General features: G+C 72.6%; 34 protein-coding genes, 2 tRNA genes and 7 pseudogenes. 27 read left to right on the top strand and 16 right to left on the bottom strand.

The features are described from left to right. Positions 1–469 precede the first annotated feature (469 nt). Positions 470–733 (bottom strand): annotated as a pseudogene (locus BM237_RS29395) (DUF6461 domain-containing protein); the annotation flags it as partial. Between the two features lie 106 nt (positions 734–839). Beyond that, positions 840–1,274: a hypothetical protein gene (locus BM237_RS21345; RefSeq protein WP_093851342.1), complete on the bottom strand. Its 435-nt coding sequence runs from the start codon at positions 1,272–1,274 to the stop codon at positions 840–842. 785 nt (positions 1,275–2,059) lie between these two features. Between BM237_RS21345 and BM237_RS21340 the strand changes: the two genes are divergently transcribed. The 3 genes from BM237_RS21340 (at position 2,060) to BM237_RS21330 (ending at position 4,400) form a co-directional block, all read left to right on the top strand. Further along, complete coding sequence (locus BM237_RS21340) at positions 2,060–2,692, top strand: TetR/AcrR family transcriptional regulator (RefSeq protein WP_175541090.1); 633 nt, start codon at positions 2,060–2,062, stop codon at positions 2,690–2,692. Then, positions 2,689–3,828 (top strand): FAD-dependent monooxygenase, encoded by a 1,140-nt coding sequence (locus BM237_RS21335; protein WP_093851340.1) that lies wholly within the window; start codon positions 2,689–2,691, stop codon positions 3,826–3,828. Before BM237_RS21340 ends, BM237_RS21335 begins: the two co-directional genes overlap by 4 nt. Positions 3,829–3,944: 116 nt before the next feature. Next, positions 3,945–4,400, top strand: coding sequence for a DUF3995 domain-containing protein (locus BM237_RS21330; protein WP_093851339.1), 456 nt, complete (start codon positions 3,945–3,947; stop codon positions 4,398–4,400). A gap of 120 nt (positions 4,401–4,520) precedes the next feature. Here BM237_RS21330 and BM237_RS21325 read toward each other — a convergent pair. Beyond that, positions 4,521–6,995 (bottom strand): annotated as a pseudogene (locus BM237_RS21325) (right-handed parallel beta-helix repeat-containing protein); the annotation flags it as partial. Between the two features lie 175 nt (positions 6,996–7,170). Between BM237_RS21325 and BM237_RS21320 the strand changes: the two are divergent. Next, positions 7,171–8,364 carry a S8 family serine peptidase gene (locus BM237_RS21320; RefSeq protein ID WP_093851338.1) on the top strand — a complete coding sequence of 398 codons (1,194 nt, stop codon included), beginning with the start codon at positions 7,171–7,173 and terminating at the stop codon, positions 8,362–8,364. Between the two features lie 14 nt (positions 8,365–8,378). Here the strand turns inward: BM237_RS21320 and eccCb are convergent. Then, a pseudogene (gene eccCb / locus BM237_RS21315) lies at positions 8,379–11,195 on the bottom strand (type VII secretion protein EccCb); the annotation flags it as partial. Here eccCb and BM237_RS21310 point away from each other — a divergent pair. Together BM237_RS21310 and BM237_RS21305 are read left to right on the top strand one after the other, a co-directional pair. Beyond that, entirely contained in the window at positions 11,196–12,053 is an 858-nt protein-coding gene (locus tag BM237_RS21310; RefSeq protein ID WP_139238146.1) for a hypothetical protein, read from the top strand. Positions 12,054–12,073: 20 nt separating this feature from the next. Further along, a complete protein-coding gene (locus BM237_RS21305) occupies positions 12,074–13,366 on the top strand; it encodes an RICIN domain-containing protein (protein WP_093851336.1) in 1,293 nt (430 codons plus the stop codon). Positions 13,367–13,487: 121 nt separating this feature from the next. Here the strand turns inward: BM237_RS21305 and BM237_RS21300 are convergent, their stop codons facing one another. Then, positions 13,488–13,841, bottom strand: coding sequence for a hypothetical protein (locus BM237_RS21300; protein ID WP_093851335.1), 354 nt, complete (start codon positions 13,839–13,841; stop codon positions 13,488–13,490). Between the two features lie 457 nt (positions 13,842–14,298). Between BM237_RS21300 and tap the strand changes: the two genes are divergently transcribed. Together tap and tpg are read left to right on the top strand one after the other, a co-directional pair. After that, the gene (gene tap / locus BM237_RS21295; RefSeq protein WP_093851401.1) at positions 14,299–16,404 is read left to right on the top strand and encodes a telomere-associated protein Tap; all 2,106 of its coding nucleotides are present in this window, start codon (positions 14,299–14,301) and stop codon (positions 16,402–16,404) included. 4 nt (positions 16,405–16,408) lie between these two features. Next, entirely contained in the window at positions 16,409–16,963 is a 555-nt protein-coding gene (gene tpg / locus BM237_RS21290) for a telomere-protecting terminal protein Tpg (protein WP_093851334.1), read from the top strand. 330 nt (positions 16,964–17,293) lie between these two features. Here the strand turns inward: tpg and BM237_RS21285 are convergent, their stop codons facing one another. The 3 genes from BM237_RS21285 to BM237_RS29385 form a co-directional block, all read right to left on the bottom strand. Further along, complete coding sequence (locus BM237_RS21285; protein WP_093851333.1) at positions 17,294–18,979, bottom strand: TROVE domain-containing protein; 1,686 nt, start codon at positions 18,977–18,979, stop codon at positions 17,294–17,296. Positions 18,980–19,089: 110 nt separating this feature from the next. Further along, a tRNA-Ser gene (locus BM237_RS29390) sits at positions 19,090–19,150 on the bottom strand. A 213-nt stretch (positions 19,151–19,363) separates the two neighbouring features. Next, positions 19,364–19,432 (bottom strand) — tRNA-Ser (locus tag BM237_RS29385). A gap of 215 nt (positions 19,433–19,647) precedes the next feature. On the opposite strand from BM237_RS29385, the gene BM237_RS21280 reads away from it, so the two are divergent. Beyond that, positions 19,648–20,112, top strand: a complete 465-nt coding sequence (locus BM237_RS21280) for a hypothetical protein (protein WP_139238145.1) — start codon at positions 19,648–19,650, stop codon at positions 20,110–20,112. A gap of 710 nt (positions 20,113–20,822) precedes the next feature. On the opposite strand, the gene BM237_RS21275 is transcribed toward BM237_RS21280, so the two are convergent. Together BM237_RS21275 and BM237_RS21270 are read right to left on the bottom strand one after the other, a co-directional pair. Beyond that, on the bottom strand, positions 20,823–21,746 hold the full coding sequence (locus BM237_RS21275) for a dihydrodipicolinate synthase family protein (protein ID WP_093851331.1): 924 nt from the start codon (positions 21,744–21,746) through the stop codon (positions 20,823–20,825). Beyond that, a complete protein-coding gene (locus tag BM237_RS21270) occupies positions 21,746–22,543 on the bottom strand; it encodes an aldolase (protein WP_093851330.1) in 798 nt (265 codons plus the stop codon). The genes BM237_RS21275 and BM237_RS21270 overlap by 1 nt, the downstream gene beginning before the upstream one ends. A gap of 240 nt (positions 22,544–22,783) precedes the next feature. Here BM237_RS21270 and BM237_RS21265 point away from each other — a divergent pair, with 240 nt between their 5' ends. Next, a complete protein-coding gene (locus BM237_RS21265) occupies positions 22,784–23,356 on the top strand; it encodes a helix-turn-helix domain-containing protein (protein WP_093851329.1) in 573 nt (190 codons plus the stop codon). Positions 23,357–23,936: 580 nt separating this feature from the next. Here the strand turns inward: BM237_RS21265 and BM237_RS21260 are convergent. The 3 genes from BM237_RS21260 to BM237_RS21250 are packed head-to-tail and all read right to left on the bottom strand — an operon-like array spanning position 23,937 to position 26,758. Beyond that, a complete protein-coding gene (locus BM237_RS21260; RefSeq protein WP_093851328.1) occupies positions 23,937–24,629 on the bottom strand; it encodes a response regulator in 693 nt (230 codons plus the stop codon). 4 nt (positions 24,630–24,633) lie between these two features. Continuing rightward, positions 24,634–25,851, bottom strand: coding sequence for a histidine kinase (locus tag BM237_RS21255; protein WP_175541089.1), 1,218 nt, complete (start codon positions 25,849–25,851; stop codon positions 24,634–24,636). Between the two features lie 28 nt (positions 25,852–25,879). Continuing rightward, positions 25,880–26,758 carry a CPBP family intramembrane glutamic endopeptidase gene (locus tag BM237_RS21250; protein ID WP_093851326.1) on the bottom strand — a complete coding sequence of 293 codons (879 nt, stop codon included), beginning with the start codon at positions 26,756–26,758 and terminating at the stop codon, positions 25,880–25,882. Between the two features lie 259 nt (positions 26,759–27,017). Between BM237_RS21250 and BM237_RS21245 the strand changes: the two genes are divergently transcribed. From BM237_RS21245 to BM237_RS21235, 3 genes and pseudogenes are all read left to right on the top strand, one after another. Beyond that, positions 27,018–27,572, top strand: a complete 555-nt coding sequence (locus tag BM237_RS21245) for a hypothetical protein (RefSeq protein WP_139238144.1) — start codon at positions 27,018–27,020, stop codon at positions 27,570–27,572. A 13-nt stretch (positions 27,573–27,585) separates the two neighbouring features. Then, positions 27,586–27,888: pseudogene (locus tag BM237_RS21240) on the top strand (alpha/beta hydrolase fold domain-containing protein); the annotation flags it as partial. 314 nt (positions 27,889–28,202) lie between these two features. Beyond that, positions 28,203–28,386 (top strand): annotated as a pseudogene (locus tag BM237_RS21235) (IS982 family transposase); the annotation flags it as partial. Between the two features lie 88 nt (positions 28,387–28,474). Here BM237_RS21235 and BM237_RS21230 read toward each other — a convergent pair. Together BM237_RS21230 and BM237_RS21225 are read right to left on the bottom strand one after the other, a co-directional pair. Further along, positions 28,475–28,705, bottom strand: a pseudogene (locus tag BM237_RS21230) (RICIN domain-containing protein); the annotation flags it as partial. A 105-nt stretch (positions 28,706–28,810) separates the two neighbouring features. Then, positions 28,811–30,244 (bottom strand): endo-1,4-beta-xylanase, encoded by a 1,434-nt coding sequence (locus tag BM237_RS21225; RefSeq protein WP_093851323.1) that lies wholly within the window; start codon positions 30,242–30,244, stop codon positions 28,811–28,813. Between the two features lie 720 nt (positions 30,245–30,964). Here BM237_RS21225 and BM237_RS21220 point away from each other — a divergent pair. Beyond that, on the top strand, positions 30,965–32,431 hold the full coding sequence (locus BM237_RS21220) for a non-reducing end alpha-L-arabinofuranosidase family hydrolase (protein ID WP_093851322.1): 1,467 nt from the start codon (positions 30,965–30,967) through the stop codon (positions 32,429–32,431). Between the two features lie 117 nt (positions 32,432–32,548). On the opposite strand, the gene BM237_RS30350 is transcribed toward BM237_RS21220, so the two are convergent. Continuing rightward, on the bottom strand, positions 32,549–32,683 hold the full coding sequence (locus tag BM237_RS30350; RefSeq protein WP_281253949.1) for a hypothetical protein: 135 nt from the start codon (positions 32,681–32,683) through the stop codon (positions 32,549–32,551). Here BM237_RS30350 and BM237_RS30565 point away from each other — a divergent pair. The 13 genes and pseudogenes from BM237_RS30565 (at position 32,619) to BM237_RS29375 (ending at position 57,664) form a co-directional block, all read left to right on the top strand. Continuing rightward, a pseudogene (locus BM237_RS30565) lies at positions 32,619–34,678 on the top strand (TOMM precursor leader peptide-binding protein). The gene BM237_RS30350 and the pseudogene BM237_RS30565 sit on opposite strands and share 65 nt — an antisense overlap. A 319-nt stretch (positions 34,679–34,997) precedes the next feature. Next, positions 34,998–35,834 carry a metallophosphoesterase family protein gene (locus BM237_RS21200; protein WP_093851319.1) on the top strand — a complete coding sequence of 279 codons (837 nt, stop codon included), beginning with the start codon at positions 34,998–35,000 and terminating at the stop codon, positions 35,832–35,834. A 967-nt stretch (positions 35,835–36,801) separates the two neighbouring features. Beyond that, positions 36,802–37,572, top strand: a complete 771-nt coding sequence (locus BM237_RS21195) for an aspartate/glutamate racemase family protein (protein WP_175541085.1) — start codon at positions 36,802–36,804, stop codon at positions 37,570–37,572. A gap of 57 nt (positions 37,573–37,629) precedes the next feature. Further along, positions 37,630–40,332, top strand: coding sequence for a non-ribosomal peptide synthetase (locus BM237_RS21190; protein ID WP_093851317.1), 2,703 nt, complete (start codon positions 37,630–37,632; stop codon positions 40,330–40,332). A 35-nt stretch (positions 40,333–40,367) separates the two neighbouring features. Next, positions 40,368–48,242 carry a non-ribosomal peptide synthetase gene (locus tag BM237_RS21185; RefSeq protein ID WP_093851316.1) on the top strand — a complete coding sequence of 2,625 codons (7,875 nt, stop codon included), beginning with the start codon at positions 40,368–40,370 and terminating at the stop codon, positions 48,240–48,242. Position 48,243: 1 nt separating this feature from the next. Next, positions 48,244–49,635: an MFS transporter gene (locus tag BM237_RS21180; RefSeq protein ID WP_175541084.1), complete on the top strand. Its 1,392-nt coding sequence runs from the start codon at positions 48,244–48,246 to the stop codon at positions 49,633–49,635. Beyond that, the gene (locus BM237_RS21175) at positions 49,625–49,825 is read left to right on the top strand and encodes an MbtH family protein (RefSeq protein ID WP_093851314.1); all 201 of its coding nucleotides are present in this window, start codon (positions 49,625–49,627) and stop codon (positions 49,823–49,825) included. The genes BM237_RS21180 and BM237_RS21175 overlap by 11 nt, the downstream gene beginning before the upstream one ends. 77 nt (positions 49,826–49,902) lie before the next feature. Next, positions 49,903–50,661, top strand: coding sequence for a thioesterase II family protein (locus tag BM237_RS21170; RefSeq protein WP_245793886.1), 759 nt, complete (start codon positions 49,903–49,905; stop codon positions 50,659–50,661). Next, positions 50,654–52,501: a non-ribosomal peptide synthetase gene (locus tag BM237_RS21165; protein WP_093851312.1), complete on the top strand. Its 1,848-nt coding sequence runs from the start codon at positions 50,654–50,656 to the stop codon at positions 52,499–52,501. Before BM237_RS21170 ends, BM237_RS21165 begins: the two co-directional genes overlap by 8 nt. Further along, positions 52,498–53,931: a cytochrome P450 gene (locus tag BM237_RS21160; RefSeq protein WP_093851311.1), complete on the top strand. Its 1,434-nt coding sequence runs from the start codon at positions 52,498–52,500 to the stop codon at positions 53,929–53,931. Before BM237_RS21165 ends, BM237_RS21160 begins: the two co-directional genes overlap by 4 nt. Further along, complete coding sequence (locus tag BM237_RS21155; protein ID WP_093851310.1) at positions 53,828–55,501, top strand: condensation domain-containing protein; 1,674 nt, start codon at positions 53,828–53,830, stop codon at positions 55,499–55,501. The genes BM237_RS21160 and BM237_RS21155 overlap by 104 nt, the downstream gene beginning before the upstream one ends. After that, positions 55,498–56,799, top strand: a complete 1,302-nt coding sequence (locus BM237_RS21150) for an ATP-grasp domain-containing protein (protein WP_093851309.1) — start codon at positions 55,498–55,500, stop codon at positions 56,797–56,799. The genes BM237_RS21155 and BM237_RS21150 overlap by 4 nt, the downstream gene beginning before the upstream one ends. Positions 56,800–57,340: 541 nt before the next feature. Continuing rightward, positions 57,341–57,664, top strand: a complete 324-nt coding sequence (locus BM237_RS29375; RefSeq protein ID WP_175541083.1) for a MiAMP1 family antimicrobial peptide — start codon at positions 57,341–57,343, stop codon at positions 57,662–57,664. Positions 57,665–57,671: the final 7 nt, after the last annotated feature.

The following is a 57,671-nucleotide window of genomic DNA, read 5'->3' as shown; positions in this document are numbered from 1 at the left end:
CGGACGGGCCGCGGCTTCCGGCGTACCGCTGCGTCCGCCGCCCGGAGCCTGCTGAACTGAGCGCGCGACGACAGGCACTTCACAGGACAGAACCCATGGCCTCGGCAAAACACCGCCGTCACACGCCTCCCTGACGGAACCGGCCCGCCGGGTCGCCGCCCTGCTGCTGCCGGTCCTGTGGGGCGCTGGGAACTCGGCGTCGTGGCCCTGCTGGTCGTCTGGGGTGTCGGGTACGGCGCGGTTCCCGTCCCCTCGGTCGCGTTCACGAAGTCGGGCCTCCCCACGCGGTCGGCGTGGAAGCCGCGCTACATGGCCTCCATGTATGCGCGAAACGACGGGTACCGGTTTTGTCCGCCCCGGGCCTGCCAGGGTTGTGCTCACCCCCCCTCTTCCTCGTCGGCGTCCGGGTGCGGAACCCATTCCTGCCACCACCGGCCCAGAAACCCGTGCCAGTCGAAAGACTCGTCACTCATGGCCGGATGGTGTCGCCCGGCACCGACAACGGCAGTGCCCTGCTCCCATCCACCGCGGTCACGCCCGCGAACAGCCGCTCACCGCAAAGAGCGTTCCAGGCCGCGTACACGGGCCCGTACAGGGCGTCCACGCACCTGACCGCGCAGACCCGCACCGCCCCCGGCCGGGCCGGCACCGCCGAGGCGGCGGGCCCGCGGATCGCGGTGAGGCAGTACGCCTCGCCCATTCCGGGGAAATACTCCTCCAGCCACCGGTAGTCCCGTGCCGTTGCCCCCGACCGGCTTCTGTGAGGGTGCGGGTGACGGAGTCGTCCGCCCGGGGACGCCGCCCACGGGCCCGCCGCGCGACGGACTTGCGGGCGGCGGTCAGCGCCGGTTGGCGGGCCATGTGGTGACGCTCCGCCACGTACCGCAGTCCGAGGTGTCCTCGGTGCCCCGGCACACGGTGATGCTGCCCGTGGTCGTGATCCAGTAGGACTGCCGTACGTCGACCTCGACGCTTCCGGGGCCGCAGATCTCGGCGTGCTTGCGGACGGGGCCCGGTGCGAGGTCGTACACGAAGCGCGTCCATACCGAGTAGCACCCGGCGCCGGTGTTGGTGAGCTCCCCCTCGATCACCAGGGTGCTTGAGGGCCAGCCGCCGCTCGGCTCGGTCCAGCGCTCCCCCGTGGCGGCGGCAGTGCCGTGCTGGACCGACCACCCGACCGCAGCGGGGGCCGCGGCGTTCGCGGGGACGGCCGTGGCGGCCAGCAGGGCGACCGCGGCGGTCGCGGTGGCCGTGGCGGCGGTGCGAGTGCGCATGAGATCGTCTCCTTGTTCGTGAACTTCTTCGGTGACAGGTCGGGCGGGGTGCGCGGGCCGTGGGCCGGCGCCCGGGAGGCCGGCCCGCCGGGCCCGGTGCCGACGACCGCCGTATTGGTCACGGGGCACTCTCTCTGCGACCGGTTGCCGTTCATCCAGCGGTTTCTGCGGCTCGAGATGTGTTCGGGACCGGATGTGGCATCGGTGTTGCAGGACGATGGCAAGCATCCGGTGTCGGAGCTGGGAACTTGCCTGTTCGACGCTGCGGCGAGCCGACCTTGCGACAGGTGGTCAGGCATCGCGACGTGTTGCCAAAAGCGGACAGGTCTGTGTCCATGGTTGCAAAACAGAGGCAAGTGGTCGGCTGTCTTCCTTTGCGTGCGGGCGGTTCTCTTCTATAGGGAACTCGTGCCGATGCAGGCAATGAATGCTTGGAGTGATGGCCGGAAATCTTTTATGAATGGCTGAGACATCAGGTGTACCGCACAGCCTTTCCCCGCTGAGGTTGGACTCGTGGTGCCGTGTGGCGTCAGACAGGTCTGACGGCCGGGCCGGTCTCGTCCGGGCAGCCGTCGATGAGATCGTTGCGGTGCCGGATGTGCCGTAGTCCTCACCGGACGCGCCGGGCGAGGCGTTCGGGGCATTGGAGGCGGCTTTGGGCAGCCGTCTGACTGGGCTGCGGCCGGACGGCCGCCTCGGACGCATCGGCACGGCTGCGGGCCGGGTCGGGCCTGGCCGGGCACTCGAATTTTCAATGAGCACGCTCACTGAGTATGCTCACTGGCATGGGTGACGACTCCGCGCGCCCGCCCTCCGGCGGCGTACGCGCGCAACGCAAACAACAGACCCGTCAGACGCTGCTCGCAGCGGCACGCCGAGTGCTGCGGCGGCGCGGGTTCGCAGGACTGACGACACGGGACGTGGCCGCGGAGGCCAACGTCGCGGCCGGGACGTTCTTCGTGCACTTCCCCGATCTGAACACCTTGGTCGAGACCCTCCTCGACGAGCACATCGGCCGGGCGCTGGAGGCCGCGATGAGCACCCTGCCCCCGGCCGGCGACCTCGTCGGCCGGCTGGTCCACGTGGCGGGGGAGCTCTATGCCAGCTACGACCGCGAACCCGACCTCGCCCGGCAGTACCTGTCCGCCTCGCTCTTCCACACCAACCCCCAGGGCCCCGCGGACCGGCGGATGGCCGAGTTCCGCCGCTGGGTGACACGTGAGCTGGAAGAGGCCGCCTCGGCACGCGAGGTCGCCCTCCCGGACCCGGATCTGCTGTTCACGGCCTTCTTCTCCCTCTACTTCGGCATCCTCGTCGCCGGGCTGCGCGGGGAGATGGACCGCGCCGCCCAACTGCGGCTGCTGGAAGCGTCCCTCACCCGGATCCTCACCGCGCAGCACCGGCAGGAGCGGACATGAAGGCGCTCGACATCCTCGTGGCGGGCGGCGGCATAGGCGGACTGACCGCAGCCCGCGCCCTCCACCGTGCGGGCCATCACGTCACCGTCGCCGAAAGAAGCCCCCACCACTCCACGACCGGCGCCGGCATCGTCCTGGCTTCCAACGCGCTGCACATCCTCGCCGCACTGGATGTGGACCTGTCCGAGCACGGCCACCCGCTGCCCTCCTTCGACCTCGTCGACGCCGACGGGGCCGTGCTCCAGCGCATCCGGCCCCAGCGCCCGGCCGGTCACGGCGAGCCCTCCCGGTCCCTCGCCCGCTCATCACTCCACGCAGTCCTTCACGACCATCTGCCGGGCGAGGTGCGCTTCCTCGCCGGGCGGGCCGTCGCCTCCGTACGGGACACCGGCCGAGCGGTCGAGGTCGGTTTCACCGGGGACGGCGCGGTGCACTCCTACGACGCCGTGGTCGGCGCCGACGGCCTGCGCTCGACCGTCAGGGAACAGCTCACCGGACCGCTCCCGCTGCGCTACAGCGGCACCACCTGCTGGCGGGGGATCACCGACAACGCCGGGTTCACGAACGCCCTGGAGTCGTGGGGTCCCGGCACACGCATCGGCGCGGTTCCCCTGCCCGGCCGGAAGCTGTACTACTACCTCGTCACCACCGCGCCCCGGCGTGCCCCGGAGCCCGGCTGGCCCGACGGCTTCCGCCGCGCCTTCGCCCACCACCGCGGCGAGCCGGCCCGGCTTCTGGACATCCTGACCGAGGCCCCGCCCCTCCACCACGACCTCGAGGAACTCGACACACCCGTCTGGGGAAGCGGCAGGATCCTGCTCCTCGGCGACGCCGCCCACGCCATCACACCGAACCAGGGGCAGGGAGCCGCCATGGCCATCGAGGACGCCTACGCCCTCGCCCTCTGTCTGGCCCCCGGCACGGACGGTGCTCTCGAGCGCTACCGAACCCTGCGCCACCGCCGTGTCCGCCGCATGCAGCTCGCCTCGCGGCGCATCGGGAAGATCTCGCACTGGCAGAGCCGCCCGGCGCGTGCGCTGCGTGACACGGCACTCCGCCGACTGCCGCCGTTCGCCGCGCAGAACCAGTACCGCGCACTGGTGGAACCCGCGCTGGCCCTGCTCCGCAAGCCGTGAGCCGGGGCGGCCGCCGACGCGCCCCGCGCCGCCGGAGCCATCGGAGACCTCGCGCGCAGACGGGGTCTCCAGCACTTCAGGTCACCGTCGAGCCATCCACCACAGGAGCACCGTCCATGCCCCGGAACCCGTACCGCATCGCTGCCGCCGCGGCTGCCCTCGTGCTCGCTGCCCTCTCGTCCCTCCACCTCGTCTGGCTGAGGTCGCCCTGGCCGCTGACCAGCCGGGAACGATTCCTCGAAACCGTCGTCGGCCAGACCGACCCGTCATCGAGTCCACCCCCGTGGATGACCCTGGCCGTCGCCTGCCTGCTCGCGGTGGCGGCGTGGCTCGTCCTGGCCGGAGCCGGGTTCGTGCGCGGTTTCCTTTCGCACCGGGTCCTGAACGCCGTGACCGGCATCGCCGCCGCCGTGCTGCTCCTGAGGGGCGCCGCGGGCCTGGTCCTGTCCGGCGTGATCGGCCAGGGCCCCGCGTCGTTCCGGTTCTGGGATCTGGTCCTGTACTCGCCCCTGACCCTGGCCCTGGGCACGGTCGCCGCCCTCGTCACCCGTGCTCCGGCCGGCCGCCCGTAGCGGCGGGCCGGGCCGCCGGATGCGTACCGAGGCCCGTGACGGGCCAGGCCGCGGGCCGGCGGCGTCCCGCGCCGCGTCGGACAGCACCCGGCACGAGCGGCCGTCTCACCGGGGCACCCCGGCGTGGTCGTCCGTCGGCAGGTCCTCGGGAGGCAGCAGCCGCAGGTCTTCCAGGCCGGGCGCGGTCAGTGTGCCGATCCGCCGGGCCTGCCGTGTCATCATCGCCTCCACCAGCCGCCGCCCGGTGCGGGCGTTGCCGAAGGAGCGGTCGCGGGGGATCGCGGCCACGTACCGGCCCAGCGCCCGGACCGTTTCCGGCGGGCAGTCGTATCCGGAGTCCCCGGCCTGTGCCGTGATGATCCCGACCAGTTCCTCGGTGGTGTAGTCCTCGAACTCCACGGTGCGGGTGAACCGCGAGGCCAGGCCCGGATTGGAGTCCAGGAACCGGTGCATCTCGGCGGTGTAGCCCGCGGCGATCACCACCACCTCCTCGCGGTGGTCCTCCATCAGCTTCAACAGTGTCTCCACGGCCTCGCGGCCGAAGTCGGACGGCGCCCCTTCGGGGGTGAGGGTGTAAGCCTCGTCGATGAACAGCACTCCGCCCAGGGCCCGTTCGAAGACCTCCTTGGTGATCTGCGCGGTGTGGCCGACGTACCGGCCGACGAGATCGGCGCGGGCCACCTCCACGAGCTGCCCCCTGGGCAGCACTCCCAGGGAGTGCAGCAGCTCGGCGTACAGGCGGGCGACGGTGGTCTTGCCGGTGCCGGGCGGGCCGGAGAAGACCAGGTGGCGGCTCATCGGCGGCACGGGCATGCCGAGCCGGACGCGGCGCTGCGCCAACTGGTTGAGGTTGACCAGGGTGCGGACCTGGTGCTTGACGTCGGCCAGGCCGATCAGCGACTCCAGTTCCTCCAGTGGTCCCGCCGGGGCCGCCTTCGCCGGCCGGCCGCGGCCCTCCGCCTCACCGGCCCGCGCGGCACTGGAGACGGCCGCTCCCCACGCGTCGGGGGCGCCGTTGCCGGTGCTGGTCAGGTCCTCCACGGTGAGCCGGTCGCCGGCCCGGGTCTGCTTCAGGCCGGTGCCGCGGTTCTCCCGCACGGCGCAGCCCGTCGCGATGACCTGTTCGGCACTGTCGATCCGGACGCCGTCGCCGAGACTGCCCGTGATCACACAGGCTGTGAGGGTCAGGCGGGCGCCGTCCAGGGCCATGACGCCGTGTGCGCCCGAGTCGGTCACCTCGGTGCGCAGTACGGACAGCTCGCCCCCCTTGTCCACGGCGATGCCGGAGGAACCCGAGGCGTGCATCCGGCAGTCGCGGACCGTCCCCAGGCCCCCCGCGCCGATCCGGACGCCGGCGTCGGCCGCGCCACGCACGGTGGTGTCCCGCAGGTGCGGGTTGCCGCCACCGGACACGTGGACGCCCGCCGCCCCGGGGCCGTCGATCTCGCAGTTCTCCAGCCTGCCGCGGCCGTCGTCCACGACCTCGACGCCGTGCCCGCCGGATGCGGTGATCCTGGCGCGGCGGACCAGCGGACTGCCGCCGCCCCGGATCAGGATGCCGGCGCCGACGGCGTCGGCTATCTCCAGCCGGTCGAACTCGGCTGCCGACTCCTCCTCCAGCACCACGGCACCCGCCCGGTCCGCGCAGTCACGCACCGCGGTGTCGGTCAGGGCCGGGGCGCTGGAGCCGATCACACGGATCGCGGGTCCGCCCGCGGCGTCGAACTCACACTCTCCGAAGGTGCCGCGGGAGCGTTCGGTGACGGTGAGTCCGCTGCCCTTGGTACGCGAGGTGCGGCAGCGCAGCACCTGCGGATCGGCGCCGGACGCCACCACGAAGCCCGGTCCGGTGGTGTCGGTGACCGTCACATGTTCCAGCACCGGGCGCGAGTCGCTGGTCACGTACACGCCAACGGCCGCGTCGTGCACCCGGACGTGCCGCACCCGGGGGCTGCTGCTGCCCTCCACGGCGACGGCGGGCTTCTCCGTGCCGGATATGTCGCAGTTCTCGATGGCGCCCCGTGCCTCGCCGTTGGTGAGCACGCCGTTGCCGCGTGCGTCGCGTATGCGGCAGTCGCGCACGGTGGTGCGGCCGCGCTCGCCGATCACGACGGCGGTGGTCCCCAGATTCTCGATCACGCAGTCGGCGACGACGCTGCCGGTGTCCGTGGTGTCCACGACGCCCGCGCCGTCCGGGTTGCTGACCCGGCAGTCGCGCATGGCCAGGGAGCCGGACTCCCGGGCGAGCAGAGCGGTCCAGCCGGAACCGACGACGGTGCAGCCGTCCATGGCGACCTGTCCGCGTGCCGCGTCGACCACCGGCACGTCCTCGGAACCGCCGCGCAAGGTGAGGTCGGTGAGCATGACCGCGTCGGCGACCAGCACGATCGCGCTGCCGCGGCGCGGGCAGATCTCGACGCTGCCGCGTTCGCCCTCGGCGACGATCGTCACCCGGGTCCGGACGGTCAGGTTCTCCGGGTAGCGGCCGGGACGGACCCGGACGACCGCACCGCTGCGCGCCTGAGCCAGGGCTTCACCGATGGTCCGGAAACTCTCCGGCTGTTCCGGGCAGACGGTGAGCAACTGCCGTGACAGGCTAGATCCTCCTCGCTCCGGCGCCACGGTCGGCCCTGCGGGACGGTGGGACGCGCCGGATGCAGGCTATGCGAGGGGGCCGACCATCTTCCACGTGAGCCGGAGGAGTTCACCCGGACGTTCCCGGCCGGTCGCCCGGCCGGGCCGTGCCGGCGGGCACCATAGGATGCGCGCCATGCGACGCGACCCCGCTTCCGCGCGTGCGGCCGCGGCCGTTCTGCCGGCCGCCGTCCTCCTGCTTCTGACCGGTTCCGGGCCGGCCCTGGCCGGTCCGGAACCGGTGGAACTGCCCGTCGTGAGGTCCGAGCTGGCGCAGGGCGAAGCGTGCGCCGGAGCGTCCGGCCGGACCGCGAGGAGCGAACCGTGGACCACGCGCGCCCTCGGCCTGTCCCGTGCGTGGCAGCACTCACAGGGTGCCGGGGTGACCGTGGCGGTGGTGGACACCGGTGTCGGTACCTCGATACCGGCCCTGGCGGGACGGGTGGAGACGGCCGGGAGCGCGGACGGCGACTGTGTCGGGCACGGCAGCTTCGCCGCCGGGATGATCGCCGCGGCGCGGACCGACGGTGTGGGCGCCGCGGGCGTGGCCCCGGCGGCCCGGATCCTCGCGGTGCGGGGCACCGACGAGCGCGGCGCGACCACTCCGGCTCTGCTCGCCTCCGGGATCAGAACGGCCGCCGAGGCCGGTGCGCAGGTGATCTACGTCGCGCGGGCGCTGCCCGCCGGTAAGGAGGAGCTGACCGCGGCGGTGGCGTACGCCACCGGCCGCGACGCCCTGGTGGTGGCCCCGTTCGCCCCGGACGCACTGCCTGAGGCCCGGGAGGAGGGGAAGGCGGGGAAGGAGAAGAGGGCCGCCCCCCTCCGGTACTGGCCGGCCGCCGTGCCCGGCGTGCTCGCGGTGATGGGCTACGGCCCCGGCGGCCGTTCCGCCGGGACCCCCACGACCCCGGCGGCGGACCTCGCGGCCCCCGGCGACGCGGTGGTCGGAAGCGGCCCCGAAGGCACCGGGCACTACCTGGGCTCCGGATCCTCCCTGGCGGCCGCGAACGTGGCCGGTGCGGCGGCTCTCGTCCGGGCCCGCCATCCCGGCCTGGACGCGGCCGAAGTGTCCCGCCGGCTGACGGCCACCGCGTATCCGGCGTCACCCGCGCGCCTGGACGTCTACGCCGCCCTCACCGCCGTTCCGGCCGACGCCGTCGGCGCGGTGCCACAGCCGCCCCCCGCCGACCTGCCCGCCGCGCCCCCGCGGGCCCCGCGGCACCGTGCCGTACTGGTCGCGTCGGCGGGCGGCGGGCTGGTCCTGCTGGTGGCCGCGGCGGCCGCGGTGATCCCGCGGGGACGGGCACGGCGGTGGCGTCCGGCGGACTGACGGCGGGACGGGGGTCAGCCCTCCCCGTCACCGATGAACGCCGTCTGCACCTGTACCGTCCGGCGCCGGGCGATCCGGATGGCACGCCCCGGGGGCAGCAGACGGCCCTTGGCGTTGCCCACGACGTACCCTTCGGACGGAGGGCAGGACAGCAGCAGCGTCGGGGTGTTGACCTCCTGCAGCCTGCGTATCAGGTGGTCTCCCATGGCACGGCCGGCTCCGGTGGCCGCGCGGGCGACCACCATGTGCAGGCCGACCTCCCAGCCCAGCGCCAACTGGTCCAGCAGCGGGTCGAAGGGAGCGTTCATCGGCCCGGAGCCGACCATGTCGTAGTCGTCGACGAGGATGAACAGCCGCGGCCCGCTCCACCGGTCCGCCAGTCGCATCCGTGCCGGGGTGATGTCGGGGCCCGGTACACGGGTCCTCACCGCCCGTGCCGCTCCGTCGACCAGGTCGCGCAGGGCGTCGATGGAGACGGCGTGACCCAGCCGGTACTCGTCGGGAATCGCCTCGACCAGCTCGCGGCGGTAGTCCACCACCATGATCCGGGCCTCGGCGGGGGAGTACCGCCGCATGATCGCTCGGGCGGTCAGCCGCAGCAGGTTGGTCTTGCCGCTCTCCGTGTCGCCGATGACGACCATGTGCGGACTCTCGGCGAAATCGTGCCGGACGGTGGCCAGTTCCTCCTCCTCCAGGCCCAGGGGGACCTTGAAGTCGCCCTCCGGTGCGGGCAGCGCGGACACCGGCAGTTCGGTGGGCAGCATCCGCACCCGGGGCGCGGCCGGTCCCGGCCAGCTCTCGGCGATCGCGTCCGCCAGGCCGGCGACGCCTTCGCCGAGGTCGTCGGCCCGCTCGCCGCCGTCGATGCGGGGCAGTGCCGTGAGGTAGTGCAGCTTGCCTTCCCGGGTCAGACCGCGGCCGGGGACCCGGGGGACCGTCGCGGCCCGCCGGATGTCGATCTCGGAGTCCATCGGGTCGCCCATCCGCAGTTCCAGGTGGGTGCCCGCCTGGTCGCGCACCGCGGAGGGCAGCTCCACCCAGCGGGCCGTGGTGACGATGAGGTGCACGCCGTAGTTCAGGCCCCGGGCCGCGATCGAGCCGAAGGAGGCGATGTGCCGGTCGTAGTCCTGGCGGACGGTGGACCAGCCGTCGATGACCAGGAACACGTCGCCGTGCTCGTGGTCGGCGAACTCCCCGGCGGTGCGGCGCCGCCGGTAGGTGGCCATGGAGTCGATGCCCCGCTCCAGGAAGAACTTCTCCCGGGCCGCCAGCAGCGAGTTCACCTCGGCGATCGTGCGGCTCACCCGCTCGGCGTCCAGCCGGGCCGCGACGCCGCTCATATGCGGCAGGCCGTCCAGGCCGGCCAGTGTGCCGCCGCCGAAGTCCAGGCAGTAGAACTGCACTTCGCGCGGGGTGTGGGTGAGGGCGAGGGCCGCCAGGACGGTCCGCACCATGGTGCTCTTGCCGCTCTGCGGGCCGCCTGCGATCGCGATGTGCCCGCCGACACCCGACAGATCGACGGTCAGCAGGTCCCGTACCTGGTCGAACGGCCGGTCCACGATTCCGACGGGAATCCTCAGCCGTCCCCGGTCGGGCCAGCCCACCGTGGTCAGGCCCAGCTCCGGGTCGGGTGTGAGCGGCGGCAGCACCTGGTCGAGGGCGGGAGGCAGGTCCAGCGGTGGCAGCCACACCTGGTGCGCGGGCGGCCCCGCCCCCAGCAGCCTGCCGACGGCGACCGAGAGCAGGCTCTCGTCGTCCCCCTCGCCTTCCGGGTCGGGGTCCGGCGGATCGGGCACCGCGCGCGGTACGACGTAGCCGTCCGTCCACGGCACGGTCTGGCCGGCCGCGCGGGCCTGGCCTGCGCCGCCCCGGCGGTGCCGGTACGGCCCGGAGACGTAGGCGGCCCGGAACCGGGTCAGGGCGTCGACGCCGGATTTGAGGAAGCCGCTGCCCGGCGCCGGCGGCAGCTCGTAGGCGTCCGGTACCCCCAGGACGCCCCGGCTCTCCATCGCGGAGAAGGTGCGCAGGCCGATCCGGTAGGAGAGGTGGCTCTCCAACTGGTGCATGCGTCCCTCGTCCAGTCGCTGCGAGGCGAGCAGGAGGTGCACGCCCAGGCTTCGGCCGAGCCGTCCGATCATCACGAACAGCTCCATGAACTCCCGGTGGGCCGCGAGCAGTTCGCTGAACTCGTCGACGACCACGAACAGACTGGGAAGCGGCGCCAGCGGGCTGCCGGCGGCTCGCGCCTTCTCGTACTCCAGCGCGGAGGTGTGGTTCCCGGCCGCGCGCAGCAGTTCCTGGCGGCGGATCAGCTCGCCGTGCAGGGCGTCCTGCATACGGGAGACCAGCGCGGCCTCGTCGGCGAGGTTGGTGATGACGGCCGAGACGTGCGGCAGTTCGTCCAGACCGAGGAAGGTCGCGCCGCCCTTGAAGTCGACCAGGACGAAGTTGAGCGTCTCGGAGGAGTTGGTCAGCGCCAGCGCCAGCACCAGCGTGCGCAGCAGCTCGCTCTTGCCGGAGCCGGTGGCGCCGATCAGCATGCCGTGCGGACCGGTGCCGCCCTGCGCGGACTCCTTGATGTCCAGCTCCACCGGCCGGCCGTCCGCGCCCACCGCGATGGGCACGCGCAGCCGGCCGGGTCCGGTGCCGCGTCGCCACAGGGTGTGCGGGTCGTGCCGGTGGAGGTCCTGGATGCCGAGCAGGGCGGTCAGTTCGACGTCGGTGGCCAGTGGTTCGGCAGAGTCGGTGCCCAGGCCCATCCGGTAGGGCGCGATCCGCTTGGCCAGCGCGGTCGCGCCGTGCGGGCCGAAGGCGTCGGGGTGGGCACGCCTTTGCACACGGACACCGCCACCGTGCCGCCGCCCGCGGCCCCGGGGCCGGCGGCGCACGAGAACCCGGCGGCACAGCCGCTGCCCGCGGTACCCCTCCTGCCCGGACACCAGAGCACACAGGCGGAGCGGACGGCGTTCCGCGCCCTCGCCGGCTCGGTGTGGGACCGCCAGGCGGCAGCCGCCACCCGCGCGTTCACCCGTATGCCCGCGCTGCGCGGGCACGACCAGGAGGCCACGCGCGCCGACCTGGTCGCGCTGCTGCTCTACCTGCGGATGCCGGACGGCCCGCTCGGCCACGGGGAACTCGACCGGTGCCTGCGCGCCGGCGACCCGCGACTGCTGCCCTACGCGGCCTGCGTCGCCTCGGCCCTGCGGCGCATGCCGTCCTTCCGTGGCCCGGTGCTGCGCGGTGCCGGTCCGTCCGGCACCGGAAAGCCCCCGGCCCCGGCCCCCGGCACCGTCCTGCGGGACCCGGCTCCGGTGAGTGCGCTGCCGGGCGACGGCCGGGGCCCGTCCCCCGCGAGCGCCCGGTACGCCATCTGGTCGGTGACCGGCCGCCGGGTACGGCAGTTGTCCGACGGCACCGGCCCCACCGCCCGGCACGACGAGGTGGTCTTCGCGCCCGGTACCGCGTTCCGGGTGCTCGACGTGCGGGCCGGGGGCCCTTCGCCGCTCCTGCTCCTGCGGGAGCTGCCGGCCGGGTCGGCCGCCGCTCCCGCCGGCCACGCGCAACCGGACGACCGGGACCGCGCCGTACTCGCCCGCCTCGACGAGGCCCTGAGGCAGCGCCCTTCCGGAGCCGCGGCCTTCGACTGGCCCGGCCGCTGCGCCGGTCCTGTGGGCTCATCCGGCCAGTGAGACGACCGAACGGAGTACCGATGCGAGACAGGACCATGCCCTCTCGGAACAACGGCGAGGGACCGGCCGGTACGTCGTCGGCCGCCACCGCGGGCTCCGGCGTGCCGAAGGTGCGCCATGCCTTCGCACTGCCCGGACCGGCCGCCGGTCCGACGACGGAGTTCGCCCCGGCCACCGCGCGTGCGGCGGCGACCGAAGGCGACGGCGCCACCGGTGCGGGCGCACGGAGACCGGAGCCCGCACGGACCGGCCCGGAGGCCGGTTCCGGCCCTTCCCCGGACCGCGACACGGACGTCGAAGCCGTTGCGCCGCCCCCGGAGCCGGCCCGGGAGCCGGTCCCGCACCCGGAACCGGAGTCCACCGCCGAGCCCCGCGCGGGGGCACCCGGGAGAGCCGGGGAAAGGGCGGACACCGGGCCGGGCCCGGACACGGCCGGCCGGTCGGGTGAGCAGTCGGCCGGTGAGGCGCCGGATCCGGACTCGCCGCACGACGGCGCGGCGGGGGAGGCGGATGCGGCGCCCGGACGTCCGAAGAAGCCGATCCTGGCCGCCGCGGCGATCGCCGGGGCGGTGCTGGTATCCGTGCCGTTCCTGATGCCGGGGCCCGGCCCGGACCGGACCTCCGCGGTGGCGGCGTCCGATTCCACGGACGGGACGGTCCTGGAGGACCGGGCGCCCCGGCGGCCCGGGCGGTACGCCGCCGAGTCCCCCTCGCCCTCACCCCCTTCTGCGTCACCCCGGCCCTCCCCGTCGTCCGAGCCCGCTTCCCCGGGCAAGGCCGACAGGAACAAGGGGAGCGACGGAGACGACGGAGACGACGGAGACAAGGCCGAGGAGAGGAAGGGAACGCGTGTGCGGGAAGCGACCGGCAGGACTCCGACCCCCGCCGAGGCTCCCGGGAGGAAGAGCGGGCCGGCCGTGGCCGCCGTCACCGCGGCCGGCGACGCCCTAGTGAGCAAGGACTCGGGCAAGTGCCTGAGCGCCGGGCGGGGCACCGACGGCACCCAGTTGGTGCTGTCGACCTGCAATGGATCCGCGGAGCAGCGCTGGGACTTCCGGCCGGACGGCACGATCCGCTCCAAGGGCCTGTGCATGGACGTGGCCTGGGCCTCCAAGGAGAACGGCACGGCGATCCAGGTCGCCAGGTGCAGTGGCAACCCGGCCCAGCAGTTCCACCTGAACGGGACCGAGGACCTGGTGGCCGGGATCGCCGACAAGTGCGTGGACGTCTACGACGGCCGGACCACCGACGGAACCCCGGCCATCCTGTGGCCGTGCACCGGTTCCGCCAACCAGACGTGGTACCGGCGTTGAGGGATCGCAGGACCCCCGCGCCGGCGAGCACACACCCTCCGGGGCGGCGGCGTGCACCCCTCGTCACCGTGTGCGTCGCGAACGGCCGGCCCGGACGGACCGGGCCGGCCGCCGTCAGCGGTTACCTGACGTGGAAACCGTAGACGTGGTAGGTGTCGGCGCCGGTGAAGGGGGCGGACGTGTGGGGCGGGAGTACTGCGACGTCCCATCCCAGGTTCGTCCTCCAGAAGACGACCACTTCGTGGGCGCCCGAGGAGAAGGAGGTGACGCCGTCCTGTCCGAGCGGGACGTCGCCGGGGCCGGTCCAGCACCGGGCGTGCTCCGTGCCGTTGTCCAGATACGTCACCCTCACGGAATCCGTGTCGGCGCCGCAGTCGATCTCGTCGGTGGCGAAGGCGGGGGCTGCCGGGAGCGCGACGCTCACCGCGACGGCTGTCATGGCGCCCAGTGCCAGTTTCATGGGTCGGATCTTCATAGTGCTGTGGTTCCTTCCCGGTCGGAGCTCCGGTGGGACGAAGCTTTGAATGAATTTTCAACCATCAACCGGCTTCAGTTCAGCGTTTCCGTGAAATCTCCTCGGGAGCCGACCGGCGGTGTCCACGGGCGCTCCCGCGGTGCGTCCCCGCCCCGCCGCGCTGGCCGCTCGGTCCGCCCGGGCCACGCCGACCGACCGACTTCGGACGGCACACCCGTCCTGCCGCTGTCGGCGGCGGGCCTACGCACTGGCCGTCCGGTGCGGACCAATCTTTGGTGACACGCGCCCGCCGACCGTCGACCTTCGGGAGTGACGGCCGGGGTTCTCCGGCACCGGGCAGCTTCTTCCGAGCGGCCGACTGGCCGCCTTCGACTTGACAGCGGGTTAAACGCGTGGGTTAAAGAAAGAAATGAGAGAGGGTTAAATCTTGCTAGGGTCCGGGATGGAGGTGAGGCACGTGCCGACCCAGGAGGAACTGTTCGAGGCGGTGGACGCCCTGCTGGAGGAGGAGCCGCAGCTGCCGCCCCCGGCGGAGCGGGCCCGGCTGCGCGAGGCCGCCGGGATCACCCAGGCCCGACTGGCGAAGGCGTTGAAAACCACGCTGCAGACGGTGAAGAACTGGGAGAACGGGCGCAGTGAACCCAGGCCGCCGCGGCTGCAGGCCTACCAGCGGCTGCTGCAGGGCTGGGCCGCGAAGCACTCCCCGCCCGGCACCAACCCGCCGGTATCCGCGCCGGCGCCGGAGACGTTCACCGATCACGCCTCCCGGCCGCAGCCGGTCGCTGCGCCCCCCACGGCGCCCGAGCCTTCGGCCGGGCCGGGCGCGGAACGTCCCGCGCCCGCCTCCCGCCGCGCCGCGCCGCGCCGCCCGGCGCGCGAGCGGCCGGTGCCGAACATCGCCGAGGCCCCCCACCAGCACGGCCCGCTGGCCGTCCTGGACGGCGACGGCACCGCCTACGGCGCGCAGGGCATCGTCATGGACTGCCCGGCCACAACCCTCCCCGAACTGGTGGAGTGGACGCTGACCGAATCCCACCTGGGCGCGCCCCGCCTGCACCGCGCCGGCAAGGACGCCGACCCGCTGATCGTGCTCACCGCCGCCGCGGCGGTGAAACTCGGCCTCCCCGAGCGCCTGGAAGGACCCGAGGCCCGCCGCACCCTGCGCCTGCCCGACGACCACCCGGTGGTCAAACAGCTCACGAAGGCGCGGTGGAAGCTCACCCGGCGTGGCTTCGGCCCCTGGGCCCGCATCTACCGCCCCGCCACCGACGGCCGCCGCCGGTGCGTGCAACTGGCCATCCTGCCCTGGGGCGCCCTCGACACCCGCTCCTGGCCCGGTGCCGCCGACCTGACCGCGGCCCAGCTCGCCGACGCGCTGGGCCTGTACGCCACCCGGGTCATCACCCCGCGCGGCTCCACGGCGGTGACCGGGCTGGAGCTGATGACCGCCCTGCGCCCGCCCACCCGCGCGGTGCGCGACGCAGCCGGCGGCGCCTGGGTCTCCGGCCACAACCCCGGCTCGCTGGGCACCGACCCGGTCGACCCCGCCCCACCGGAGGCGCCCTCCGAGCATCCGGTCGCCCAGGGCTGGGAGGGCGGATTCCTCGACGAGGAGGTCTACCAGTGGGTCCGCGGCGTCGACCTGCTGTCGGACGCCGAATGCCTGCTGCCCTACGCGATCGGGCTGGACATCAACACCGCCTTCCTCGCCGCCGCCGCCCGCCTCACCGTCGGCCTGTCCGGCCCCGAGCACGTGGTGCGCCCGGTCTTCGACAAGAAGATCCCCGGCTGCTGGTACGTGGACCTGTCCCACGTCGACACCGATCCGCGTCTGCCCTCCCCCTTCACTCCCACCGGCGAGCGCCCCGAGGGGCCCGCCTGGTACGCCACCCCCACCGTCGCCTACGCCCAGGAACTGGGCTGCAACGTCGCACCCGTCGAGGCGTATCTGCGCCGGGAGACCGGCGCGTACCTGGACCCCTGGCACGACCGCCTCAAGGCCGCCTACCTCGACACCCTCGCCGACCTCGGCGTCACCACCGACCTCACCGACACCGCGTTCCTCACCGCCATGGAGCGCCGCCGGCCCACCGACCCGGCCCTGGCCATGGTCCTCGCCGCGATCAAGTCCACCGTCAAGGGCGGCATCGGCAAGCTCCGCGAGCGCCCCCAGGGACGCCACTACCGCGACGGGGAGCGCTGGCCTGCCCTGGAGCGCCCCACCTGGCGCCCCGACATCCGCGCCGCGGTCATCGCCAAGGCGCGCGTCAACATGCACCGCAAGATGTTCAAGACCGCCGAGGCCACCGGCCTGTACCCCCTGGCCGTCCTCTCGGACTGCGTGGTCTATCCCAGCCCCGGCGACTCCCCGCTGGACTTCCTGCCCTACACCACCTCCGGCAAGCCCCTGCCCGGCTCCTTCCGCCTGGGCCCCAGCCCGGGTCTGTGCAAGGTCGAAGGCGTGGCGCAGCTGGCCTGGGCGGTCGATCTGATGGAGCAGGGCTACAACCCCGCCCGCCACATCAAGGACGGCGTCGACGCCGTCCTGGACGAAGGAGAGTGAGCCCGTGGGGGAGATCGACGACGCCCTCGAGCGCGCCGAGACCGAGGTGTTCACCCGCAACCCGCCCAAGACCCTCAAGGCCCAGATCAACTTCCTGCTGGGCAAACTGAAGACCACCCGCGCCGTCGCGCAGGAGCTCGGCGTCAGCCGGCGCTCGGTGGAGCGCTACCGCAAGGGCGACCGCAAGAGGCCACCGAAGGCCATCACCGACCGCATCGACGCCGCCGTCTGCGCCCGCTGGCAGCCCCTGGTGCGCAAGCGCCGCCGCCGCGAGGCCGCCACCAGTACCGGCATCACCATCGAAACCCGCGCCCGCTTCGGCTACAGCGCCCCCATCGGCTCCACCGACGACCCCCGCCTGCGCCGCCTGACCGTCCACCTCCCACCCGCCTACGCCGACCGCCTCTTCACCGCGCGGCAGCAGGGCGCCGACGACCGGCAACTGCGTGACATCGTGGCCGAAGGCCTGCAACAGGAGTACTTCCGCGACGGCGGCCGCCGCGCCGACCGCCTCGACGTGGCCTTCACCGACATCGACTACATCGACGTGTCCTTCTGATCCCACCCGGCCCGCCTGCGAAGTCCCGGTTCCCGTGAAAGAACCACCCGCCCCGGCCCGTGCAGGACGCCGCCGACGAAGCTGAAAACCGACCGCGCCGCCGCACAGCGGCCCGCATGACGGCCCTGCGGTCAGAACACGCCGCGCCCCCTGCCACCACGGGAACACCTCCCGCAGCGGCAGGGGACAACCGGCGCCATCCACCGGTGGGCCGGACGACCGAGTCCGATGTCCGTGCCGGCCGCGACCATGGCGAAGGGCGCCCGTCGGTCAGTGTGTGAAGACGAACCCGGACGCCCTTCCGGCAGCTGACGCTGTACGGGCAGCAGGTCAGGTCTCCCACGGCCAGGACGCGTTCCGTCCGGCCTCCAGCAGCGGCACCATCCGGAACGCCGCGTCGGTGAGCCCCCCGAACGCGTGCCGGTTCGCTCCGCCGGACGGCGCGTGCCCGGCCCGGTACCCGGCGAGGTTCCACGTGTACATCGGCACGCTCGCCGGGATCGACTCGGTCACCTCCCGCACATCGTGCCCGGCCTGCTCGTCGGTGACGATCACGACCCGGTCGTGCCCGGCGTACTCCTCGCGGAGTGCCAGCGCGGTGTCGGTGCCGCCGCCGAGGAACCAACCGCCGTCCTTCCAGCGGCCGACCGCCCGCAGCAGCGACTCCCCACGCCCCAGTGGGAACGTCTTCGTCCTCGCCCCCGGGGAGTCGCCCAGGTAGTAGCGGGCCGAGGAGAACGACACGACGTCCGCCTCCGCGCACCGCTGCCCCAACGCGATCCCGAACAGCGCCGCGGCGTCCCACCGCTTGACCGTGCCGTCCCCGGAGAATCCCTCGTTCATCGAGGAGGAGGTGTCCACCAGGACCAGCGTCCGCCCCGGCAGCGCTGGCACGTTCGCCAGCGCCGCGGTCAGGGCCTTCTCCAGCGTCTGCCCCCACCGCAGCGACGGTGCCGCCACGTACGCGGAGTAGAACCGCATCGGCAGCTGCCTCGAGCGCGCCACCTCCTGCGGATCCGCGAGCTTCCGGCAGACCTGCTCGGCGACCTCGTCCGAGACGCCGGCCTCGTCGAAGTTCCGCAGGTTGCGCAGGAGTGCCATCACCCCCATGGACGGGATGATCGCCTCCCATGCAGCAGCGTCCATCGGGCCCTGCAGCCACCCGGCGAGTGCCTCCCAGGTCATGCCCGCGTCCCGCAGCGCCACCTGCGCGGCCGGACCGGACAGCAGCGCCCGCCGCTCGGCCACCGGCATGGCCGTCAGGCGCGCCCGCGCGTGCAGCGTCCGCAGCGACTCGGGGATGTCCCGGTCCCGGCCGTGCCGGCGGTCGATCGCGTGCCGGAACAGGTCGCCCTGCCACGCCGCGGCCGGTTTGGGGTGCACCAACTCGATCACGTCGCCGAACCGGAAGCCACGCGCAGCGGTGTCGTACTTCAGCAGTGCCCGCTCGGTGTACAGCGCCCCCAGCGCGTCCTGGATGCCGCGCTTGACGGGCTTGGGGATCGCCCGGCCGTACCGGGAGGTCCAGTACGCCAGCAGCTCGCCCGGCTCGTCCGCGCGCTGCAGCACCGAGGCGATCACGGCGCGGTTGGAGATCGTGGAGTGCGACGGATCGTCGCCCTCCCGCCGTTCGCTTCCCGGCTCGGCGGTCTCGTGGCTGCCGGTGGGGCGGCTGCCCGCCGTCCGCAGGCGCGCCCTGACGTACTCGGCGGCCCCGGCGATCGCCGCGGTGCGCATGTTCCCGCCGGTGCGCAGCCACTTCAGCAGGCCGGCGGTCCAGGCCGGGTCCTCCACCGCGAGCTGCCGCACGAGCTGGGTGAAGCGGTCGTCGCGCTGCCCGCCGGTCTCGTAGAAGGTGCCCTGTCCGACGAGATTGGTCACGGCCAGAAGGAAGAGCTCGCCGCGCGGGTCGCGCAGGTAACCGGCGCCGCCCCGGTGGGTGGTCGTGCGCCCACCGGTCGTGGCGACGGGGGAGGAGCCCGCGGGGCGGGCGGTACGGGTGTTGAAGCGAGCCATGAAAAGCCCCTCTCTGTGAGAGGAGAGGCGTTCGGCGAAGCGGGGCGCCCGAGAACAGGGTCGGCGGATGGAACGTGGCGCTCTGGGCCGCTGAGCTACGCCGGCCGTACGGCCGGCGGCGGGATTCGAACCCGCGTCTTTCTCTTGAGAGGAGAAGTACCACCCGCCTGCGCACCGGGCGCCCCGGATGCCTGAGCCTCCCGAGATCAGGACGGCTGCGGTTGTGCGGGGTTCGAACCCGCGCACCCGAAGGTGCTTCAACCGAAGAAGTAACCGCAGCCTGCGCACCGGGAGGTGCAGAGGTATGAAGTTGTGGGCCCGGAGAACAAGGTCGGCGACGGGAACGTAAGCGCTCTGCCATTGAGCTACCGGTCGAACTCACGCTCGGCCGGGCAGGATTCGAACCTGCAACCACTCGATCCCAAATCGAAGTACCCGTCGCCTGCGCACCCGGGCACGCTCACTGTAGGTCATCCCGCCGACAGTGAGAACTGAATAACCGCGCCCGTGGGGACGGCTTTCCGCCTGCGGCCGGGGGCGTCGAGCAGGCAGGTCTACCCGGGGCCGGGCACCACTGCTCACGCTCGGATCACCACCGCCGGATCCGTCCGACCGCGCCGCGCCGGGCCGGTGGTCTGGAACCACAGTCCTGACCCATCATGGGCCGGGTGACGATTCCTTCATCGGACGCGGCCGGTAACGCACCCGGTGTGGTTCGGGTGCCGGGGCCGGAACCTGACTGGCAGCCCGCGCCGGCCCTGGGCTACCACGTGGGCAAGAACCCCGCCTTCCAGGTGAGTCCGTGGCAGTACGCGGCGAGCTTCTACCGGATCGTCGCCGGGCTGACGCCGCCGCTGGAGGCGGTCGCGGCCCGGCTGCGCCTGGAAGTGGAGCGCACCTGGGAGGAACTGGGGGAGGTGGACGTGGCCCTGTTCCGCATCCGGGGCACGGAGTTCGCCCTCAGCCGGTTCGCGCACCACGAGGAGCCCCGCCTGTTCGTGTGGCTCAACCGTTCGCAGCGCGACGTCGAAACCGCGCTGGACCTCCTCCTCGGCGCGCTCGGGGTGGGCCGCGAGGCCGTGGCCTTCATCGAGGACCAGATGGGAGACCAGCACTCCGGCACACCTGGCTGACCCCCTCCCGCTCCCGGTGGCGCACGGCCAGGGCAGGGCGGCCCCGGCGGACGACCCGCGACGGCAGGAACCCCGGCCCCGGGCAAGACGGGCGAAACGGGTTCGCATCCGCTGGGGAGGCCCGAGTGAAAAGGGAAGGGCCCCTGCCGTGAGCCGCCCTGTGCTCCACCTCGACGTCGACGGCCCGCTGAGGGCCGCGATGCCTGCCAAGTCCTTGACCGCGAAATGCCGCCGGGGAACGTCGATGGCGCCCGCGTGAAACTGAAACGCCTGGTCAAACTCGGTCTGCTCACCGAGGTCGACACCGGCGGCCTCACCGGGAAGCCACGGGACGTTTCGGGTATCGGCCGGCCCCGCTCATGCCGCTGGACGACGAGGCCTGGCGGTGGCCCGCGGGCAGCAGTGAGGACAGGGTGGCGGACAGGGGGTGACGGAGGCGGACATCCCAGGAGCTGATTTCGGGTGGCTGCGGTGCGGCCGACAGTGTGGTGTTTGGCGCAGGGGGGCGGCCTTGGAGGCACTCGCCTCTTCCCGCCCGTGGCCGGGGTGGTGGTGTGGATGATGTCCTCCCTTCGCTCTGCGGCGTGGCGGATGGGCGTTCCTTCCGGCGGCACCGCCCAGGGAGGGCCCGGAACATCCCCGCACAGAGGGCGCTGTCCACGTCCCCTTGTGCGGGTGCGGGGTGTTCCGGGTTCGCGGCGTCGGCGGCCTCAGACGGCGGACCCCGCGACGCCCGCCGGGGGGTGGGAGCCGAGCAGCCGGAGGATCTCCCGGAGTCGCTCCGTCTCCTCCCCCGACAGGGGCAGCAGGGGCGGCCGCGGCCGGCCGACCCCGCGGCCCTGGATCCCAAGGCCCGCCTTCACCGTCCGTGGCAGGCCGTGGCCGAGGATGAACTTCAGGAACGGCAGGAGCTGCGACAGCAGCGCGTCGGCCCGCTCCCGGTCCCCGCCCATCGCCGCGGCGTGAAGTTCCAGGATCCACCGCGGGACCAGGCAGGGCGCCGCGGTGCACCAGCCGGCGGCGCCGGAGCGGAACGCCTCGAGCGCGACCGGGTTGTTCCCGTTGTAGACCGACAACGCCCCGTCGGACAGCTCTCGAATGGCTCGGAAGCGTGTGACGTCGCCGGAGCTCTCCTTGACCATGGTGAGGTTCGGAATCTCACGCGCGAGCGCGACCACCGCTTCCGGTTCCAGATCGACTCCGCTGGTGCCCGGGTTGTTGTAGAGCATCATCGGAAGGTCGGTCGCCGCCGCCACCGCCGTGTAGTGCCGTACGAGTTCCGTCTCGGTCAGTTTCCAGTACACCTGTGGGAGCACCATGACCGCGGTGGCTCCGTGGCGGGCGGCCACACGGGCACGGCGGACCGTACCCTCGGTGCTCCAGTGCGAGACGCCGACCACCGTGGGGACCCGGCCCGCGACGGTCTGCAGGGTGGTCTCGCAGACGGCGTCCCACTCGACCTCTCTGAGGTAGGCGCTCTCGCCGGTGCTGCCCAGCGGTGCGACGGCGTGGCTTCCGGCGTCCACCAGGTCGCCGGTGAGCCGGCGCAGCGCGGCCAGGTCGACCTCTCCGGTGACGGGGTCGAAGGGGGTGACGGGGTAGGAGATGATCCCTGCCAGGGGCGGATTTGCCATCAGAGGTCCACCTGGCCCTTGATGCAGTCGGGATGGTTGCGCAGTGCTCTGCGCGCGTAGTAGGCGAAGTTCGCCGCGTTGCGCCGGTCGGTGGAAGTCCAGTCGTGGGCCTCGCGGGCGAGGGCCGGGTCCAGCGGTTGGACGGTTCCCGCCGACATGGCCAGCAGTTGGAGGCGTGCGGCGCGTTCGATGAGCACGGCCAGGTTGCACGCCTCCTCGATGGTGGAGCCGGTGGCGAGCTGGCCGTGGTGGGCCAGGATGATGGCTCGTTTGTCCCCGAGGGCCGCGGAGATGATCTCACCCTCCTCGTTGCCCACGGGGACGCCGGGCCACTCCTTGAGGAAGGCGCAGTCGTCGTACAGGGGGGTGGTGTCCATCTGGGAGACCACCAGGGGCACCTCCAGCATCGCGAGTGCCGCCGTGTGCAGCGAGTGCGTGTGGATGATGCAGTTGACGTCCTGTCGGACCCGGTAGATCCAGGAGTGGAACCGGTTCGCGGGGTTGGGCATGCCCTCCCCCTCCAGGACCTGGAGGTCCTCGTCCACCAGCAGGAGGTTCTCCTCGGTGATCTCGTCGAAGCCGAGACCCAGGCGCTGGGTGTAGTAGGTGCCGGGCTTCTGCCCGCGTGCGCTGATCTGGCCGGCGAGCCCTGAGTCGTGTCCGCCGTCGAAGGCGATACGGCACGTCAGGGCCAGTTTCTGCCGCGTTGTCAGTTTCGAGTCGCCGAAGTGGTCGTTCATCTGCCGCCTGGCGCGGTCGGCGAGTGCGCTCTTCGGGTCTCGCAGGGTGTCTGCCATGTTCTGCTCCGGTTCCGGGGTCCGGCCTGTCGGCGGGCCCCGCTTCGGGTGCCGTCCGAGCCGGCACCGTGAGGAAACTGTGTTCACTATAAGACACAAAGTGTCATGCCACAACGGGCGGCCGGGCAGGGGCCGGACAGGCCCGGTCGCGCGGGGCAGGCGGGCCGGAGGAACGGCGCGGGACATACTGGGGGTCCGCCCGGCCCCGTTCCGACCCGGGCGCGCGAAGGGAGGACGTCAGTGATCAATCGCGTACGGCGGCTGCGCAAGGAGCGGCTGATGACACTGGAAGCGCTGGCCGAGCGCGCCGGCGTCACCAAGAGCTACCTGTCCAAGGTCGAACGCGGCCGGAGTGTCCCGTCGATCGCTGTCAGCGCCTCGCTCGCCAAGGCCCTGGACGTTCCGCTGGACACGCTGTTCGCCGACGTGGAGGAACTCGCCGAAGTCACCGTCACGCGGGCCGGGGAACGGCGGCCGCTCACCCCGGACCGGGAGCCCGGCAGCCGCTACGAGGGCATAGCCCTGCAGGCGGGCTCCAAGCGGATGACTCCCTTCATGCTCCACCCACCGCACGACGCGGACCCCGTCCCCTTCCGGGACCACCCGGGCGAGGAGTTCCTCTTCGTGCATCGGGGACGAGCCGAGCTGATCTTCCCCTCCCAGACCGTCATCCTCGAAACGGGTGACAGCGCCTACTTCAAGGCCACGGCACCTCACAAGGTCCGCTCCCTGAGCACGGAGCGTGCCGCCCTGCTGCTCCTGGTGACCGATGACCGCGACGGCACGGAGGCACCGCACCCGCACATGCCCTGACCCGGGACACGGCCTCAGAGGTCTCCCGGAACGCCCGCCGGACGACGCGAACCTTCTCCGTGTCGAGTGCTGAGGGAGGGCTGTCGGCGCCGACACGGCACAGGAGCACCACAGTTGTCGTCGCGCAGGTTCGTGCTCCGGCCACAGCGCACGCATGGCGCCGGCAGTGGGGACCAGTGGCGGCTGTCGCGCCAGTCGACGACCGGCACCGGGCGTTCCAGGAGGGGGCCGGGCGCCGGGCGGGTGCCAGGGGGCGCGACAGCCGGTCTGTGGGGTGGAGTCGTGCCTCGGCGTCGGTGACGGCGGGGACCGCGTGAGGAACCCCGCCGGCGGCGTGTTCGGCGGCGGTGTTCTTGTAGCCGGCGTCGGCCCAGGCCTTGGTGATGCTTCGGTGGTGGGTGGCGAGGTGGTCGAGCAGGTGGCCCGCCACAAGTGGCATACCAGCGTGAACCGGATGAATCTCCCTGGAGGGTCGACCGAAGAAACCGCGGCAAAGCCTGCGATAAGTACCGGGGGGAAGGGGGCTCGCCCGGGTTGCCGGGTGGGCGGAGCTGTACTTTGGGGCACACGACCATGCCGGTCACGGTGTGCCGGGTACCAGTCCGACCCGGTAGGCGAGGACGACGGCTTGGACGCGGTCGCGCAGGCCGAGTTTCGCCAGGATGCGCGACACGTAGGTCTTGACGGTCTCGGGCGTGATGGACATCGCCGCAGCGATCTCCGCGTTCGACAGCCCCTCGGCGATCAGCTGGAGTGCTTCCAGCTCGCGGGGGGTCAGCGCACGCACAACGTCCTGTCTGGCCGGCAGGGAGGCGTCGGCCGGTCGCAGATGCCGGGCGAAGTGGCCGATGAGGTGGCGGGTGACGGCGGGTGCCAGCAGGGCCTCGCCCTGGGCGACGGTCCGGATGCCGCCCACCAGCTCCGCCGGAGGCGCGTCCTTGAGGAGGAAGCCGCTCGCTCCGGCGCGCAACGCGTCGTAGACGTAGGCGTCGACGTTGAACGTGGTGACGACCAGTACCTTCGGCGCGTCTTCGGTATCGGGACCGGCCAGTCGGCGCGTCGCCTGGATGCCGTCGAGCAGGGGCATCCGGATGTCCATCACGACCACGTCGGGGCGCAGCCGCCGCGCGGTCCGAACCGCCTCGTGGCCGTTCTCGGCCTCCCCGACGACCTCCAAGTCGGGTTGCGCGGAGAAGATGGTGACGTAGCCGGTCCGCACCAGCGCCTGGTCGTCGCAGACGAGCACACGGATCGGTGGCGGCGCATCGCTCACGGGGTCACTCCTGAAGGGGCTTGGACGGAATCGTGGCGCGGACCTCGAACCCGCCTCCGGGCCGGGAACCGGCCTTCAGTTCACCATCGAGCATCCGCACCCGTGCACACAGCCCGGCCAGCCCGCGTCCGCCCGCAGTGTCCGGTTTCCGCGTGACCGGGGCGGCGGCGGGTCCGTCGGTGGTCACCTCGATCCCGATGTGCTCGTCGCCGTGCCGGAGCAGGATCCGTGTCGGCTTCCCGGCCGCGTACTTCATGGCGTTGGTGAGGGACTCCTGCACCACCCGGTACGCGGCCAGCTCCACGTCCACTCCCTGCGGCCGCCGCTCGCCCTGCTCGCTGAACTCGACCGGCTGGCCCGACCTGCGGGCGTGCTCGACCAGGTCCCGCACTCGCCCCAGGGCGGGTCCCCGGCCCGCACTTGCCGGGTCCGCAGAAGCCGACTCGCCGGTCGCCTCCAGGACACCGAGCAGGTACCGCAGCTCCGTCAGCGCCCGGCGGCCGGTGTCGCTGACGGCCGTCAGTCCCTCACCGGCGCGTTCCGGCGCGGACGCGAGCAGGAACTGCGCCGCGTCGGCTTGGACCACCATGGCCGTCACATGGTGGGTGACCACGTCGTGCAGCTCGCGGGCGATTCGCGCCCGCTCGGCGGCCGTGGCCGCCTCGGCAGCCAGCCGCCGTCGCTTCGCCTCTTCCGCCCGCCGCGTGCGCACCGTACTCCCCACCAGCCAGGCCGCGGCCAGAGCCAGCCAGAACGCGAGATAGTCCGGTATCGACTGCGGTGAGCCGAGGCGGTCCAGGACGATGGCCAGCAGGGCGTAACCCGCACTCGCCACGACGACCAGGCCGCGGCGGAAGCGGATCTGGTGGGCCCCGGCGGAGTACAGGGCCAGATACAGCCCCACACTCGCGAACGTCGTCGCGAAGCCCAGCGCCTGGTGCACGGCGAACGCGCCCGCGATGACGGCCAGACAGGCTGCGGGCCGTCTGCGGCGGACCGCCAGCGGCAGGGCCTGGGCCAGGACCAGCCCGACGCCCAGCGCGTTCGCCGGCCGCTCGGGCAGGTCGCCGATCTGCGTACCGAGGTGGGACAGGGTCGGCACGAAGGCCGGCAGGGTGAGCGCCAGAGCGAGGATGCCGTCCCTGAGGAGAGCATCCCGCTCCCGCCACCAGTCGAGCGGCGCCCGGAGCAGCGGGAGGCTCCAGGGGGCCTGGCGGGGCATCACTTTCGTTTCCTCCAGTCGGCCTGTCTCAGTGGCCCGCGCTTCGGCGGGGTTTGACGCCACCGTTCCGGTGGGCGAGGACGAGCATCGGGACGGCGAGAGCCACGCCGATGAGGACGGGCACAAGCGATGCCTCCAGACCGAAGCCGCCACCGGTCAGGAGGGCGGAGCCGTGGACGTCGACGGTGAACAGACCCTCGGGCGTGTGGCCGGAGACCGGGATGCCGAGCAGCTCCTCCGTGGTGTTCCAGGCGAAGTGCAGACCCGCGACGAACCAGATGTTACGCCGCCACAAGAACGCGGATCCGAGCAGGACTCCCGCCTCCAGAGCGATCGCCAGTCCGCTCCACGCGTTCGCGCCCGGGGCCCCCAGGTGGGCGACACCGAAGAACAGCGAGGTGATCACGATGGCGGCCCGGCTGCCCCACAGCTTCTCCAGAGCCTGCAGGGCAAGACCGCGGAACAGCAGCTCCTCGGTGACCGCGGCGCCGGCCTGCACCGCGACTGCGGTCCAGACGACCGACATGAAACCGTTGCCAGCCCAGGAGAACGAATAGCCTCCGAACGCCGTGATCAGGAGGGCGGAGACGAGGATGAAGACCAGGCCGATCCCGCCGCCCAGCAGCGCCTCCCGGCCGGCTCCGGACCAGGCGGTCTCCGGCGTGGGGCGTCGTGCGACACGGCGCATGACCAGCCAGTACACGGCCACCGCGGCGGCTGCGCCCAGCACCGGCACCGGTCCGGGCCCGGCCGCGGTCAGACCCGAGACCAGGCCGACGCCGACCATTCCCGTCAGCATCCAGCCGAGCGGAGAGCGCGTGATCCGGCCGAAACGGCCGCCGCCTCTCTCGTGGTCCCTGTCCGGGCCGGAGCCCGTGCCGTGTCGTACGGCTGATGTGATGCCCATGGTGGCCTCCCCGGTAGTGGTCACACCCGTGGTGACCTGACGACCACGCTAGGAACCCGGGGACGTCCGCGAATCACCCCCGCATGGACAGTTCCTGTGGCTCTCACGGGGGATGCGCCACCTGCCCCGCCCGCTCTGTCACGGGACGCGGTTGAAGCACGAACAGGACCGGACGCCGGCCGACGCTCCGCCCGGACATTGGGAGCCCGCGCACCTCGGTCCGGATCGGCACGTTCCGCTTCCGCCGGTCGCCGCGGCCGTGCTCGGTACATACGAACGGGACCGTTCCCCAGCGGCAGCCAGCCCTTACGGCACCTACGCCGCACCGTACTGGGTCGCTCAGCTGCCACATCGCCGCGACAAGGTGGTCGCCCACGCCAAGGACTGGTTGAACGGCCGCATGCTCGCGCGTCTGGCCGAAGCGGGCGGTCCGGCGGGGTACGCCCTGCACTGGCAGATCGCCTGGAAGATCGGCTGTCCCCCGATCGGCTACGACCGGGACGCCGCGGTGGACGCCCTGCTTCTGCTCGCGGGGCAGGAGCAGGCGTTGATACGCAACGGATCGAGCTCACCGAAGCGCGTCACCGACGGACTGCGCGCGGGCGGCCGGGACCGGCGCGTACGCCACGGTCTGGTCCGTACGGGAGGCCGCCCTGCCCTCGCTGCTGCGCGGCACACCGGTCCGGGAAGTCGGGGCACTCATCGCGCTCGCGGTCGAGCGCGCTGCGCGGCCAAGGGCCGTATCCCCGAGGTCGAGGCGGTGGCCGCGCGCACCGGATCGAGCCAGACGGTAGAGCACGCCAGGCCGCTGTGAGTCCCGTTCCTCCCTCGAATGGTTCTGGGGCGCCTACCTCAGCACCCCGGACCAGGGCGCCGACCCGCGGGTCTCGCCGGCGCGCTCCGACGAACTGGCCGGACTCGCCCCTGCCGTCATCGCCACCGCCGAGAACGACCCCCTGCGCGACCAGGGCGACCACTACGCCCACAAGCTGGCCGACACCGGTGTGCCGGTCCAGCACCTCCCGGTCGAGGGAGCCAATCACGGCTTCCTCTCGTTCACCGGCTCGGTGCGACTCTCGCGTGACATACTGGATCAGCTCGCGGACGCCGTGGCCGCAGCCTTCAACTGACCTGGCCAGGCCGGCCTCGCCAGTCGCCGATCTTCTGCCGCACGCAGGCAGGACAGCGACCACCACTGTGCCGACCCTCCGTGAAGCGGCCGGTCCGGGGCTGCTCGGACCGGCCGCTTCGTCTGCGGCAGCTCGTGGCCGTCCCGACCGATGAGCCGTTCGGCGACCGGTCACGGTGACTGTTCACCGAACGGCAGGCTCTCCCGCCCAGAGAGCCGAGACGGGCCCTGATCAGCCCCCAGCGATCCGAGGCTGTCAGTAGTGGTGGTCGAAGCAGCGCTGGTGTCGCGGGCTCAGGACGGTGAGCACCGTAGTGGATCGAGGCAGTGATCGACACCCGCAAGGGCCGCCTTGACCTGGAACAACACGGCGGCAGAACCCCGGCCGGAGTCTTCGCCCGCACCGGACAACGCCTTCCCGCCCTGGCCGCCGCCGCCCGGCACAACTGGACCACCGACGCACCCGGTCAAGCGTTCCGTGATCGCCTGTGACCACTGAAGACATCGGACTCATTCATCCAGGTCACGGCACCGTCTGTGGTCGAGGCGCCGGCCACGTCGAGAAGCTTGCCCGAATGCCGGTCCTTGAGGCGGTGGAAGCCGTCGCCGGGGTCCACGAACCGCGCTTGCCGGTTGCTTCGTCGTTGCGCGTCCACTGGCTGACTCGCGCCGTCGGCGCTGGACGCGCCGGAGACGTCCAGCGCCTTGCCGCTGTTGCGATTGACCAGGGCGTACCAGGTATTGGTGTCCACCGTCGCCGCCTCGGCGGGTGCCGGATCCACTCCGGCGAGCAAGTCGGTCACGAGGGTCGCCGCCATCGCGGCGGCGACCCTCGTGACCGTCAGCGACGACCTCGTGGAGGGGCGGGGAAAGCCGCACCGTGGGCCGTCACCGATTCCCCTCTTCGTCGGTGGCGGGCCTTGTCAGGCGCGGGTCCAGCGCTGGTTGCTGCCGTTCGAACAGGAGTAGAGCTGGATCAGGGTGCCGTTGGCGGTGCCGGCCCCGACGGCGTCGAGGCAGAGGCCGGACTGGACGCCGACGATGGATCCGTCGGAGTTGAGGCGCCACTTCTGGTTGTCGCCACCCCAGCAGCTGTAGATCTGGACCTTGGCGCCGTTACCGGTGCCGGCGGCGTCCAGGCACTTGTCGCCGTAGACCCTGAGCTCGCCGGCATCGGTGTACGTCCACTGCTGGTTGGTGCCGTTGTGGCAGTCCCACAGATGGACCTGGGTGCCGTCGGTGGTGCTGGCGTTGGGCACGTCCAGGCAGCGGCCCGAACCGACGCCCTTGATCGTGTTGCCGTCCCCGGGCGGCGGAGTGGTGGAGCCGCCGTTGAGTGCGTCGAGGACGGCGGTGTACGCGGGCTTCTTGCTGCCGTCGTTGTAGAACAACAGCGGCGTGTGCTCCGAACGCCACGAGTCGCTGTCGCGCACGCCCCAGACGGTGATACCGAGGCAACGGGAGACGGCCAGGCAGTCGTTGACCACGGCGGCGTAGGTCGAGGGCGAGGCTCCCTGGATGTCGAGTTCGGTGACGGCCACGTCGACACCGAGGGCGGCGAACTCCTGCAGCGTGGTGCGGAAGTTGCTGTTGTAGGGGCTGCCGCTGTTGAAGTGCGACTGGAAGCCGACGCAGTCGATCGGCACGCCGCGCTGCTTGAAGTCCCGCACCATGCGGTACATGGCCTGGGTCTTGGCCCAGTTCCAGTTCTCGACGTTGTAGTCGTTGTAGCAGAGCTTGGCGGACGGGTCGGCGGCGCGCGCGGTACGGAAGGCGACCTCGATCCAGTCGTTGCCGGTGCGCTGCAGGTTGGAGTCGCGCCTGGCTCCCGAACTTCCGTCGGCGAACGCCTCGTTCACGACGTCCCACTGCGCGATCTTGCCCCTGTAGTGGCTCATCACGCCGTTGATGTGGTCGATCATCGCCTGGCGCAGTGCGCCGCCGCTGAGGTTCTGCATCCAGCCGGGCTGCTGGGAGTGCCAGGCCAGGGTGTGGCCGCGCACCTCCTTGCCGTTCTGCACCGCCCAGTTGTAGACGCGGTCGGCGGCGGTGAAGTTGAACTGGCCCCGCTGCGGCTGGGTGGCGTCGATCTTCATCTCGTTCTCGGCCGTCACCGAGTTGAACTCACGGGCCGCGATCGTCGCGTACGTCGAGTCGCTCAGCCTGTTCGCGGCGATGGCGACGCCGAAGTAGCGGCCGCTCTGCGCCGCCGCGGCGCCGAGCGTGCTCTCGGCGGCCTGAGCGGACGGTGGTGCGACCAGTGCGGCGACCACACCGAGGACGCCGGCGACCAGCGTCAGCAGCAGAGCGTGGAGCTTCCGCCGGACAACGGATCTGGGAAGGGCATGAGAGCCCATGGCTGTGCCTCCAAGGTAGGAATAACGGAACCACCGGACACCGCGGTCATGGGAGCCGGAGGATCTCGACCGGCACGGACGGCGCCCGGTCGGTCGCCGAGTGACGTACGCCGAGCGGCAGCGGTCTTTCGACAAGGGCACGGGGGTACTCCATCGCTGCTCGGCCGGGGGTGTCACGCGGCGTCGCGCACCTCCCCGCCTGCACGAGGCGTCAGGATGCGTTGGTGTGAGCCTCACCGGAACGGAAAACGGGGTGGCGCAGGTGTTTCGGTGTGCGGATCTGTCGTGCTGCTGTGCGCGGCTCTGCCGTACAGCGCAGTCCGCACAGGACCATGACGTTCGAAATATCGAACCATGGCCGACCATCCAGACAAGATAGTGAGGAATTGACAGCGCCTCGTCAACCCTCGCGGCGCGAAAGATTTTCGTCCTACGTGCGAAACTTTCGAACCCTCACGAGCCGGGCGGATCCCTGGACCGGCGAGCCGCACCGTGAACCTGCGGAGGCCCAATCGGCGTGACGGCTTGTCGCGTCCGGGGGAAGGAAGTGTTTACGACAGCTCGGTGACAGGCCTTGACCGGAAGGCCCCGCCTTCCTAGCTTGTGGCGTCACAGAACCGGGAAACCTCCGAAACTTTCGAACCTGCCCTTGCCCCCCGGCACGGCCGTTCCGCGGTTCATCGGCGTCATCTCATCCCTGCCCCCCAAGGAGGCCCTCCGATGTGGCTCCGCCCCCCGTCTCCAGCCCACCCAAGACGCTTACTCGGCGTCTTCGTTTCCTTGCTGTTGGCGGCCGCCTTCCTCGGTGCCCAGCCCGCCGAAGCCGCGACCGTAGACCCCAACGCCTCGTATGTGCTGGTCAACCGCAACAGTGGCAAAGCCCTGGACGTCTACAACATGGCGACCGACGACGGCGCCCGCATCACCCAGTGGACCAGGAACAACCAGAACCAGCAGCAGTGGCGGTTCGTCGATTCCGGGGACGGCTACTACCGCATCAAGTCCCGCCACTCGGGCAAGGTACTGGACGTCTACAACTGGTCCACCGCGAACGGCGGCTCGATCGTCCAGTGGACCGACCTGAACGGCACCAACCAGCAGTGGCGGCTGGCCGACAGTCCGGACGGCTACGTGAGGCTCATCTCGCGCCACAGCAACAAGGCCCTCGAAGTGCAAGGTGCCTCCACCGCCGACAACGCGAACATCGTCCAGTACGACGACTGGGGCGGCACCAACCAGCAGTGGCAGCTCGTCAAGGTCGGCACCGAAAACCCCGGCTCGTGTGATCTTCCGTCGACCTACCGCTGGACATCGACGGGCGCGCTGGCGCAGCCCAAGCAGGGGTGGGTCTCGCTCAAGGACTTCACCGTCGCCCCCTACAACGGCAGACAACTCGTCTACGCGACCACGCACGACACGGGGACGAGGTGGGGTTCGATGAACTTCGGCCTGTTCACCAACTGGTCGGAAATGGCCTCGGCCAGCCAGAACACGATGTCCAACTCCACCGTCGCACCCACGCTCTTCTACTTCGCTCCGAAGAACGTCTGGGTGCTCGCCTACCAGTGGGGCAGGACCGCCTTCTCCTACCGGACGTCGAGCGACCCCACCAACCCGAACGGCTGGTCATCCGAGCAGGTGCTCTTCTCCGGAAGCATCTCCGACTCCGGGACAGGGCCCATCGACCAGACGCTCATCGGTGACGGCACGAACATGTACCTGTTCTTCGCCGGCGACAACGGCAAGATCTACCGGGCCAGCATGCCGATCGGGAACTTCCCGGGCAGTTTTGGCTCGACCTCGACAGTGATCATGAGCGACACGACGAACAACCTGTTCGAAGCCCCGCAGGTCTACAAGTTGCGGGGCCAGAACCGCTACCTCATGATCGTCGAGGCGATCGGCTCGCAGGGCCGGTACTTCCGCTCCTTCACGGCCACCAGCCTGAACGGCTCCTGGACACCCCAGGCCGCGACCGAGAGCAATCCCTTCGCCGGCAAGGCCAACAGCGGCGCCACCTGGACCAACGACATCAGCCACGGCGAACTGCTCCGCACCAGCCCCGATCAGACCATGACCGTCGATCCCTGCAATCTGCAGTTGCTCTACCAGGGACGCAGCCCCAACTCCGGCGGCGACTACGGCCTCCTGCCCTACCGTCCGGGTCTGCTGACACTGCAGCGCTGACGGCATGACACGATTCCGGCGCCGATAGGGAGCCGGCGTGGCGGGCTCGGCGGAAGGCCGAGCCCGCCACGCCGGGATCCGAAAAGCCCGATCCCCCGCCGGCACAGTCAAGGACGTTCAGCGACCTTCCTCCGGTGCGTGGACCATGCTGCCGAGCGAAGCAAGGCAGCGGCGCACCAGGACGAGGGTGCGCTCCGCGAGCGTGTGGAGCGGGGCGCCGCCGTCGACGACGGTGAGGGTCGTGTGCGGCATTCCGGCGATCAGGCCCGCGCGAGCGCCGACCGCCGAGGGTGTGACGGCGGCGCCCCCGTTCACCAGGATCTCGATCGCTGCCCCGATCAGTGCCTCGCACCGCTGGGCGCGGTGTCCGGCGCAGGCACGACACCGCCGACCCGCTGACCCGCTGACCCGTGACCGGCTCGGTGAGTTCCTGTTCCGTACCGCGCGGGCACGCCGCGGGGAAGGCCCCGCCCCGGCGGCCGGCCGTCCCTGCCCCTGCGGTGGGGGGCCTGTACGAGATGGAGGTCTGCGTCGCGGCGGGACAGGTCCACGGTGTGCCCCGGGACTTCTACCACTACGACCCCCACGACCACGCGCTCATCGCCACGGGGGCGCCGCCCCGCACGGTGGACCGCCTGTTGCGGCACGCGGACGCCGCGACGGGCAGGGCAGGTCCGGGCCCCTGGAGGAACGCGTCCCCTGGCCGGTGGCGTTCGCCCCGTGGCTCGACGGCCTCCTGTGCGGGCTCGCCGCCGACATCGCCGCGGCGCAGTCGCTGCCGCGCGGGCAGCGGGGCGTGGACCTCACCCGCGCCGTCGCCACCGTCGGACTGCGGGACCCGGCCGTCGGCGGGCACCCGCTCGTACCCGACCCGCTGTGCCCGGACTGCGGACGCCCGCCCCGTGACAGCCCCGAACGCGCCCGCGTCACCCTGCGTGCGGTACCCGACCGCGGCGGGCTGCACGCCCGGACGCTGCCGCGGGTACGCCGGGCACCGCTGTCGACCGTGGTGGACCCGGTCGTGGGGGTGGTCGCGGAGATCCGCACCGCTGCCGAGGGCGGCCCGGCGTCGGCCACCGCCCCTTTCGGGGGCCGCGCCGGCACCGGGCCCGAGGCCGGGTACGGGCGGGCGGCCGATACCGAGACCGCGCAGACCATCGCCGTCCTGGAGGCACTCGAACGCCTGGGCGGCATGGTCCCCGGCGGGCGGTGCAGCACCGTGCGGGCGAGCCGGGACGACCTCGGCCCGGTGGCGGTCGATCCACGAGGCTTCGGCACACACGACCCGCACTGCTACGCACGACCGGACTTTCCGTTCACCCCGTGGGACGGCGGACACGAGACCACCTGGGTGTGGGCCCACCACATGAGTACCGGCCGCCAGGTCCTGGTACCGGAGTCGCCGGCCTACTACCGCTCACGTGCCCTGCGTCCCGACGACCCCGGGTTCGTCCACGACACCTCCAGCGGCTGCGCGGTCGGCTCCTGCATCAGGAGGCCGTCCTGTTCGGCCTGCTGGAGGTGGCCGAGCTGGACGCGTTCCTGATGCACCACTACGCCCGCCTGCCCGCGGTGGAGATCGACCTGGAGACCGTGCCCGACGTCTCCTTCCGCCGGACTGCCGCGTGGATCACCGCCTCGACCGGCTACCGGCTGCGCGCCTTCGACCTGTCCGTCGACCACGCGGTGCCCTGCGCGTGCGTGGTGGCACAGGCCCCGGGCGGCGGGCGCGGCAGGCCGGCCCTGCTGTGCTCCGCCGCGGCCCACCCGGACCCGGTCGCGGCCCTGAACTCGGCCACGCGTGAGGCCGGTCCGCTCCTGGACCACCTGTGCGGTGTCCACGCCCGCCATCCGGGCCGGGCGGCGGAGCCGGCAGCCGACCCCGAACAGGTGCGGCAGATGCCCGACCACGCGCTGCGCTACGCGCACACGGACGCATTCGACCGTCTCGCCCACCTGGTGGACAACGGCTCGGCTCCGGTGGACCTCGCCTCGGCCTTCGGCGGCCGCCGAAGGCCGGCGGGAGAGACCCTCGACGTACACGTGCGTGACCTGGCCGGCCGTTTCGCCTCCTGCGGCATGGACGTCCTGGTGGCGGACCAGACGACCGCCGAGCACGCGGCCGCCGGGCTGCGCTGTGTACGGGTGCTGGCCCCCGGAGCGGTGCCCATGACCTTTCGGCCACGGGTACCGGCGCGTCCACGGCCTGCCGAGGCTGCTGACGGTGCCGAGTGCCCTGAGGGGTGAGCCCGGTACCCGGCCCCGCCGACGGGACCTCAACCCCGACCCCCGCCCTTTCCCGTGGCCGGCACGGATTTCGTGCCGGGGAAACACGACCGCCGTCGGGGACGTGCCCGGCCGGGTGCTCCCGCGTGATCGTGGCACGCTCCGCCCGGCCGCTTCGGCGGCGGGCGGGACGCACCGGTTCGGCCGGGGGCGAGCGCATCATGGGACGGCTGCGTGGGCAGGACGAGCTCACAGGCGGCGGGCGCGGAGAGGACGAACGGGGGAGCGGTGTGTACGAGGACCAGCAGTGCGGCCGTCACGGTACGGCGGGGGCGCTGAGATGAACCTGTACGCCATCAGCGACCTTCACGTCCGCCATGCCGAGAACCGCGACATCATCGAAGGCCTGCGCCCGGAGTCGGACGAGGACTGGCTGGTGGTCGCCGGAGACGTCGCGGAGACCGTCGAGGAGGTCGTACGGGCGCTCGGGACGCTGAAGGAGCGCTTCGCCGAGGTCATCTGGACACCCGGCAACCACGAACTGTGGACCACGCCGAACGACCCGGTCCGGTTGCGCGGCGAGGAGCGCTACCTCCACCTGGTCCGGACTCTGCGGGGCCTCGGAGTGGTCACGCCCGAGGACCCCTACCCGGTGTGGCGGGGAATCGGCGGGCCGGTCGTGATCGCGCCGCTGTTCGTGCTGTACGACTACACGTTCCGGCCCGAAGGCACGTACAGCAAGGAAGAGGCGCTCGAGGTCGCCCACGCGGCGGGTGTGATCGCCACCGACGAGTACCTGCTGCACCCCGATCCGTACCCCAGCTGTGAGGCGTGGTGCCGGGCGCGGCTGGCCCGCACCCGCTCGCGGCTGGACCGGATCGACCCCGCGCTGCCCACCGTGCTCGTCAACCACTTCCCGCTGGTGCGCGAGCCCACCCGCGTCCTGCGCTATCCGGAGTTCGCGCTGTGGTGCGGCACCGAGGCCACGGCCGACTGGCACGTGCGGTACCGTGCGGCCGCCGTCGTCTACGGCCATCTGCACATCCCGCGCACGATCGAGTGCGACGGGGTGCCTCACCGCGAGGTGTCGCTCGGCTATCCGCGTGAATGGCGCAGCCGACAGACCGTGCCCGCCGGGCTCTGCCGAGTACTCCCGGGCCCGGGGAGACGACGGTGACCGCCGACACCGTCCGGCGCGCTGTTCACCCGGTCGCCTCCCGAGGGCGTGATGGCCGGTGAGCTGATCGCCGGTCCGCCGGACGCCGCGCTGTCCCCACGGGAAGCCGAGGCCGCGGCCGGCACCGCCGAGGCGCGACGGCGGGAGTTCACGACCGTACGGTGATACGCGCGCACCGCGCCGACCCGGCCGCGACCTTGGCATGACGCCCGGACCGATCCTGTCCGGTCGGGAGGGCCCGCCTTGGGCGCGTCGTGTGCCGAAACGGCCCGACCGCGTGGTCGCAAACACGACGCACCGTGACGGATACCGCGGCACGGCGGTGGCCCGGCGGCCGCGCTCCGTACGGCCCGCGTCCCGGCGAATCCGTACACCCGGCCCCGATCACCGCTTCCACCACGCCGGCGACGCACCTTGACCACCGGCCCGCCACCCCTCGCAGAAAGCGAAACGGCCCGCCCACGGAGTCGGCGATCCGTCATGCAAGATCGAGAGCAGGGTTGGCAGTTCCTTGACGACGGTCCCTTGACACTCTGTAGTGCTCTCCCTAAGCTCCAGTTCGAGTTTGGTCGCACGGCATGCCAGAGGCATTCCGGTTGCACTCCGCGGCCGGAGAACAGTTCGATGAACCGTTTCGGAAGTCATCGCGCAGGACTGTCCGGAATGACCGCACGACACGCCGAAGACCCGCGTGGCCCAGGATTCCACACCGGTGATGCGGGTCGCCGGACCGAGTGGTTCCGTAAGCCGTTCCGGAATATCGTCCCGAAAGGCGCCCCTCTGGGGGTGAACATGAACACGGAATTCCGCACGGGCCGACATGTACGCCGTTGACCGAATTCTGACGGGGGAAACATTGAGAGTCCGTGAGTCCGTGCCGGCAGGGGGCGCGGGAAGACAGAACACGCCGTTGTCCGCACGACGGTTACCGGCGGGTGGGATCGCGCCTGACGCAACCGTTCCTCCGATGTCCGGGCAGCTCACAACGGTGAGGGAACCGGGCAGCGAGGGAGAGGGAGAGCCCGTCCTGGGGATTCTCGGAGGTCTGGGCCCACTGGCCACGGCCGAATTCCTGCGTACCGTCTACGAGACGAACATGACGGCCTCCGAACAGGATCTGCCGCGCTGTATCGTCGACTCCGATCCCGGTATTCCGGACCGCACCGAGGCCATTCGCAGCGGTGTCGAACGGCCTGTGCTGGAACGGCTCAACGAGAGAATCCGAGGACTTCTGGAGGCCGGTGCGACCAAGGTGGTGCCGACCTGCGTCACCGTACACCACTTCCTTCGGAAACTGGACCCCTCGGTCACCGCGCGTACCGTTTCCCTGATCGACGTCGTCATCGAGGAACTGCGTTCCACGAACGGCCCCCTGCTCATGCTGTGCACCCACGGGACACGGCTCGGCCGGATATTCGAGAACTCCCCGGAATGGCCGGAGGTGGCGGACCGCGTCGTGTGGCCCGACGCGGAACTCCAGGAATCGGTGCACCATCTGATCTACCTGATGAAACGCGCCGGAAAACAGCCCGGCATGACGGACACGGTCGAGCGGTGGCTGGATGCCACCGGATGCCCCGCGGTGATCACGGGGTGTACCGAGTTCCACCTGCTGACCGGAGAACTGGCACGGCGCCGGGGGCCGGACGCGATCGTCGATCCGCTGCGCTCGGTCGCCGCCGACCTGAGACGGGCCGTCGGCGACGGGACACGGCCGGAACCGGCACCGACTCTGTGACGCCGACCGCGCGAGTCGTTCGGAGAACCGTTCGGGACATGACGGGGGGAGAGCAACATGCGTGAAGCACACGTTCGCCTGTCCGGGAGGCAGGAGACGCCCGGTGGGGACTTCGCGGCAACGCCGCTCGGTGTGCAGCGGGCCGGCACCGGGCGCACCGACCGCCGCCATACCACGGCCGGGGTCGGCGCCGACCGGACCGCCGCGCTGCGGGCGGTCGCCCGGCGAGCCGGGGTCGGTCTGTCCCCCTTGCTGGTCACCGCCTGGACCCTGCTGCTGACCGAGTACTGCGGTGTCCGCGAGGTGGTCTTCGGGCTCGCGGGGGAGGACCGCCCGCACGACCCCGTGGCCGTGCGCCTGAGCGTCGGCCGCGGAACCCCGCTCGGCGAGCTGCTGGATACGGTCGCCGGGCGACGGTACCCGCACGCCCCGTGGTCGGAGCTGCGGGACGCCTCCCCGGACCCGGACCGAAGGCCGTCGTTCGGCACTCTGCTGGAGATCACCGAGGAGCGCGGGCGGGTCGAGGCGGCCGTGGGCGGGGCGAGCACTCCCGGTGGGGAGCAGCCGCAGGACGGACCGGACCGGCGCTGCCCCCTGCGAGTGCGGATCACCACCGGCGAGGTGCTGACCGTGGTTCTCGACCACAACCGCGACGAGATCGACGACGGCGCGGCCGACCGGATCGCGGGCCACCTGTGCCACCTGCTCGACGTGCTCGCCCGGACGCCGCCCGAGACCCCCGTCGGCCGCCTCACCGTCCTGTCCGAGTCCGAACTGCGGCGCATCGTCCACGACTGGAACGACACCCGCGTCCCCGACGACGACCCGGCCTGCGTACACGAGCTCGTAGAGCGTCAGGCGGCCCGCACTCCTGACGCGGTGGCCGTCCTCCAGGGCGACGACCGGCTGACGTACGCCGAACTCGACCGTGCCGCCGACACCGTGGCCCGCAATCTCGTTGCGGCCGGAGCCGGTCCCGGTCAGTTCGTCGGCATCCACATGGACCGCACGGTGCACACCGTGGTCGCCCTGCTCGGTATCCTCAAGTCCGGAGCGGCCTACCTGCCCGTCGACCGCTCACTGCCCCGAGACCGCGTCCGGCACCTCTTGGCCGCGGTCGACTGCACCACAGTGGTCACCAGCCCGGCCTGTGTACCGGAACTGCGCTCCCTGCACGCCGAACTGCCCGCGCTGAAAACCCTTTTATGGCTCGGCCCCGGTACGAGGGAGGAGACGCCCGCCGAGGGCTCCGGCCCGGCCGTGCGCTCGGCGCTGGAACCGGCCCCGGATCTCGCTCCCGTTCGCGTCCGGCCCGACGACCTCGCCTACGTCATCTTCACCTCCGGCTCGACCGGTGCCCCGAAGGCCGTGACCCTCAGCCACGCGCCGGTGGTCAACCTGATCCGCTGGGTCAACACCACCTTCGCCGTCGGATCGGCCGACCGCGTCCTGTTCGTCACCGCGCTGGGCTTCGACCTGTCGGTCTACGACGTGTTCGGCATGCTTGCCGCGGGCGGCTCCGTCCGCGTCGCCACCGACGACGAACGGCACGACCCCCGCCGCCTGCTGACCGTCCTGGACACCGAGCCGATCACCTTCTGGGACTCGGCGCCCGCCGCCCTCCAGCAGCTCGAACCGCTCTACCTGCTGCGTCCGGCCCCGCCCGTCTCCGCACTGCGCCTGGTCTTCCTCAGCGGCGACTGGATCCCCCTCACCCTGCCGGACACCTGCCGTGCCGCGTTCCCCGGTGCCGAGGTGGTGGCGCTCGGCGGCGCCACCGAGGCCGCGATCTGGTCCAACCACCACCGCGTCGGCCGGGTCGATCCGGCCGGGCCCAGCATCCCCTACGGACGGCCGATCCAGAACGCCCGTTACCACGTCCTGGACGAGGACCTGCGGCCGGTGCCCGTCGGCGTGCCCGGCGACCTCCACATCGGCGGCGAGTGCCTCGCCCTCGGCTACCACGGCGACCCGGGACTCACCGCCGTCAAGTTCGTGCCCGACCCCTTCTCAGACCGGCCCGGCGCCCGTCTGTACGTCACCGGGGACCGGGCGCGGTACTGGCCCGACGGCACCATCGAGTTCCTGGGACGCCGGGACGGCCAGGTCAAGGTCCGAGGCTTCCGGATCGAACTGGGTGAAATAGAGGCCCAGTTGGCGGCCCGCCCCGAGGTGGCCAGCGCCGCCGCGGCCGTGCACACCACCCACGGCGGCCAGCGGCTCGTCGCCTATGTCGTCCCCGTGCCGGGGCGGACGGCCGACCCCACGGAACTGCGCGCCCACCTCGCCGAGCGGTCGGCCGCGTTCATGGTGCCCTCCGACGTGCTGGTGCTGGAGGAGTTGCCGGTCACCGCCAACGGCAAACTGGACCGCGGCGCGCTTCCGGCCCCGCCCGCCCCCGGGTCGGGCGGACGCGCCCATGTGCCGCCGCGGACCGCGGCGGAGGAGGCGGTCGCCGCGATCTGGGCGGACGTGCTCGACGTCGAACGTGTCGGTGCCGAGGACGACTTCTTCGCCCTCGGCGGGCAGTCCCTGGTGGCCACCCGGATGATCGCCCGGCTTCGGGTGCTGCTGGACATCGACGTCCCGCTGCCGCGGCTGATGGACCACCCCCGGCTGGCGGACTTCGCCCTGGTGGTGGAGCAGGCCCTCGCTGAACGGCTGGACGACCTCGACGAGGCGGACGGAACGGGCGACACCGACGGTCCGCGCGAGGAGCCGGAAGACCCCGGACGGCGACTCGCCGGCGGCGTCAGGTGAGCGCGTCCGGCACCGAAGGGGAGGGGAGTGGCGTCATGGGACACGTCGACCCGTCCGGCCCCCCGCGGCCCGGGAGCCGTCGGGCGGCCCTGGAGAGCAGACTGCGCGAGGCCGCGCGCAGCGGCGCGGCCCGCACCCGCACCCGCACCGTCGAACCGGTGCGGGGCCGGAGGACGGCCTCGTTCGCCCAGCGGCGCATGCTGTTCCTGGACGAGCTCCATCCCGCCGCGACCAACTACCACGTGCCGCTGCCGCTGCGCGTGGACGGCCCACTGGACGCCGACGCGCTGGAGGAGGCACTGCGCGAACTGGAGCGGCGCCACGAGGTGCTGCGCACGGTCTACCGGCGCGAGGGCACCGAGGAGATCCAGGAGGTGCGCCCGGTCTCCTTCCGACTGGAGCGCGAGCATCGGCCCGAGATCACCCCGCGGGAGGTCAACGACCGGATCGTCGCCGAGCTGCACCGCCCCTTCGACCTGCGGCGCGGTCCCGTCTGGCGCGGTCTGCTCATCAGCGGTGGTGACGGCCGCGGCTCCGGCGGCGAGCATCATCTGCTGCTGACCTTCCACCACATCGCCTTCGACGGCTGGTCCGTCGGCGTGACGCAGCGGGAACTGAGCGCCCTCTACCACGGCGATCCGGTGCCCGAACTCCCCGTCCAGTACGGGGACTACGCCGTGTGGCAACGCCGCCATGCCGACGCCGGCGGCCACCGCGCGAGTCTGGAGCACTGGCGCGACCGGCTCGACGGTGCCCCCGCGCGCCTGGATCTGCCCGCCGACCGCCCCCGTCCTGCCGAGCCCACCGGGGCGGGCGGCTGCGTCCGCACGTCGCTGGACCCCGGTCTGGCCGAGGCGGTGCGCGCCCTGGCCCAGGAGCGCTCGGCCACCCCGTTCATGGTGCTGCTCGCGGCCTTCCACGCACTGCTGGCCCGTTACGCCGGACAGGACGACATCCTGGTCGGGGTGCCCGTCGCGGGCCGCCTCCTGCCCGAAGTGGAGCCACTTGTCGGGGTCTTCACCAACACCGTGGTGATCCGTGCCGAGGATGTCGGACGGCGCTCCTTCGGCGGCCTGGTCGACCACGTCAGGGAGCGGACCCTGGAGGCGCTCGCCCACCAGGACGTTCCCTTCGAGCAGGTCGTCGAGGCGCTCGCCCCAGACCGCGATCCCAGCACGCCTCCGGTGTTCCAGGTGATGTTCAACTGGAACAACACACCGCGCGAGCCGGTCCGGCTGGGCGCGGCGACGATGACCGAACTGCCCTGCCAGGACCTGGGAACCAGCCGCTTCGACCTGCTCCTGGACGTGGACGAGCAGGGCGGCGAGGTGACGCTGGAGTTCGAGTACGGCCGCGACCTCTTCGACGAGGCCACCGTCACCCGAACGGCCGGGCACTACCTGCGGCTGCTCACCGCCGCGGTGAAGGACCCCGGCCGCCCGGTGGACCGACTGCCGCTGCTCACCGACACCGAACGCGAAAGGCTCACCACCGGCTGGCAGGGCCGGCCCACCGGGTACCCCGGCCCCGGCGACCTGGTGGCGCTCATCGAGGAGCGGGCGGTCCGCTCCCCCCGTGCGCTCGCGCTGGTCCACCGCGACCAGCGCCTCGACCACGCCGAGCTGCACCGGCGCGCCAACCGGCTGGCCCACCACCTGATCGCGGCGGGCGCCCGACCGGACCACCCGGTCGCCGTCCTGCTGGAGCGATCCGCCGAACTGGTGATCACCCTCCTCGCCGTGCTCAAGTCGGGCGCCCCCTACCTGCCGCTCGATCCGGAGCACCCACCGCACCGGCTGGCCGCCGTCATCACCGGCGCCGACGTCGAACTGGCCGTCACCACCGGCGCGCTGGCCCCCGCCCTGGCCGGCACCCCCGCCCGGACGGTCGTCCTGGACGAAGACGCCGAGGCCGCCCGCGTCGCCGCCCGGCCCGACACCCCGCCCGGCGTCCGCCCGCACCCCGACCACCTCGCCTACGTCATCCACACCTCGGGTTCCACCGGCGCCCCGAAGGGCGTGATGGTCAGCCACCGCGCGATCCGCAACCGGCTGCTGTGGGCCCAGCAGGAGTACGGCCTGACCCCCGACGACGTGGTGCTCCAGAAGACCGTCGCCACCTTCGACGTCTCGGTCTGGGAGTTCTTCTGGCCCCTGCTCGCCGGGGCCTGCCTGGCCGTCGCCGAGCCCGGCCGCCACCGTGACCCCGCCCACCTGCGCGAGCTGATCCTGTCCGCCGAGGTCACCACGGTCCACTTCGTGCCGTCGATGCTGCGCGAGTTCCTGCGCGACCCCCTCTCGGCCCACTGCACCGGTCTGCGGCGGGTGCTGTGCAGTGGTGAGACGCTCCCCGCCGACCTGCGCGCCGCGTTCTTCGCCCGCTTCGGCGGCGGACCGCAGGGGCGGCCCGAACTGCACAACCTCTACGGACCCACCGAGGCCGCGGTGGACGTCACCGCCCAGCGGTGCGCGCCGGACGAGGACGGGCACGCCGTCCCCATCGGCAGACCCGTCGCCAACACCACCTGCCACGTGCTGGACCGGCACGGCGAGCCGCAGCCGGTCGGCGTGCCCGGCGAACTCCACCTGGGCGGCGTGCAGATCGCACGCGGCTACCTGGGCAGGTCGGATCTGACGGCGGAGCGGTTCGTGCCCGATCCCCTCGGTCTGCCTGGTGGCAGGCTCTACCGCACCGGGGACCTGGCGCGGTGGCGCCCGGACGGCACTCTGGAGTTCCTCGGCCGTGTCGACCACCAGGTCAAGGTCCGCGGTATCCGGATCGAACCCGGCGAGATCGAGGCGACTCTGGCCGAACACCCGGCGACCGACCAAGTCGTGGTGACCGCGGACCGTGCCGGTGAGGCGGGCACCCGGCTGGTCGCCCATCTCACCCCCGCCGACCCCGTGTCCCCGCCCGACCCGGGCGCACTGCGCGCCTGGCTGCGCCTCCGGCTGCCGGAACCCATGGTGCCCTCGGCCTTCGTCGTCCTGGACGCCTTCCCGCTGTCGGCCAACGGCAAGGTCGACCGTCGCCGGTTGCCGGCGCCGGACTCCGACAGCCACCGGCGCGGCGCGTACGAGCCGCCCGCCGGGCCGGTGGAGACCGCCCTGGCCGCCCGCTGGGCCGAGCTGCTCGGCGTGCCCGGCGTCGGACGGCACGACGACTTCTTCGCCCTCGGAGGCCACTCCCTGCTGGCCGCCCGGATGGTGGCCGAACTGGGGGAGGAACTGGGCATCGAGATACCGCTGCGCCTGGTGTTCGACGCGCCCACCGTCGCCGAACTCGGCACGCGGGTAGCCGGGTCGAACACCGGGAGCGACGGCATGACCGGGGGCGATACGGCCGGGGCCGCCCTGCCGCCGGTCCTGGTCACCGACGACCCGGTGCCCGAACCCTCCTTCGCCGAGGCCCGCCTGTGGCTGGTCGAACAACTCGCCCCCGGCGACCCCTCCTACACCGTCCCCGAGGCGTACCGGCTGCGCGGCCCGCTCGACGCCGACATCCTCGCCCGCGCCCTGGACCTCCTGATGGAGCGCCACGAGGCGCTCCGCACCCGCTACCACGACCGGGACGGCACACCCGTCCCCGAGGTCGCCGCGCCGGAACCGGTGGAACTGCGCGGCCGGGACCTGAGCGGGCTGGCGGCGGCTGAGCGCGAGGCGGCACTCCGCGACGAGCTGCGCCGCGCGGCCGGCCACCGCTTCGACCTGCGGACCGGCCCGCTGCTCGCCGCCACGCTCGTCCGCCTGGCCGAGGACGACCACGTCCTGGCCCTCACCGCGCACCACATCGCCGTGGACGCCCGGTCGGTCCGGTTGCTGGTGCGCGACCTGGACCGGATCTACCGGGCCCTGCTCGACGGACCGGACGTCCCGCTGCCCGCCCCGCCCCCGGTCCGCTACCGGGACTTCGCGCGCTGGCAGCGCGCGCTGGTGTCCGGCGGGGCGCTGGGACGGGACCTGGCCTACTGGCGCGACCGGCTCGACGGCGCCCCCGCCCTGGACCTGCCCGCCGACCACCCGCGCTCGGCCGCCCCCTCGACGGCGGGAGCCGTCCACGCCTTCACCCTGCCGCGGGCGGTGAGCGACGGGCTCGCAGACCTGGCCGCCAAAACGGGCTGCACGCCGTTCATGGTGCTGACCGCCGCCTACGCCGCGCTGCTGCGGCGGTACACCGGCCAGGACGACATCGTCCTGACCACCCCGGTGATCGACCGGCCGCGGCCCGAACTGGCCGACGTCGTAGGCATGTTCCTCAACACCCTGCCACTGCGGGTACGCGTCCCGCGCGTGACCGCCTTCCGCGAGCTGTGCCGAGAGGTCCGCGAGACCCTCCTGGGCGCCTTCGCCCACCGGCGGCTGCCGTTCGACCGGATGGTGGACGAACTCGGACTGGACGCCGAGGCGCTGGGCCGCCACACCATCACCCTGGAAAGGCGGGAGGAAGGCACGGCGACCCTCGGCCCGCACGTGGGACTGACCGAACTCCCGCCCTCGGCGGCACACGCCAAGGCGGAGCTGAACCTCACCCTGGAGGAGGGCCGCGACGGCGTCCGAGGCTGGTTCCTCTACCGGACCGACCTCCACGAGCACGACCGGATCGCCCGCATGGCGCGCCACTTCCGGACGCTGCTGGCTGCCGCCGTACGGAACCCCGACACCCCGGTCCACCGGCTCGCGATGCTCACCCCGGCCGAACGCGAGTCGCTGTTGGCCGCAGGCGCCCCCTCCGCGCCGTCGGCGGCGTGCCTGCACGACCTGATCGCCCTGCGGGCCGCCCGCACTCCCGACGCCACCGCCCTGGACGGGCCGGACGGGACGCTGACCTACCGGCAGGTGGAGGAGCGCGCCAATCGGCTGGCGCACCACCTGCGCGCCCTGGGAACAGGCCGGGGCGACGTGGTGGCCGTGGCGCTGCCGCGCTCGGCCGGACTGGCGGTGGCCCTGCTGGCGGTGCTCAAGAGCGGCGCCACCGCGGTGCCCCTGGACCTCACCTACCCGGCGGCCCGCCTGGACCTGCTGCTGGCCGACAGCCGAGCGCGCCGACTGGTCACCGGCGGGACACCGGACGGTGACGGGGGAGCGCCGGACGCGTTCGGCAGCTTCGACGGCGTGCGGGTGGACCTGGCCGACCCGGCCACTCGGGCGCTGATCGCCGGCCGGCCCGCCGCGCCGCCCGACACCGGGACCACGCCCGCCGACACCGCCTTCGTCTTCTACACCTCCGGCTCCACCGGCCGCCCCAAGGGGGTGCTCGCCCACCACGCGGGCGCCGTCGCCCACCTGGACCACATGGTCCGCGCGTACGGCGTGGGCACGGCGGACACGGTGCTGCAGCTGGCCCCGGTGTCCTTCGACGCCTCCGTCCGCGATCTCTTCGGCCCGCTGACCGCCGGGGCCCGGGTGGTGCTGCCTTCCGACGACCAGGCCACCGACCCCGGGGCGATCGCCGGACTGATCGCCGTCGAGGACGTCACCTGCCTGCTCAGTGTGGTGCCGACCATGCTCCGCGCGGTGCTCGCCGAGCTGGAGGACCGCCCCGGTCCGGCACCCGGCGTCCGCCTGGTGCTGCTCAGCGGGGAGACGCTCGACCACGACGACGCCGCCCGGGCGCGCCGGGCGTTCGCCCCGGACACCCAGGTGGTGAACCAGTACGGGCCCACCGAGTGCACCATGACCTCCACCCGCCACCGGGTACCACCCGCCGCGCCGGACGGGCCGGCCGGTACCGGTCCGGTGCCGGCGGGCCGGCCCGTTCCCGGCTGCCGGATCGCCCTGGTGGACGCCGACGGCGAACTCGTCCCGGTGGGCGTCCCCGGCGAGGTGTGGATCAGCGGCACGGGCCTGACCCACGGTTACCTGGACAGGCCGGACCTGACGGCCGAGCGGTTCGTGCCCGACCCCTTCGGGGACGTACCGGGCGCCCGCGCGTACCGCACCGGGGATCTGGCCCGGTGGCGGGCCGACGGCGAACTGGAGTTCCTCGGGCGGCTCGACGGCCAGCTCAAGATCCGCGGCAACCGCGTGGAGCCCGCCGAGGTGGAGTCGGCCCTGCGGGCCCTGCCCGGGGTGGCGGACGCCGCCGTCCTCGCCCACCGAGGACGGCTCGCGGCCTGGCTGGCCCCCGCCGGGCTGGACCTGCCGAGGCTGCGGCGCGCGTTGCGCGACACCCTCCCCGCCCACCTGGTGCCGTCCTGGCTCACGGCCCTGCCCGAGCTGCCGCGCACCCCCAACAACAAACTCGACCGGCGGGCGCTGCCCGAACCGGGCGCCACGGAGGGGAGCGCGGCGGACGCGGCGGACGCGGTGGGACGGCCGGCGGTCTCGCCGCCGCGCACCCCGACCGAGTCGGCCGTGGCCGCGCTGTTCGCCGAACTGCTGGACGACGGAAGCCCCTTCGGCCGCGACGACGACTTCTTCGGCCGGGGCGGCCACTCGCTGCTGGCGGCCCGGCTGGCCGCCCGGATCCGCCGGACCCTCGGCGTCGACCTGCCCCTGCGCACGGTCTTCGACGCGCCCGACGTGGCGGCGCTGGCCGCCCGCATCGACGAACGGCGCTCGTCGGCACGTGGGGTCGCGGTGGACGGCCCGGTGACGGACGTACCGGGAACGAACCGGCCGATCCCGCAACAGGACGACACCTGGAGGCGGTGCGCCCGACACCCGGGCACCGCGGCCTACAACCTCGGCTTCACCCTGCGTCTGACCGGTCCGCTGGACACCACCGCGCTGCTGCGCGCCCTCGACGCGGTCCACGCCCGCCACCCGGCGCTGCGCACCCGCTTCCCCGGCGACGCCGACGGCGTGGTGCGGTGCCTGCGTGACCCGGTGCGGCCGTTCCCGCTGGAACACCGCGATGTCAGCGGGGAGGACGACCCCGGCGACGCCGGCGCCCGGATCGCCGCGGCGGTGCTGCGCGCACCGTTCGACCTGCGCGGGGGGCCGCTGACGCGCGCCACCCTGGTGCGCCGCTCCCCGGGCGACCACGTCCTGGCCTTCGCGGTCCACCACATCGTCTCCGACGGCTGGTCGGTCTCCCTGATCGAGCGGGACCTGGCCGCCTACTACCGTCACCTGGTCTCCGGTGAGCCGCTGGACCTGCCCGACGTCCCCGGCTTCGAGCCGTACGCCGCCCGGCTGCTGGCCAGGCTGGAGGAGCCGGGCACCGCGCGCCGCCTGGCGCAGCGGGCGGCCCGACTGGAAGGTCTGCCCGAGGCGCCGGAGGCGCCGACCGACCGCCCGCGCCCGGCGGAGCCCGCCATGGACGGTGCCACGGTCCCCTTCGACCTCGGCCCGGGCACCGCGCGCGCCGTGCGGCAGCTGGCCCGGGCCGAGGGCGCCAGCACCTTCATGGTGCTGTTCGCCGCCTACCAGAGCTGGCTGCACCGGCTCACCGGCGCGCCGCGCTTCGCGGTCGCGGTGCCGGTGAGCAACCGGCCGGACCCGGTCGCCGAGGATGTCGTCGGACCGTTCGCCGACATCGTTCCGGTCGCCGCCGACCTGCGAGTCCCGGCCGACTTCCGCGCACTGGTGCGTGCCGTGCGCGCGGAGTGCCTGACCGCCTGGGAGTACCAGGACCTGCCCTACGAGGTACTCACGGAGCGGGTCGCACCCTGCCGGACGATGTTCGCGGTGCAGAACTACCCCTCGGGCGCGGTGTGGCCGCACGGGCTGACCGCCGAGGACGTCGCCGTGGACCGGGACACCTGCCGATACGACTTCCAGGTGCGCTGCCACGAGACCGGGGAGGGGATCTCCGGCTGGATCGAGTACAGCACCGAGCTGTTCGACCGCGACACGGTGCGCGGCTGGCCGGACGGGCTGCGCGAGGTCCTGGCCGCGGCCCTGGAGAATCCCGGGGCCCGGCCCTGGGAGGGCGGGGAGGACCGGACGTCAGAGGGAGGCCGGTGAGGTGCGCGTCTTCAACCTGATCTGGTTCGGCCAGCTCGTCTCCCTGATCGGTTCCGCCGTCACCGTCTTCGGCCTAGGGGTCTGGGTCTTCGAGACCACCGGGTCGGTCACCTACTTCAGCACCGTGGTGCTGGCCGGTTCCCTGCCCGGGGTGCTGGCACTGCCCGCGGCCGGAGCGCTGGTCGACCGCTGGGACCGCCGCCGGACGATGCTGCTCAGTGACGCCGTGGCCGTCGTCGTCCCGGCCGCGGTCGGCCTGGCGCACCACGCCGGCGTGCTGGTGATGTGGCACGTCTACGTGCTGGTGGCGGTGTCCTCGGTGTGCACCGCCTTCCAGTGGCCCGCGCTGTCCGCCCTGGTGCCGGAGATCGCGCCGACCAGCGAACTGAGCCGGGCCAACGGCCGGATCGGTCTCGCCGACGGCATGGGACGACTGGTCGGCGCGGCGCTCGGCGGCGCCCTGTACACGGTGACAGGGCTCTCCGGACTGGTCGCGCTCGACGTGCTGACCTTCTGCGTAGCCGTCGGCACGCTGATCGTGGCCGGACGGTGGAGGGCAGCCGACGGCACGGGCGCGCCGGGGAGGGCCCACGCTGTGGAGGAGGACGGGACGGGGGCGGCGGAGGACGGGCCCGGGCCCCGACGGTCGGTACGCCGGGACGTCGCCGACGGCTGGCGGTTCATCCGAGCCCGGCGCGGACTGCTCGGCCTTCTGGTGTTCTTCGCGGTGACCAACCTGGCCGTCGAACTCGTCGTGGTGCTGGTCCCGCCACTGGTGCTCAGCATCGGCACCCCGGCGCAGCTCGGCACCGTGGAGGCCGTCGGCTGGGCGGGCATGCTGCTCGTCGGTTTCTACCTCAGCCTGCGCCGCGCGCCCACCCGGCGGGTGGCCGCCATCCTGGCGATCACCTCGGTCAACGGCCTGCTGGTGCTGGCCTGCGGTGTCCACCCCTCACCCTGGGTGATCGCCGTGGCACTGTTCGGCGTCCTGGGCGGCTACTCCGTGATCAACGTGGTCACGGCCACCCTGTGGCAGCTGAAGACACCGCGTGAGATGCAGGGCCGCGTCTTCGCGGTGCGCCGTGCCATCGCCTGGTCCACCGACCCCGTCGCGTACGGACTGGCCGGCCCGCTGGTGGAGTTGGTGGCCCGCCCGCTGGTCTCGTCGGGCGGTGCCCTGGAGACGACGGTCGGCCGGATCACCGGCACCGGCGCGGACATCGCCCTGGTGTTCCTCGGCGCGGGCCTGCTGCTGCTCGCCGCCGTCGCCGTGACCATCGCGCGCCCGCGGGTGATCCGGCTGGAACAGGAGGTACCCGACGCGCTGACCGCGACGGAGACCCCCGACCACGCGACGAACCACACCAAGGAGGAGACGACTCATGGCGCATGACGACGCGGACGACCGTATCTACAAGGTGGTCGTCAACCACGAGGAGCAGTACTCGATCTGGCCGGAAGACCGGGAGAACCCGGCGGGCTGGCGGGACGCGGGCCACCGGGGACCCAAGGACGAGTGCCTGGCGCACATCGCGCGGGTGTGGACCGACATCCGCCCGCTGAGCCTGCGTCAGCGCTCATGACCGGCACGTCCCGGACGGTGCCGGCGGCGGAATCAGCCGCGCCCGCAGTGCCCACCGCACCGGCGGCGGACGACGGCGTGGGCCCTCCACGCCCGGCGCGCTGGCTGCTGCGCAGACCGGACGCCGACGCCGAAGCCCGGATCTTCTGCTTCCCCTACTCCGGCGTGGGCGCGTCCATGTTCTCCCGCTGGCCACGGCGCATCGGCCGAGCCGAGACCTGCCCGATCCAGCTTCCCGCCCGCGAGAACCGCATCAGAGAACGGCACTTCGGCACCTTCGGACGGCTGGCCGAGAACCTCATCGAGCCCCTCCTGCCTCACCTGGACCGGCCGTTCGTCTTCTTCGGGCACTGCGCGGGGGTGCTGCCCGCCTTCGAGACCGCGCGGCAGCTGGCCGCCCGCGGCCTGCCGACCCCGGACCGGCTGGTGGTGTCAGCACAGGTCCCGCCGCACGAGTGCCCGCACGACCGGTTCCTGGGACTGAGCGACGAGGAACTGACCGACGAACTGTCGCAGCAGGTGATCGCCCGCGGCGGCACCCCGCACCCCCTGCTGATGAAGCTGACGCTCGACGTCCTGCACCAGGACCTGGACGCGACCGCGCTGTACACCACCGACGGCCCGACACCCCTGCCGTCCGGCATCACGGTACTGCGCTGGTCCGACGACCCCGAGGTCCCGCCCGGACGGCTCGACGGGTGGAGCGCGTACTCCGACGATGTCGAGTTCGCGGTGCTCGGCGGCGGCCACTACGAGTTCCTGTCGGCCCCCGCCGACCTGATGTCCCTGCTGGAGCGCGTCACGGCACCAGCGAAGGGGGGAAGCGACCATGTCTGAGACCGTCGCGGAACCGGCGCCCGGCCCCACGGCCGCCGGGGCACCCGCGGAGCCCGGAACCATCGCGCACGTCGTCACGCGCCGGGCGCGCGCCCATCCGGACCGGGTCGCCGTGTCCGGCCCCGACGGCACGCTCACGTACGCCCAACTCGACGCCCGGGCCAACCGGTTGGCCCGGCACCTACGGGCCGCCGGGACCGGGCCCGGTGACACGGTCGGGCTCCTGGCCCACCGCGCGGCGGAGACCGCGGTGGCCCTGCTGGGCATCCTCAAGGCAGGCGCCGCCTACCTGGCGCTCGACCACCGACAGCCCGCTGAGCGCCACCGGCTGCTGCTGGACGACGCCGCGGTCCGGGTGGTACTCACCCTCGGGGAACCGGACGCCGCGGGGCTGGAGGGGCGCACCGTGATCGCCCCGGACCGCGAGCCGGACCGGTCCGCCGCCGCAGGGCACGCGCCGGACCCGGTCACCGTCCCCGCCGGGGCCGGGCACCCGGTCTACATCGCCTACACCTCCGGCTCCACCGGCCACCCCAAGGGCGTGTGCGTGCCGCACCGGGCGGTGCTGCGCCTGGTCCTCGGCCCGGACTACGTCACCATCGGCCCCGACGACGTGTTCCTCCAGCTCGCGCCGATCGCCTTCGACGCCTCCACTCTGGAACTTTGGGGGCCGCTCCTGAACGGCGGTCGGCTGGTTTTCGCCCCGCCGCACGATCTCACGCCGACCGAACTGGCCGCGCTGGTGCACCGGGAGGGCGTGACCATCCTGTGGCTCACCGCAGGCCTGTTCCAACGGGTGATGGACCTCGGCCCGGACGTTCTGGCCGGCCTGCGGGGGCTGCGCTACCTGCTCGCGGGCGGCGACGTCCTCTCCCCGGCACACGTGCGGCGCGCGGTCGCCACCCTGCCCGCCACCACCGTCGTCAACGGCTACGGGCCCACCGAGAACACCACCTTCACCTGCTGCCACCCCGTCACCGAACCGCCGGAGGAGGGCGCGGCGGTTCCCATCGGCCGGCCGATCCGCCACACCCGCGCGTACGTGCTGGACGAGCGGCTGGAACCGGTACCGGACGGGGAGACGGGCGAGCTGTACGCCGCAGGGGACGGCCTCGCCCACGGCTACCTCGGCAGCCCTGGGCTGACGGCCGGACGATTCCTGCCCGACCCGTTATCCGGCACGCCCGGCGAACGGATGTACCGCACCGGCGACCTGGTGCGCCGACGGCCCGACGGGACGCTGGAATTCGTCGGACGCGCCGACGACCAGGTCAAGATCCGCGGCTTCCGCGTCGAGCCGGGGGAGGTGGAGGCCGCGCTGACCGCCCTGGAAGGGGTGGCGCGGGCCGCCGTGGTACCACGCTCCCTCCCCTCCGGGGGCAGGCAGTTGGTCGCCCACGTGGTGGGCGACGACCTGTCCACCCTCCGGCTCCGGCGCCGGCTCGCCGTGTCGCTGCCCTCCTACGCGGTGCCCGCCTTCATCCGCTGCGTACCCGAACTCCCGCTGAACGCCAACGGCAAGGTCGACCGGACCGCCCTGGCCCGCGAATGGACCCCGTACGAGCGGCCCGAGCTCAACGACCCCCACCGGACACCGCAGACGGAGACGGAAAGGGCCGTGGTGGCCCTGTGGACCGACCACCTGGGCATTGCCGGGATCGGCGCCGACGACGATTTCTTCGAGGTCGGCGGCGACTCCCTGCTCGCGGTGTCGATCATCACCGAACTGGGCCGCGGATACGGCGTGGAGATCACCCCGCTGGCGTTCTACATCGACCCCACACCCGCTGGACTGGCCCGGCTGCTGGAGCGCCGGAGCGCCGAACGGGAGGACGGGTGAGGATCTCCGTCCCGGGGCCCGAACCGGTCGACCCGGCCGCGTTCGACCTCTTCGATCCCGAGTCCTACGCCACCGGGGACCCACACCCCGCGTGGGCGGCCATGCGCGCCCACGCGCCGCTGCACCGGCAGGAACTTCCCGACGGACGGGAGTTCGTGTCGGTGACCCGCCACGCGGACGTGTGCCGGGTGCTGGGCAGTCACCGGGAGTTCACCTCGGAACGCGGCAGTCTGCTCCAGCAGCTCGGACAGGGCGAGGCCGCCGCGGGCAAGATGCTGGTGGCCACCGACCCGCCGCGCCATGGCGAGCTGCGCCGACCGCTGAACAGGATGCTGACCGGCAAGGGCCTGGACGCCTCCCGGGAACTGGTCCGCGAGGCGGCACGCGCGGTGTTCCGTCCGCCCGCCGACGGCGAGGTGTGGGACCTGGCGGCCTGCGCGGCCGAACTGCCCATGGCCGTGGCCGGGGCACTGATGGGCCTTCCGCCCGGCGACGGGCCCCGGTTGCTGAAGTGGACCGGCATGGCCGCCGCACCCCAGGACCCCGCCTTCCGCGTGCACAGCGCCAAAGCGACGCTGGCCATCGCCCACCACGAGTTGTTCACCTACTTCTCCGAGCAGGTCCGCGTTCGGGAGAACGGCTTCCGCGCCGAGGGGCCCGATCTCGTCCGGTACCTGATGGAGGTCCCCGCGGGCGACGCGCCGCTCAGCCGCGAGGAGGTGATCCTCAACTGCTACAGCCTGCTGCTGGGCGCCAACGCCACCACCCCGCACACCGTCAGCGGCACCGTCATGGCGCTGATGGAGAACCCCGGCCAGTACCGGCTGGTCCGTGCGGACCCCTCCCTGGTACCCGGACTGGTGGAGGAGGGGCTGCGCTGGACCTCGGCCGCCGGCAGCTTCCTGCGACATGCCGTGACCGACGTCGAGCTGAGCGGCGGCACGGTCCGCGCCGGCGAGGCCGTGGCCGCCTGGGTGGGCTCGGCCAACCGGGACGAGCGGGTCTTCACCCGCCCCTACCGCTTCGATGTCACCCGAAGCGACAACCGGCACATCGCCTTCGGGTTCGGGCCGCACTACTGCCTCGGGGCGGCCGTGGCACGGCTGACCCTCAACGCCTTCTTCGCGGAGGCGGTCGAGCGGGTCGAGGAGTTCGAGCCCGCCGGGGAACCGGTCCATCTGGCGTCCAACTTCATCGCCGGCATCACCCGGTTGCCGGTCCGGGTCCGGTCGTCCTCACGCGCCGCGCCGGTGCGGCGGACCGCCGCACCGCCCACAGGGGCACCCCCCACCGAAGCCCGAGCCGCCGCAGTCACAGGAGAGTCCGATGAGGGAGAACGCCATGGCGTGGACCGAGCGCCGACTGACCGGCGAACTGCTGGAGATCCTCGCCACTCACCTGGCCGGTCAGGAGATCCGGCCGGACGATGACTTCTACGCGATGGGCGGCGACTCACTCGTCGCCCTGCGGGTCGTCGCCGACGCCCAGGCCCGCGGCCTTCCGATGACCCTCCAGGACATCCTGTTCCACCCGACGGCCGCCGAACTGGCCGCCGAACTCGCCGGTCGCGACCCGGCCGACGCCGAGGAGGCGGAGGGAGCCGCAGCACCGGGGCACTCCCCGGCCGCCGCCGGGCCGTTCGGCCTGGTCACCGAGGCGGACCGCGAGGCGCTGCCGGACGGCCTGGACGACGCCGTGCCCGCCACCGCCCTTCAGATCGGACTGCTGTACGTCTCGCAGCTGTCCGCCGACTCCACGCTCTACCAGGACCTCGTCGGCGTGGAGGTGAGCGGCCGCTTCGACGACGCTCTCTTCCGCGACGCGCTGGCCGCGCTCTGCCGCCGTCACACCGTGCTGCGCAGCTCCTTCGACCTGGGCACCTTCGGCGAACCGCTCCAGCTCGTGTGGTCCGACCCCGGGCTTTCGCTGACCGTCGACACCGTCGCCACCCAGGACCCCGGCGACGACGCCAAGACCGTCGGCCTGATGGAGGACTGGAAGCGGCGCAGGCTCGCCGAGCCGCCGGACACCGGCCGTGCCCCCGCCTTCCGCTGCCACGTGGTGGCCCGTCCGAAGTCGTTCCACGTCATGCTGGCACTGCACCACGCCTTCGTCGACGGCTGGAGCTATGCCCAACTGCTCGTGGACCTGATGGTGCTGTACGACGCCGCGCTGAGCGGCACCGAGCCCGCTCTCCCCCCGGTGCCCGGGAGCGGGGCGCGGATCTTCGCCGAACTGGAGCGTGCCGCACTCGACTCCGCCGAGGCCGAGCGGTTCTGGCGCGAGGAGGCCGACGTACCCCCGCTGCGCTTCGACCGGGGCCGTTTCGACGCCGCGCCCGACCAGTCGGCCCACGCGGCGTTCGACATCGACACCGACCTGCTGGCCCGACTGCGCCGCGCGGCCCGGCAGGCAGGCGTACCGCTGCGCAGCCTGGTGCTGGCCGCACACGCCTGGTCGCTCGGCCGCTGGGCGGACCGGGAGCGCGACGTGGTGACGGGCGTGGTGGTCAACGGCCGTCCCGAAATCATCGGCTCGGACCTCATGGTCGGACTCTTCCTCAACACCGTGCCCATGCGGTTCCCCGGCCTGACCGGGAGCTGGGCGGACCTGGCGCGCCACGCGCTGCTGTCCGAGCAGCGCGCACTGCCCCACCGCCGCTATCCCCTGGGCCGCATCGAGCAGCTCATCGGCCGCCCGCCCTTCGACGTGGCGTTCAACTTCACGCACTTCCACGTCTACCGGCGGCTCGACGAGCTGCGCGAGATACGGCCGGGCACCTGGTGGGCGTACGACAAGAACAGCTTCCCCGTGGTGGTGGACTTCGCGATCGAGGCGCCCGAGGCGGGCACAGGCGTCACCTACTCCTACGCCCCCGCCCTGGCCGGGGAGGAGGAGATACGCCGGCTGGCCGGTCTGTACCGCGCGGCCCTGCGCGCCGCCGCCGAGGATCCCGACCGAGAGGCGGACGACACGGCGGATCTGGCGGAGGGCCGATGACCACCACGAGCGGCGGCCTGGCGGTCGTCTACGACAAGGGCGCCGTCTCGGCCGCGGAGATCGGACGCGGCCTGGCCGGGCTGGGCCGGGTCACCTTCCTGGTGGCCGCCTCCGACCACACCGCCCGGCTCGGCCAGGTGCTCGCCCGGCTCGGCGACGTGGTGCGCCTGACCGGCGACCCGGACGCCGACGCGGCGGCGGTGCGCGCCCTGGAACCGGACGCGATCACCACCTACAGCGAGCCCATGCTGCGCACCACGGCCCGGCTCGCCGAAGCGACCGGGCTGCCGTTCCACGAGGCGGCCACCGCCCTGCTGCTGACGGACAAGGCCCGCCAGCGCGCCACGCTGCGCGAGGCCGGGGCGGACGACGTGCGCAGCCGTCCGCTGACCGGGCCCGGCGACTGGCCGGAGGCGATCGCGGAGGTCGGCTACCCCGCCATCGTCAAACCCGTCCGCGGCGAGGGCAGCCGGGACACCTACACCGTCGCCGACGAGGACGAGGCCCGCGCGGTGCTCTCCCGGCTGATGGACGGACGCGCCGCCTCCGAAGGCCCCGGGTTCGTGGTCGAGGAACTGCTCACCGGACGCCCCGGGCAGCCCTTCGGCCTCGGCGACTACGTCTCGGTGGAGAGCGCCGTCGGCCCGGACGGCGTCACCCACCTCGCGGTGACCGGCAAGTTCCGCCTGGTCCCGCCCTTCCGTGAGGTAGGCCAGTTCTGGCCCGCCGCACTGCCGGACGACGAGCACGAGGAGGTACTGCGGCTGACCACCCGCGCGCTGCGGGCCCTGGGCGTCACCACCGGCCTGACCCACACCGAGATCAAGCTGACCGCACGGGGACCGCGTGTCATCGAGGTCAACGGCCGCCTCGGCGGCCACGTCAACGAACTGGCCCGCCGTGCGGCGGGCATCGACCTGGTGCGCGTCGGCGGCCTGCTGGCGCTGGGCAAACCGGTCGGGCTGGATCCGCTGTGTGCGGACCGGGTCTACTTTCAGTACCACAACCTCGCCCCGACCGTCCCCTGCGAACTCGCCGGGGTGCAGGGGGCCGAGGAGGTGCGCCGCAGGACAGGCGTGGACGGCTACCGCGCCTTCTCCCGCCCGGGCGACCGCCTGCCCGGCGGCGTCATGACACAGGAGATGGACATCCTCACCGGGGCCTGCGACGGCCACGACACCCTGCTGGAGGTCGTGGACGGCGCCCTGGATGCCCTGACCTACGCCTTCCGCTTCCCCGGAGGGACCCTCAGGGTGCCCGCCGCCGACCTCCGCACGGAGGTCCGGCCCCTGCGGTGACGCTCCCGCCGCCCACGGCTCGTGTCCCCGACCGCGGCGGCGGGGAGCGGGCCGGGGCAGCAGGGTGAGGTGACCGACCGGCCGAGTGATCCTGCCCCGGTCTCCCAGGATGGTGCAGCTGTCGCCGTCCTTGGTCAGGGAGTCGACCGGTCCGAAGTCGGGCGTGCCGCCGGCGTCGACCGCCGACCGGGCAAGACCCCGGCCCGTCCAGTGCGGGTCGCGTACGGATGAGAAAACGATCGTGGCCTGCCGGAAGCAGGCGCGTTCTCCCGGCGCCGGGGCCCAGCACTCCGGGTGCCCGGCTAAACCCGCAGGTCAGACAGCGAAATCCTGCTGGAGTATCAGGAGAAACCGCCGAACGGGTCATCAGGGTCCTCGAACAGGTGGTACGGCCGTGTGCCCGGCGCGTGCCGAGGGCCGGAACAGCGGGAGTGCGCGGGCCCGTGCGCGCACCGACCGTGCTTCCGCCCGCTCTTACGGAATGCCACCCTCTGTAGTGGAATCGATTCGGAGAGTGTTCATTCTTCTCGGAGGAGGACTCATGCGCAACCAGCACACCGTACGTACCACCGTTACCGCGGCCATGACGGCCGCCGTCCTGGTGATGAGCACAGGAGCGGCCTTCGCGAGCAGTTTCCGGGGCTGGTCCGGTGCGCACTACACCGGCACCAGCTCGGAGGTCACCAGGTGCGGCTGCAGCAACCTCAGCCTCAACCACCGCGGGTCCTACCGGTTCGACCACACGGGTCAGGACGCGAGCATGTTCAACACCCGCAACTGTCAAGGAAGCCCGCACTACACCTTCCGGGGCGACGCGTCGAGCCCCGCGCCCGTCGGCTGGCGGAGCATCTACATTCACTGCTGACCTCGAC

This window comes from Streptomyces mangrovi (assembly GCF_900114215.1).
GTDB classification, from domain to species: Bacteria; Actinomycetota; Actinomycetes; order Streptomycetales; family Streptomycetaceae; genus Streptomyces; species Streptomyces barkulensis.
The sequence above is the reverse complement of the archived record's forward strand: the minus strand, read 5'-3'. Positions and strand labels throughout refer to the sequence as shown.

Bases quoted from the DNA above. Each gene is read 5' to 3' on its own strand.
- BM237_RS21255 (WP_175541089.1), bottom strand. From the start codon at position 25,851: ATGCCCCGCCAGGCCCCCTGGAGCCTCCCGCTGCTCCGGGCGCCGCTC.
- BM237_RS29375 (WP_175541083.1), top strand. From the start codon at position 57,341: ATGCGCAACCAGCACACCGTACGTACCACCGTTACCGCGGCCATGACG.
- BM237_RS21270 (WP_093851330.1), bottom strand. From the start codon at position 22,543: ATGGCAGACACCCTGCGAGACCCGAAGAGCGCACTCGCCGACCGCGCC.
- BM237_RS21175 (WP_093851314.1), top strand. From the start codon at position 49,625: ATGGCGCATGACGACGCGGACGACCGTATCTACAAGGTGGTCGTCAAC.
- BM237_RS30350 (WP_281253949.1), bottom strand. From the start codon at position 32,683: ATGCCGCACACGACCCTCACCGTCGTCGACGGCGGCGCCCCGCTCCAC.
- BM237_RS21165 (WP_093851312.1), top strand. From the start codon at position 50,654: ATGTCTGAGACCGTCGCGGAACCGGCGCCCGGCCCCACGGCCGCCGGG.
- BM237_RS21340 (WP_175541090.1), top strand. From the start codon at position 2,060: ATGGGTGACGACTCCGCGCGCCCGCCCTCCGGCGGCGTACGCGCGCAA.
- BM237_RS21225 (WP_093851323.1), bottom strand. From the start codon at position 30,244: ATGGGCTCTCATGCCCTTCCCAGATCCGTTGTCCGGCGGAAGCTCCAC.
- BM237_RS21250 (WP_093851326.1), bottom strand. From the start codon at position 26,758: ATGGGCATCACATCAGCCGTACGACACGGCACGGGCTCCGGCCCGGAC.
- BM237_RS21285 (WP_093851333.1), bottom strand. From the start codon at position 18,979: ATGGCTCGCTTCAACACCCGTACCGCCCGCCCCGCGGGCTCCTCCCCC.
- BM237_RS21190 (WP_093851317.1), top strand. From the start codon at position 37,630: ATGCGTGAAGCACACGTTCGCCTGTCCGGGAGGCAGGAGACGCCCGGT.
- BM237_RS21330 (WP_093851339.1), top strand. From the start codon at position 3,945: ATGCCCCGGAACCCGTACCGCATCGCTGCCGCCGCGGCTGCCCTCGTG.
- BM237_RS21345 (WP_093851342.1), bottom strand. From the start codon at position 1,274: ATGCGCACTCGCACCGCCGCCACGGCCACCGCGACCGCCGCGGTCGCC.
- BM237_RS21300 (WP_093851335.1), bottom strand. From the start codon at position 13,841: ATGAAGATCCGACCCATGAAACTGGCACTGGGCGCCATGACAGCCGTC.
- BM237_RS21185 (WP_093851316.1), top strand. From the start codon at position 40,368: ATGGGACACGTCGACCCGTCCGGCCCCCCGCGGCCCGGGAGCCGTCGG.
- BM237_RS21335 (WP_093851340.1), top strand. From the start codon at position 2,689: ATGAAGGCGCTCGACATCCTCGTGGCGGGCGGCGGCATAGGCGGACTG.
- BM237_RS21305 (WP_093851336.1), top strand. From the start codon at position 12,074: ATGCGAGACAGGACCATGCCCTCTCGGAACAACGGCGAGGGACCGGCC.
- BM237_RS21150 (WP_093851309.1), top strand. From the start codon at position 55,498: ATGACCACCACGAGCGGCGGCCTGGCGGTCGTCTACGACAAGGGCGCC.
- BM237_RS21195 (WP_175541085.1), top strand. From the start codon at position 36,802: ATGTCCGGGCAGCTCACAACGGTGAGGGAACCGGGCAGCGAGGGAGAG.
- BM237_RS21200 (WP_093851319.1), top strand. From the start codon at position 34,998: ATGAACCTGTACGCCATCAGCGACCTTCACGTCCGCCATGCCGAGAAC.
- BM237_RS21155 (WP_093851310.1), top strand. From the start codon at position 53,828: ATGAGGGAGAACGCCATGGCGTGGACCGAGCGCCGACTGACCGGCGAA.
- BM237_RS21220 (WP_093851322.1), top strand. From the start codon at position 30,965: ATGTGGCTCCGCCCCCCGTCTCCAGCCCACCCAAGACGCTTACTCGGC.
- BM237_RS21275 (WP_093851331.1), bottom strand. From the start codon at position 21,746: ATGGCAAATCCGCCCCTGGCAGGGATCATCTCCTACCCCGTCACCCCC.
- BM237_RS21320 (WP_093851338.1), top strand. From the start codon at position 7,171: ATGCGACGCGACCCCGCTTCCGCGCGTGCGGCCGCGGCCGTTCTGCCG.